At 60.8% G+C, this 57,671-nt stretch carries 44 protein-coding genes (1 of these 44 cut by a window edge); 27 read left to right on the top strand and 17 right to left on the bottom strand.

What is annotated here, in order from left to right:
* The 3 genes from QMB98_RS04700 to dapC form a co-directional block, all read left to right on the top strand.
* On the top strand, positions 1–739 hold a 739-nt coding region (locus QMB98_RS04700), incomplete at its 5' end, for a VanW family protein (RefSeq protein WP_371684519.1).
* A 52-nt stretch (positions 740–791) separates the two neighbouring features.
* Complete coding sequence (gene fdxA, locus QMB98_RS04705; RefSeq protein ID WP_371684520.1) at positions 792–1,115, top strand: ferredoxin; 324 nt, start codon at positions 792–794, stop codon at positions 1,113–1,115.
* A complete protein-coding gene (gene dapC / locus QMB98_RS04710) occupies positions 1,115–2,242 on the top strand; it encodes a succinyldiaminopimelate transaminase (protein ID WP_371684521.1) in 1,128 nt (375 codons plus the stop codon). Before fdxA ends, dapC begins: the two co-directional genes overlap by 1 nt.
* Positions 2,243–2,492: 250 nt before the next feature.
* On the opposite strand, the gene QMB98_RS04715 is transcribed toward dapC, so the two are convergent.
* Genes QMB98_RS04715 through QMB98_RS04725 form a run of 3 tightly spaced genes read right to left on the bottom strand, consistent with a single transcriptional unit; the run spans position 2,493 to position 5,431 of the window.
* The gene (locus QMB98_RS04715; RefSeq protein WP_371684522.1) at positions 2,493–3,320 is read right to left on the bottom strand and encodes an NUDIX domain-containing protein; all 828 of its coding nucleotides are present in this window, start codon (positions 3,318–3,320) and stop codon (positions 2,493–2,495) included.
* Positions 3,310–3,906: a nucleoside triphosphate pyrophosphatase gene (locus QMB98_RS04720; protein ID WP_371684523.1), complete on the bottom strand. Its 597-nt coding sequence runs from the start codon at positions 3,904–3,906 to the stop codon at positions 3,310–3,312. Before QMB98_RS04720 ends, QMB98_RS04715 begins: the two co-directional genes overlap by 11 nt.
* Positions 3,887–5,431, bottom strand: coding sequence for a DUF885 domain-containing protein (locus tag QMB98_RS04725; RefSeq protein WP_371684524.1), 1,545 nt, complete (start codon positions 5,429–5,431; stop codon positions 3,887–3,889). Before QMB98_RS04725 ends, QMB98_RS04720 begins: the two co-directional genes overlap by 20 nt.
* Positions 5,432–5,503: 72 nt before the next feature.
* Between QMB98_RS04725 and QMB98_RS04730 the strand changes: the two genes are divergently transcribed.
* The 3 genes from QMB98_RS04730 to QMB98_RS04740 all read left to right on the top strand — a co-directional run bounded on the left by QMB98_RS04730 (position 5,504) and on the right by QMB98_RS04740 (position 8,653).
* Complete coding sequence (locus tag QMB98_RS04730) at positions 5,504–6,532, top strand: adenylate/guanylate cyclase domain-containing protein (RefSeq protein ID WP_371684525.1); 1,029 nt, start codon at positions 5,504–5,506, stop codon at positions 6,530–6,532.
* Between the two features lie 120 nt (positions 6,533–6,652).
* On the top strand, positions 6,653–7,330 hold the full coding sequence (locus QMB98_RS04735; RefSeq protein ID WP_371684526.1) for a response regulator transcription factor: 678 nt from the start codon (positions 6,653–6,655) through the stop codon (positions 7,328–7,330).
* 3 nt (positions 7,331–7,333) lie between these two features.
* Positions 7,334–8,653: an ATP-binding protein gene (locus QMB98_RS04740; RefSeq protein ID WP_371684527.1), complete on the top strand. Its 1,320-nt coding sequence runs from the start codon at positions 7,334–7,336 to the stop codon at positions 8,651–8,653.
* Here QMB98_RS04740 and QMB98_RS04745 read toward each other — a convergent pair.
* Complete coding sequence (locus QMB98_RS04745) at positions 8,603–9,115, bottom strand: GtrA family protein (RefSeq protein WP_371684528.1); 513 nt, start codon at positions 9,113–9,115, stop codon at positions 8,603–8,605. The two genes, QMB98_RS04740 and QMB98_RS04745, sit on opposite strands and share 51 nt — an antisense overlap.
* An 18-nt stretch (positions 9,116–9,133) precedes the next feature.
* Between QMB98_RS04745 and QMB98_RS04750 the strand changes: the two genes are divergently transcribed.
* Positions 9,134–10,261 carry a 5-(carboxyamino)imidazole ribonucleotide synthase gene (locus QMB98_RS04750; RefSeq protein WP_371684529.1) on the top strand — a complete coding sequence of 376 codons (1,128 nt, stop codon included), beginning with the start codon at positions 9,134–9,136 and terminating at the stop codon, positions 10,259–10,261.
* Position 10,262: 1 nt separating this feature from the next.
* Complete coding sequence (purE, locus tag QMB98_RS04755; RefSeq protein WP_371684530.1) at positions 10,263–10,751, top strand: 5-(carboxyamino)imidazole ribonucleotide mutase; 489 nt, start codon at positions 10,263–10,265, stop codon at positions 10,749–10,751.
* Here purE and QMB98_RS04760 read toward each other — a convergent pair.
* Together QMB98_RS04760 and QMB98_RS04765 are read right to left on the bottom strand one after the other, a co-directional pair.
* Positions 10,717–11,994 (bottom strand): LCP family protein, encoded by a 1,278-nt coding sequence (locus QMB98_RS04760; protein WP_371684531.1) that lies wholly within the window; start codon positions 11,992–11,994, stop codon positions 10,717–10,719. The two genes, purE and QMB98_RS04760, sit on opposite strands and share 35 nt — an antisense overlap.
* The gene (locus QMB98_RS04765) at positions 11,991–13,199 is read right to left on the bottom strand and encodes an LCP family protein (RefSeq protein WP_371684532.1); all 1,209 of its coding nucleotides are present in this window, start codon (positions 13,197–13,199) and stop codon (positions 11,991–11,993) included. The genes QMB98_RS04760 and QMB98_RS04765 overlap by 4 nt, the downstream gene beginning before the upstream one ends.
* A 73-nt stretch (positions 13,200–13,272) precedes the next feature.
* Between QMB98_RS04765 and QMB98_RS04770 the strand changes: the two genes are divergently transcribed.
* Positions 13,273–14,112, top strand: a complete 840-nt coding sequence (locus QMB98_RS04770) for a glycosyltransferase family 2 protein (RefSeq protein WP_371684533.1) — start codon at positions 13,273–13,275, stop codon at positions 14,110–14,112.
* A gap of 274 nt (positions 14,113–14,386) precedes the next feature.
* Here the strand turns inward: QMB98_RS04770 and rfbB are convergent, their stop codons facing one another.
* A complete protein-coding gene (gene rfbB / locus QMB98_RS04775) occupies positions 14,387–15,376 on the bottom strand; it encodes a dTDP-glucose 4,6-dehydratase (protein WP_371684534.1) in 990 nt (329 codons plus the stop codon).
* A 10-nt stretch (positions 15,377–15,386) separates the two neighbouring features.
* A complete protein-coding gene (locus tag QMB98_RS04780) occupies positions 15,387–16,694 on the bottom strand; it encodes a UDP-glucose/GDP-mannose dehydrogenase family protein (RefSeq protein ID WP_371684535.1) in 1,308 nt (435 codons plus the stop codon).
* 362 nt (positions 16,695–17,056) lie between these two features.
* Between QMB98_RS04780 and QMB98_RS04785 the strand changes: the two genes are divergently transcribed.
* The 3 genes from QMB98_RS04785 to QMB98_RS04795 all read left to right on the top strand — a co-directional run bounded on the left by QMB98_RS04785 (position 17,057) and on the right by QMB98_RS04795 (position 25,856).
* Positions 17,057–17,653, top strand: coding sequence for an acyltransferase (locus QMB98_RS04785; protein WP_371684536.1), 597 nt, complete (start codon positions 17,057–17,059; stop codon positions 17,651–17,653).
* 412 nt (positions 17,654–18,065) lie between these two features.
* A complete protein-coding gene (locus tag QMB98_RS04790) occupies positions 18,066–19,976 on the top strand; it encodes an N-acetylmuramoyl-L-alanine amidase (RefSeq protein ID WP_371684537.1) in 1,911 nt (636 codons plus the stop codon).
* Positions 19,977–20,288: 312 nt separating this feature from the next.
* Complete coding sequence (locus QMB98_RS04795) at positions 20,289–25,856, top strand: lamin tail domain-containing protein (protein ID WP_371684538.1); 5,568 nt, start codon at positions 20,289–20,291, stop codon at positions 25,854–25,856.
* Between the two features lie 206 nt (positions 25,857–26,062).
* On the opposite strand, the gene QMB98_RS04800 is transcribed toward QMB98_RS04795, so the two are convergent.
* On the bottom strand, positions 26,063–27,298 hold the full coding sequence (locus QMB98_RS04800) for a polysaccharide ABC transporter ATP-binding protein (protein ID WP_371684539.1): 1,236 nt from the start codon (positions 27,296–27,298) through the stop codon (positions 26,063–26,065).
* Positions 27,298–28,227, bottom strand: a complete 930-nt coding sequence (locus QMB98_RS04805; RefSeq protein ID WP_371684540.1) for an ABC transporter permease — start codon at positions 28,225–28,227, stop codon at positions 27,298–27,300. The genes QMB98_RS04800 and QMB98_RS04805 overlap by 1 nt, the downstream gene beginning before the upstream one ends.
* A 145-nt stretch (positions 28,228–28,372) precedes the next feature.
* On the opposite strand from QMB98_RS04805, the gene QMB98_RS04810 reads away from it, so the two are divergent.
* The 12 genes from QMB98_RS04810 to QMB98_RS04865 all read left to right on the top strand — a co-directional run bounded on the left by QMB98_RS04810 (position 28,373) and on the right by QMB98_RS04865 (position 46,374).
* The gene (locus QMB98_RS04810; protein ID WP_371684541.1) at positions 28,373–29,872 is read left to right on the top strand and encodes a hypothetical protein; all 1,500 of its coding nucleotides are present in this window, start codon (positions 28,373–28,375) and stop codon (positions 29,870–29,872) included.
* Positions 29,869–32,316 (top strand): glycosyltransferase, encoded by a 2,448-nt coding sequence (locus tag QMB98_RS04815; protein ID WP_371684542.1) that lies wholly within the window; start codon positions 29,869–29,871, stop codon positions 32,314–32,316. Before QMB98_RS04810 ends, QMB98_RS04815 begins: the two co-directional genes overlap by 4 nt.
* A gap of 221 nt (positions 32,317–32,537) precedes the next feature.
* Positions 32,538–34,511 carry an alpha/beta fold hydrolase gene (locus QMB98_RS04820; protein ID WP_371684543.1) on the top strand — a complete coding sequence of 658 codons (1,974 nt, stop codon included), beginning with the start codon at positions 32,538–32,540 and terminating at the stop codon, positions 34,509–34,511.
* A gap of 118 nt (positions 34,512–34,629) precedes the next feature.
* The gene (locus QMB98_RS04825; protein WP_371684544.1) at positions 34,630–36,858 is read left to right on the top strand and encodes a DUF2142 domain-containing protein; all 2,229 of its coding nucleotides are present in this window, start codon (positions 34,630–34,632) and stop codon (positions 36,856–36,858) included.
* A 149-nt stretch (positions 36,859–37,007) separates the two neighbouring features.
* The gene (locus tag QMB98_RS04830; RefSeq protein ID WP_371684545.1) at positions 37,008–38,021 is read left to right on the top strand and encodes a glycosyltransferase family 2 protein; all 1,014 of its coding nucleotides are present in this window, start codon (positions 37,008–37,010) and stop codon (positions 38,019–38,021) included.
* Entirely contained in the window at positions 38,018–39,187 is a 1,170-nt protein-coding gene (locus tag QMB98_RS04835; protein WP_371684546.1) for a glycosyltransferase family 4 protein, read from the top strand. Before QMB98_RS04830 ends, QMB98_RS04835 begins: the two co-directional genes overlap by 4 nt.
* Positions 39,184–40,026, top strand: a complete 843-nt coding sequence (locus QMB98_RS04840; protein WP_371684547.1) for an NAD-dependent epimerase/dehydratase family protein — start codon at positions 39,184–39,186, stop codon at positions 40,024–40,026. Before QMB98_RS04835 ends, QMB98_RS04840 begins: the two co-directional genes overlap by 4 nt.
* Complete coding sequence (locus tag QMB98_RS04845; RefSeq protein ID WP_371684548.1) at positions 40,023–41,105, top strand: glycosyltransferase; 1,083 nt, start codon at positions 40,023–40,025, stop codon at positions 41,103–41,105. Before QMB98_RS04840 ends, QMB98_RS04845 begins: the two co-directional genes overlap by 4 nt.
* A complete protein-coding gene (locus QMB98_RS04850; protein WP_371684549.1) occupies positions 41,102–42,031 on the top strand; it encodes a YbhN family protein in 930 nt (309 codons plus the stop codon). The genes QMB98_RS04845 and QMB98_RS04850 overlap by 4 nt, the downstream gene beginning before the upstream one ends.
* A complete protein-coding gene (locus tag QMB98_RS04855) occupies positions 42,028–43,701 on the top strand; it encodes a DUF2142 domain-containing protein (RefSeq protein WP_371684550.1) in 1,674 nt (557 codons plus the stop codon). The genes QMB98_RS04850 and QMB98_RS04855 overlap by 4 nt, the downstream gene beginning before the upstream one ends.
* 2 nt (positions 43,702–43,703) lie before the next feature.
* Positions 43,704–44,567, top strand: coding sequence for a glycosyltransferase family 2 protein (locus QMB98_RS04860; RefSeq protein ID WP_371684551.1), 864 nt, complete (start codon positions 43,704–43,706; stop codon positions 44,565–44,567).
* Between the two features lie 25 nt (positions 44,568–44,592).
* Positions 44,593–46,374 (top strand): DUF2142 domain-containing protein, encoded by a 1,782-nt coding sequence (locus QMB98_RS04865; RefSeq protein WP_371684552.1) that lies wholly within the window; start codon positions 44,593–44,595, stop codon positions 46,372–46,374.
* A 248-nt stretch (positions 46,375–46,622) separates the two neighbouring features.
* Here the strand turns inward: QMB98_RS04865 and QMB98_RS04870 are convergent, their stop codons facing one another.
* Positions 46,623–47,237 carry a dTDP-4-dehydrorhamnose 3,5-epimerase family protein gene (locus tag QMB98_RS04870; protein WP_371684553.1) on the bottom strand — a complete coding sequence of 205 codons (615 nt, stop codon included), beginning with the start codon at positions 47,235–47,237 and terminating at the stop codon, positions 46,623–46,625.
* A gap of 120 nt (positions 47,238–47,357) precedes the next feature.
* On the opposite strand from QMB98_RS04870, the gene rfbD reads away from it, so the two are divergent.
* Positions 47,358–48,200: a dTDP-4-dehydrorhamnose reductase gene (rfbD, locus tag QMB98_RS04875; protein WP_371684554.1), complete on the top strand. Its 843-nt coding sequence runs from the start codon at positions 47,358–47,360 to the stop codon at positions 48,198–48,200.
* A 103-nt stretch (positions 48,201–48,303) separates the two neighbouring features.
* Here the strand turns inward: rfbD and rfbA are convergent, their stop codons facing one another.
* The 6 genes from rfbA to QMB98_RS04905 form a co-directional block, all read right to left on the bottom strand.
* Positions 48,304–49,173 carry a glucose-1-phosphate thymidylyltransferase RfbA gene (gene rfbA, locus QMB98_RS04880; RefSeq protein WP_371684555.1) on the bottom strand — a complete coding sequence of 290 codons (870 nt, stop codon included), beginning with the start codon at positions 49,171–49,173 and terminating at the stop codon, positions 48,304–48,306.
* 324 nt (positions 49,174–49,497) lie between these two features.
* Entirely contained in the window at positions 49,498–50,178 is a 681-nt protein-coding gene (locus QMB98_RS04885) for an ABC transporter ATP-binding protein (RefSeq protein WP_371684556.1), read from the bottom strand.
* Entirely contained in the window at positions 50,175–51,053 is an 879-nt protein-coding gene (locus QMB98_RS04890) for a hypothetical protein (protein ID WP_371684557.1), read from the bottom strand. Before QMB98_RS04890 ends, QMB98_RS04885 begins: the two co-directional genes overlap by 4 nt.
* 259 nt (positions 51,054–51,312) lie before the next feature.
* Positions 51,313–52,083, bottom strand: a complete 771-nt coding sequence (locus tag QMB98_RS04895) for a hypothetical protein (RefSeq protein WP_371684558.1) — start codon at positions 52,081–52,083, stop codon at positions 51,313–51,315.
* Between the two features lie 1,316 nt (positions 52,084–53,399).
* Positions 53,400–54,032, bottom strand: coding sequence for a TIGR03089 family protein (locus tag QMB98_RS04900; RefSeq protein WP_371684559.1), 633 nt, complete (start codon positions 54,030–54,032; stop codon positions 53,400–53,402).
* Complete coding sequence (locus QMB98_RS04905; protein WP_371684560.1) at positions 54,029–54,865, bottom strand: inositol monophosphatase; 837 nt, start codon at positions 54,863–54,865, stop codon at positions 54,029–54,031. Before QMB98_RS04905 ends, QMB98_RS04900 begins: the two co-directional genes overlap by 4 nt.
* A gap of 287 nt (positions 54,866–55,152) precedes the next feature.
* On the opposite strand from QMB98_RS04905, the gene QMB98_RS04910 reads away from it, so the two are divergent.
* The gene (locus QMB98_RS04910; RefSeq protein ID WP_371684568.1) at positions 55,153–55,428 is read left to right on the top strand and encodes a WhiB family transcriptional regulator; all 276 of its coding nucleotides are present in this window, start codon (positions 55,153–55,155) and stop codon (positions 55,426–55,428) included.
* A gap of 6 nt (positions 55,429–55,434) precedes the next feature.
* Positions 55,435–57,671, top strand: the 5' portion of a protein-coding gene (locus tag QMB98_RS04915) for a glycosyltransferase family 2 protein (protein WP_371684561.1). It continues 673 nt past the right edge of the window; the window shows 2,237 of its 2,910 coding nt (coding positions 1–2,237); it begins with the start codon at positions 55,435–55,437; its stop codon lies off the right edge, out of view.

Consider the following 57,671-nt stretch of genomic DNA (forward strand, 5'->3'; position numbering starts at 1 on the left):
CACCGAGAACCGCACCGTCGAGGCAGTGGTCTCCGAGGAGGAACCCGAGTTCACGACCGCGGATGCTGAGGCACTCGGCATCAACGAAGTGGTTTCCGAGATCAGCACGCCCCTGACCAACGACGCTGTTCGTACTGAGAACCTCATTGTTGGTACCGCAAAGACGAACAACACCCTCATTCTTCCTGGGGAACAGTTCTCGCTCCTCAACACGCTCGGCCCCATTACGGAGGAGGCGGGCTTCGTGTCCTCCGGTGTGGTCATGGAAGGCTTTAACGCGACCGCCCTCGGTGGTGGCCTATCGCAGCTCGCAACCAACACCTTCAACATTGGGTACCGGGGCGGCATGGAGGACATCCAGCACCAGCCGCACTCGAAGTACTTCGACCGCTACCCGATGGGTGTCGAGTCGACCGTGTGGGAGCCGACTGTCGATGTTATTTGGCAGAACAACTCGCCTTACGGCGTGCTCGTTGAGACCTGGGTTGAGGACGGTGAGGTGAAGTCCCGCCTCTGGTCCACCAAGTACTACGACGTCGACATTCAGGTGTCGGATCCCTACAACTACGTTCAGTCCACAACGCGCGTCAACACCTCATCCGAGTGCGTTCCCTACGCCGCCGGTGGTCCCGGTTTCACAGTTGATGTGAGCCGCACCGTGACCGCGGAGGGCCAAACGGTCTACAACAACAGCTACTCCTGGACATATCAGCCAGTCGACGCAGCCGTCTGTGGTTAGTCACGAAAAACGTGGGATAATATCTAGACAGCTGATGAGAGGACTGTAAATCGTGACTTACGTCATTGCACTTCCCTGTGTCGATATTAAGGACAGGGCCTGCGTCGACGAGTGCCCCGTCGACTGCATTTACGAGGGTGAGCGCATGCTCTACATTCACCCCGACGAATGTGTTGATTGCGGCGCCTGCGAACCCGTGTGCCCCGTAGAGGCCATCTACTACGAAGATGACACTCCCGAGGAGTGGAGCGAGTACTACAAGGCCAACGTCGAGTTCTTCGACAAGGTTGGTTCGCCCGGTGGCGCCGCGAAGATGGGTGTCCTGCCGTTCGACCACCCGATCGTTGCAGCCCTCCCGCAGGGCATTAACGACTAATGCCTCTCTTTGGGCAGGGTCTGCCCGACTTCCCGTGGGACACTCTCGCTCCATACAAGGAGAAGGCGAACTCGTATTCCGGGCTGGTTGCCGACCTGTCGATTGGCACCCCTGTCGACCCCACCCCGCAGATCGCGATCGACGCGCTCAGGTCAGCTGAGCAGTCACCGGGCTACCCACCGGCTCTTGGTACCACAGAGCTCCGCACCGCCATGATCAACTGGTGGGCCCGCACCCGCGGGGCCACGATCCAGCCCGATGGGGTGCTCCCCACGATCGGGTCGAAGGAGATGGTGGCGCTGCTACCGTCCCTGCTTGGCGTCACAGGCAAGGTTCTCATCCCCGAGGTCGCATACCCCACGTACGACGTGGGCGCGAGACTGTCTGGAGCCACACCGGTTCCGATCGACACCGCTTCCGACCCGAACACGTGGCCGGAAGCCGACCTCGTGTGGTTGAACTCGCCCAGCAATCCCGATGGTCACGTGCTCGATCGCGAGCAGTTGAGGGCCATCGTCCAGTGGGCGCGCACGACCAACACCGTGGTTGCCTCGGACGAATGCTACGCGGCGCTCCCGTGGGAGGAGCCGTACGCGAGTGAAGGCGTTCCCTCCCTCGTCGCAGATGATGTTGCTGGGGAGGACAAGAGCGGGCTTCTCGCGCTCTACTCCGCCTCGAAGCAGTCCAACCTCGCCGGCTACCGCGCAGCTTTTATCGCGGGCGATCCCGAGATTCTCCGCCCCATTGTGGAGATGAGGAAGCACATGGGGTTCCTCATGCCGGGACCGGTCCAGAAGGCCATGACTGCCGTGTTGAACGACGATCGCCACGTAGCAGAGCAACGCGAGGTCTACCGTAGGCGGCGCGATTTGCTTATGGAGGCCACGAAGCGAGCAGGGCTAGTCTCCGATGCCGATACTGCCGCCGGCCTCTACCTGTGGCTGAGCGACGAACGCGGGCAGGCCGACGCCTGGGAGATCGTGGATGCTCTCGCAAGCCGCGGCATCCTGGTCGCCCCAGGCACCTTCTACGGTGAATCCAGCCGCATGTTCGTCCGGATGTCTCTCACGGGAACGGACGAGGCCATCGAGGCCGCAGCCGAACGCCTGCGCGAGCCGCTCTTCTAAGGCACAACCTCGCCCGACAAAACAGCTGCGTGGCAGTAACTGCGACGTCAATGTGGCGCCTACCCTTTGGCGCCACATCTTTTATCCCAGCGGGCGAGCAAGACCGTTCACTGGTCGCGCCCATACCAACCACCGGTTGCTCATTGGCGGCGCTCATGCCAACGATTGATAGCCTTTCAGTCGCGCGCAAGCTAATCGCTGGCCGCTTTTCGGGTGCACTTAAGCCAAACTCCAGTTGACGAACCGGTGACTATGCTTTGGCCAGCTCCCTGTTGAAGTGAGCTGGGTCGAGGGCCTTCCCTCCGGGTACGGTCGTGCCAACGGTCGTCACGACCTGGTAGTGACTGGTGTCGAGATCCTTCGCGGAGTGCACATGGTGGATCGTGGCTGGGACGGAACCGCGTGCCGAATGGGCCTTGAGCATGGGACCCTCACCGATGAGGACGATGTCGGGGAACCAGCTGACTGTCCTCTCGTAGTCCTCGTCCCTGGCCTGGGCCGCTCCGCGGCGAATGTTCTCCGCCGTTGATGGAGCCATGGTCTCGATGGGGAAGCCGAGGGTTGCTCTCCGGACGAGATGCTCTTCCCACCCCTCATCAAGAAACTCGCTGTTGAGGATGAGAAGGGTGCGACCGAGGAGCTTGTCGAGCAGGGGGAGTGTCTGCTCGAAGGCGGGCATGAGCTTACGTCCATGCAGATCCTGCCACCGTACCCACTCCATCGCATCTGACTCGTGGTCGGTGGCGATCGCCTTCTGACCGGGAGAAGTCTCGGCTATCGCGGTGGTGTAGGACCAGTCCGGGTGGTGCAGGGTGGTGGTCGCCCACACCCTGACAACGCCGAGACCCGCCTCCTCGCGGGCCTCCCTGAGGGCGCCCTGGATCGGCGTCTCGTCGTAGTCGATGGCTCCGCCGGGGACTCCCCAGGTGCCACCTGACATGGACCACTGGGCGCGCAGCTGGAGGATCACCTCGGGCCTACTGGCATCGCGCCACGCGAGCACGCCAGCGGCACCGGCATGGCCCCAGTGGCGCCTCTCGCACCTGCATTCGACAACACCGTCCGCGCTAGCGCCCATCCCACAACTCCGCAATGGAATAACCCGTCTCTCTCAAGAGGTGACGGAACACGGGTAGGGACAGTCCCGTGACCCCGTGCGGGTCACCCTCGATCCTGTCGATAAAGGGGCCTCCGTAGCCGTCAATGGTGAAGGAACCTGCCACATAGAGCGGCTCCTCCGTGGCCAGGTAGGCCTCAACTTCCTCATCGGTCATGTCAGCCACGTGCACGGTAGCCCGCGAGACCCCGCCAACGGATCCGCGGGGCGTGATGAGCCAGTGACCGGTGTAAAGGTCGCCCGCGTTGCCCCTCATGGCATGTAGGCGCGTACGAGCAACCTCCACCGTGTGGGGCTTGCCGACGATCTCACCCGCCATGTTGAACATCGAGTCGCCACCGAGAACAAGTTCGTGATCCGTCACCCGTGCGACGGCCTCGGCCTTCGCACGCGCGAGGGCGAGCACCCGATCCGCAACCGGAGCATCACCCATGTCCGCAAGGATCGCGTCCTCGTTCACCTCGGACACGACAACATCGGGGGTAATACCGGCGCCGGTCAGGACCTTGAGACGGCCCTCGGAAGCGCTAGCGAGACAGAGCCGCATGAAGGGTGTCCAATCCGAGGCCGCCCAGGGCGAGTGCCCGGGAATGGAACTCGCGCAGGGACTCACCGCGCGCAAGGGCGGTGTCGCGCTCCTGCTCCCAGAGCCTCTGACCGACCTTGTACGAGGGTGCCTGCCCCGGCCATCCCAAGTACCTGTCCAGCTCGAAGGCGAGGAATGAGTGGTCCATCGCCACGTTCTCCGTCAGGAAGCCCCAGGCCTGCTCCGCAGTCCAGCCCTTGACGTGAACGCCAATATCAACGCGAACGCGAGCTGCGCGCAGGCGCTGCGAGTCAAGCATGCCGAAGTACTCGCCCGGATCGTCCAGGTAGCCAAGATCGGCCATGAGCTTCTCAGCGTACAGAGCCCATCCCTCGCCGTGGCCGGACACCCAGCAGGCGTGCTTGCGCCAGCGGTTGAGGTTGGGGTCCGCGACGGTGGAACCGTTCTCCAGGTGGTGGCCGGGAACGCCCTCGTGGTAGACCGTGGTCTTCTCCTGCCACGTGTTGAACGTGTCAACGCCCTCGGGAACGGACCACCACATCTGACCGGGACGCGACAGGTCGTGCGTGGGCGGGGTGTAGTAGATGCCGCCGGTACCCGGGTAGAGGACGCGAGCATCGATGCGGCGCATCTTCTCCGGAATATCGAACTCGGAGGACAGGTTCCTGACCGCGTCGTTCGCGACCTGCTGCATCCACGCCTTCAGGTTGTCGCGGCCGTGAATGGTGTACTTCGGATCGTTGTTGAGGCGCTCGGTTGCCTCCTTGACGGACGTGCCCGCGCCATACATCTCACCCGCGATGCGTTCCTGCTCGGAGATGATCGTGTTGAGCTCATCCTCGGCCCACTCGTACGTCTCATCAATGTCGACATCCGCGCCCAGGAAGTAACGCAGGTGGGCGGGGTAGCGGTCGCGGCCCACACCATCAACCGTGGTCTGCGGCAGGGTCGTGAGGAATTCACCAATCTGCGAGAACGCAGCCCTCGCGGCCGTCGTATCCATCCGCTCGGACAGCTCCTCAAGGATTCCGGTGGTGGCGATCTGGTCGGCCTGCTCATTTAGTGCTCGGACCTGACGCTCCGGGAAGGGAAGCCCGTTGTCGACGCGCCACAGGAGGGCCTCCCGGTACTGCTCGAGAGCTGTGGGGATGGCATCGACGCGCTCGTGGATGGCATCCCAGTCTTCTTCTGTCTCACGGCTCATGAGATCGAAGGAGTCACGAATGTTCGGGATCGGGGAGGCGATGTTGTTGAGGACGCCAACCTCATCGTCGGCGATCGCGAGCCGAGAGCTCAGGCGCTCCTTCATCGCTTCCTTCGTGACCCACTCATCGTCGTTCGCCGGTTCTACCGCATCGAGCGCCTTCAACGTGCGGCGATCAAGGTCGTTGACCTGCTCGATTCCCGCGGGGGAGAAGTCGTCCAGCTTGCCTGTCTTGGCAAACCCTGTTTCGGATGCAAAAAGGGGTGATAGCGTGGTCAGTTCGTCGACGTACTGTTCTGCAATATCATTGATGGTGGTCATGTTCTCAGACTACGCCAGGTCGGCCACCTCGGCGGCTTTGGTAATCCAGACTCGACTGATAAACTTATACATGTGACCCGTGACACAAAGTTTGAGAAATTCCGCGAGACCGTTGAGGCTCGCGCAAACTCACTATTGACGGGTCAGCCCCAGTTTACGCTCGCTGAGGCAGCAGAACGCCTCGGGACAGACAGGCGTACCGTTCGTCGCTTTTGGATATCGATGGGCTTCCCCGCAATCGACGACGAAGAGAACGACAAGATCTTCACCGGTTACGACCTGGAGATGATGCGCAGGCACTTCGACAAGTTGCAGGCCGGTCAGCTCGACTCCGACACCCTGAATTCGCTCGTGCGGGCCCAGTCGCACATGGCGGACAGGCTGGTGCTCTGGCAGTACGAGGCCCTCGTCGAGTTCGCGGAATCCACGTTCGAGCTTGACGACCTGGACGCTCGCTACTGGGTGATCGAGCACATTGATGAGTACCTGCCTCTGCTTGAGGATCAAATGAAGTACGTGTGGCGCCGCCACATGGCGGGCTTCCTGCGCAGAACGGATGTCGAGATCCGCAGGCGCTCCCCGGAGGTCGAGACTCCGGAGCTCATGCCCCTCGAGCGGGCGGTCGGCTTCATCGACCTCGTTGCCTTCACGACCAGATCCCGGGAGCTTGGCTCCGAGCAGCTCGTCAGCTTTATTCGCGACTTCGAGTTCACGTGCCGCGACATCATCACCACCCACGGCGCCCGCCTCGTCAAGACCGTGGGTGACGCCGTCATCTTCATCTCCGAGGACCTGTCGACCGGCGCCAAGGTGGCCACCGAGCTCGTTGCCGCACTCGGGAAGATCGAAGGCATGCTCCCTGTGCGCGCCTCGCTCACGTGGGGCAGGATCGTGTCCTCCTTCGGTGACATCTTCGGCCCCGTCGTCAACCTGGCAAGTCGGCTCGTTGACATCGCCCCAACGGGTTCCGTTCTCATCGACCGCCCCACGGCCACCGCGATCTCCGCAAACCTGTCGAACTACATGGTTTTGCCGTTTGGTGAGCAGGATCTGCGCGGCACCGGCAATGTCGAGATCTTCGAATTGAAAAGGCTACGTTAGAGTCAGGGAAGCGCAACTATCCCGGTGGTCTCACCGCGTGCTTGATAAAGTTCGTGTAAAGCTTTTGCGTATTTCGTGTAAAGTTAGCCACGTTTTCCGTTCGCCATCTATACTCAGAGTGTGATGAAGGTATTACTCGTTGAAGATGATCTCGCTATCTCCGACCCCTTGGTACGAGCACTCGGCAGGGAGGGTTACGAGGTGCGCCCACACGGCACCGGTCGTAGCGCTCTCGAGGAACTCCAAAACGGCGCCGATCTCATCATCCTTGACCTGGGATTGCCGGACATGGATGGTTTGGACGTAGCCCGCACCATTCGCGCTCAAGGATCGAGCGTTCCCATTCTCATTCTCACGGCACGCGCCGACGAGGTCGACATGGTTGTCGGCCTGGATGCTGGTGCTGATGACTACGTGACGAAGCCGTTCCGTCTTGCCGAGCTCATGGCGCGCGTGCGCGCGCTCCTGCGCCGCGGCACAGGCGAAGAGGGCGAGTCCGACATCCTTGTTGCTCAGGACGTCAAGGTCGACGTATCGGCACACCGTGCCTGGGTGCGGGACAAGGAACTGCACCTGACGGGGAAGGAGTTTGATCTCCTGACGGTTCTCATGAGGGACGTTGGCTCAGTCGTGTCTCGCGAGGACCTCATGGATCAGGTCTGGGGCTCTGAATCGGCCTCCTCGACGAAGAAGCTGGACATGCACGTGTCGTGGCTTCGCCGCAAGCTTGGCGACGATGCTAACGAACCGACCTACATCTCGACGGTCCGCGGCATGGGATTCAGATTCGAGAACTAGGCCATGCGTCGCCGCGCACTCAGGATGACGCTGCTGGCAGTCCTGGTTGCTGTCGTGCTCCTCGGTCTCCCCATGACAATCTTCGGCTCCTCCATGCTGTGGAACCAGGAAATTGCGAACATGAGGGACAAGGCCAACTCTCTCGTCTCCATCATCGACCGACGGATTGACCGCGGCGCGGAAATCACGCCGGAGCTCATTGAGGGCTGGGGTGGCGAAGCGGCCCCAACCATCCACGTGACCGTGTTCCTCCCCGGTGGTGGGGAAGTGTCCGGTGGCGCCGATTTACCCGGCAATCCACTGACTGTGGTGGAGCGGGGCACCTCCGGTGTTGTCGTTCAGGTGCAGACGGACCGCGGGCACATCTACCGGTCCATTGCCTGGTTCGTCATTCTCGTGTCCGTGGCCTCGATCGTGGCTCTGCTCGCCGGTGTCCTGCTTGCTGCACGCCAGTCTCGCAAGCTTTCCGCGCCCCTGATCTACCTGGCCGCCTCGGCCGAGCAGATCGGTTCCGGCACGGTTCGTCCCCACCTGAAAAAGTCAGGGATCGAAGAAATCGACCTCGTGTCTGAGGAGCTCGTGCGCACGGCTGACAGGATGGCGGGGCGGTTGTCCGCGGAACGCCAGTTCGCGGCCGATGCCTCCCACCAGCTTCGCACCCCGCTGACGGCGCTCTCGATGCGCCTTGACGAGATCGAGATGCTGACGGAGGACGAGGAGGTCCTGACCGAGGTGCACGCGTGCCAGGATCAGGTAGAGCGCCTCACGGGTGTTGTGACGGAGTTGCTCAAGGCGTCACGGTCGGACGGTGGCGGCACGACGGAGGCCGTGTCACTCACGAAGATCTTTGATCAGCAACGCGACGAGTGGACGAAGGTCTTCAGCAGGGCCAAGCGCCGCCTCGTGTTTGAAGAGGACGAGGGAGTGACGGTGCTCGCGACTCCCGGTTCGATTTCTCAGATCATCGCGACACTCATTGAGAACGCCGTCAAGTACGGCGAGGGAGAAACGAAGGTCTCTGCCCGCCCCACCGCGAATAACAAGGGCGTCGTCATCACCGTGACCGACGAGGGCGAGGGTGTGCCCGACGAGATCGGCGACGATGTGTTCAAGCAGGGCGTGTCCACCGGTGGTTCCACGGGACTGGGCCTACCCCTCGCGCTCAACCTTGCTCGCGCCGACGGTGGGAAGCTGGAGCTGTCTCAGAACAGCCCGCCGATCTTCTCTCTCACACTGAACGCGGTTCCGAACCAGTTGGATCCGAACAAGGTGCTACCGCAGGGTGCTCTCATCTCGATGGGTTCGCGCAGGCGTCGACGCTAGTTCCGACGGAGCAAACACGACGTACCTGTAGCAGAGATACCGGAAGGCAGTGCCAAGCACGAGGCCCACACCATTCGCCGCGACGTTGTCCGCGAACTGCGAGTCGTACCCGAGCACAAATCGTGACACGGCGAGACAGCCGAGTGCGATTGCCATGCCGCCCAAGTTGACTAGCACGAACATCGTGAACTCGCGTCGCGTGTTGTTCTGCTTCTTGTCCCGGAACGTCCACAGCCTGTTCCCGATCCATGCAAAGACAATGGAGACGGTGACAGAGATGGTCTTGGCGGCCATGGACTGGTCGAAGGGGAGGGCAATTGGCCAGTGGTATGCCAAGAGATTAAACAGGCCAATATCGACGATGTAAGCTCCGAGACCAACAGTGCAGAATTGGAGAAACTCGATCAGCCATTCCTTGAGGGACTGCCCACGGAGCAGACGCCTAACGAATCGCGATAACACTCGATTAGCATATAGGACATGGCACAAAAAGTAGTGGGGACGGGGGCCCGGTCGGGCGCACCGGTCGTTTGCGTAATCGGAGGTGGCCAGCTGGCCAGGATGATGCAGGAGGCGGCAATCCCACTGGGAATTGAGCTGAGGGCTCTTGTGGAGGCCGAGGACGGCTCCGCGGGGCAGGCCATTCCCTACTCCACCGTTGGCGCCGCAGATGATCGAGATCTCATTACCGGCTGGGTGGGCGGCAACGTCGTCACCGTCGAACACGAGCACATTCCCGACCCGATCCTGCGCGAGATAGATTCCCGGCCCTCCGCGGACGCTCTGCGATTCGCTCAGGACAAGCTCGTCATGAGGAGCGAACTGGAAGCCCCGCACCCGCGCTGGTACGAGGCTACCTCCCGGGCGGAGATCGATTCCTCGATCGCTGCTCTCGGTGGCGTCGCCATCGCCAAGACCCCGACCGACGGATACGACGGCAAGGGCGTTGCGGTTGTTCGCTCCGCAGTGGATGTTCCCTGGGAGTATGCAGATGGGGAGCGGATTCTCCTCGAGGAGAAGGTCGAGTTCGACATGGAGGTGGCGTTGCTCATTGCGCGCCGCCTCTCGGGCGAGATGAAGGCGTGGCCGCTCGTCCAATCCACCCAGCGTGACGGGATCTGCTACGAGGTCATCGCACCCGCTCCCGTGGATCAGGCTCTGCTCGATCGGGCCACGGAGATCGCCACGACCATTGCCGAGCAGACCGGGGTCGTGGGTGTGCTTGCTGTCGAGATGTTCGTCGTGGGGGACAGGCTGCTCGTCAACGAGCTGGCGATGCGCCCCCACAACACCGGCCACTGGACCATCGACGGCGCCGTGACAAGCCAGTTCGAGCAGCACCTGCGTGCCGTCCTCGACCTACCCTTGGGAGACACCTCGCCAAAGGCCGCGTGGTCAGTCATGGTCAATCTTCTCGGCTCTGACCTTGAGGATCCCAGGCAGGCTCTCGGTGCCGTCTGGGAGGCGGATCCCGGGGTCAAGATCCACATGTACGGTAAGGAAGTGCGGCCGCTTCGCAAGATCGGGCACGTCACTGTCAGCGGTGATGATCTGGAGTCCGTGAAGGCACGTGCCCACGAGGCTATTCGAATCCTGGAAGGAAAATAGTATGCGCGTTGGTGTTGTCATGGGGTCGGATTCGGATTGGCCGACCATGCAGGCCGCGACCGAGGCCCTCGACGAGTTCGGCATCGAGTGGGAGGCTGACGTTGTCTCCGCCCACCGCATGCCGCAGGAGATGATCGACTACGGCGCAACCGCCCAGGAACGCGGGCTCAGCATCATCATTGCCGGAGCCGGGGGCGCAGCCCACCTGCCCGGCATGCTCGCCTCCGTCACGACCCTGCCGGTCATCGGTGTTCCGGTGCCTCTCAAGCACCTGGACGGCATGGATTCGCTTCTGTCGATTGTGCAGATGCCGGCGGGTGTGCCCGTTGCGACCGTGTCGATCGGTGGGGCGCGGAACGCCGGCCTGCTTGCCGCCCGCATCCTCTCCATCACCAACGATGACCTGAGGGTGAAGATGAGCGAGTTCCAGCAGGACCTTACTGCCTCAGCTCACGCTAAGGGAGAGTCACTGCGACGTCGTCTTGAGTGATTGACCCGTCGCGCACCTTCGCAAAGAACTCATCCACCGTGTTGGGGTCCAGGAGTACCGTGGAACCCACGCCACCCGGCTGGTAGTTCATGTCAATGATCGGCGGGGTGCCAATGATTCCGTCCGGTCCCATGATTGACCGCATCGGCATCGCAATGCGCGCCAGATCAAACAAACTGGTGTCCTGATCGACCGTGAGAACGGTTGCGGTCGAACCGACAATGTCGCGCTGCTTGAACGGGTTGACCAGCACGGACGGGGTCAGGACCTCGTTCATGACCTGGGCGATCACCTGACGCTGGCGGGCAGTACGACCAATGTCGCCCTGAGGGTCCGCGTAGCGCATGCGGCTGAAGGCAAGTGCTGTGGTGCCGTCCGACTCGTGGCATCCGGCCTCCCATTCCAACCCCGAGTACGCATCACTCACGTCGTAGTCGAGGCACAATTCGATGCCACCTACGGCGTCCACGAGATTAGCGATTCCATCCATGCCCACCTCGACGTAGTTGTCGACCGTGAGCCCCGTCAGGTTCTCCACCGTCAGGACAAGCAGCTCTGGGCCACCACGGGAGTACGCGGAGTTGAGCTTGCCAGGACCGTATCCCGGGATCTCGACGTACGTGTCGCGGGGAAGTGAGATGAGGGAGGCGTTGCCGGACTCGGGAATATGAACGAGCATGATCGAGTCGGATCTCTGCCCCTCCACGCCGTCGTTAATGCCATCCTCTGAGCGCTTGTCCGTCCCAGCAAACAGCACGGTGCGTCCTGGGATATCGGGGGCACCCGAGAGGGCATCGATGTGGGTGAGCTTGGAGTTGCCGTACCACATGAGGTACGCCGGCCACGCGATGATGGCGACGAGCAGAACCACAAGGAGCGGGATGATGATCCTGCGCTTGCGGAACTTCTTCCGGGGTCTGGGCGGGGCCGCCTGAGTAACTGGAGCCGCAGCAGCCTGCGGCCGCCTGCGCTGCGGTGGTGCGGAACGGCTCTGTTCTGGAGAGTCGTCTAGGGGGAGGCCCAGGGGTTCCTTCTTGGGGGTCTGCTGGGCTGGTCTCTGGGAACGGGCCGGAGCGTAGGTGGGTGGTGGAGTATCCGCCGGTTCCGTCTGCTGACGCTGGTCGGGGGAGCGGCGCGGTGCCGGCTTCGACATGCGTTCGGTGCGCCCGGGAATGACCGTGGCGCCGTCGGCGTTCGGTCTCCTCCTCGGGTTCTTCGGAGGGAAGGAGGGGGCTCCACTCACGGTTGTCCTCCGTTCACCGTGTCCGTTTCTGGGGTCGTACTTCCGCCGGCCGGAGCCTCGGTACCATTCTCACCCGAGGGGGTTTCCTCGCCAGAGGGGGGCTCGCTGACAACGAGTTCACCCTCCGGAGTGATGACGCTTTCGAGCGGCACATCGTCGCGCAGAGCTTCCCACACGACTTCCGCGTTATCGGCTGGCAGTACGCGGGCACCTGCGGGCTCCCAGGGCATCGTCATGAGGAACATGTCCTCGGTTCCGATGTTACGGATCGAGTTGGCGAGGGACGCGAGCACATCCATGTTGCCCAGATCCCCATCGGTCACGATCGACTGGGACACAGCATCCACGAGCCGATAGAGGGAGGGAATGTTCGTCATGAGGTTGCGGTTGACCGCCTCCTCGACGATGGCGAGGACGAGGTCCTGCTGCCTTGTCATACGACCGATGTCGGAACCGTCGCCGATGCCCTTGCGGGCGCGTGCGAAGGCAAGGGCCGTTTCGCCGTCGAGGGTCTGGCACCCCTGCTCGAGGTTCAGTGCGGTTACGGCGTCGCTCAGGTCCTCGTCGAAGCACATTTCGACGCCGCCGAGAGCATCAACGAACTGGCGGAACGAAGCAAAATCGACCACGACAAAGCCGTCAATGTACAGCCCGGTTAGCTGTTCGACCGTTCTGATCGTGCAGGCCGCAGCCGCGCCGATGTCGTCAGTTTGGCCACCGATGGAGAAGGCGGAGTTGAACATGGCGGAGGATTGGGACTGGGTCCATGTTCCGTCCGGCAGGCGGCAGGAGGGAATGTCGACGAGCGTGTCACGTGGGATCGAGACAATCTCTGCTCGCGAGCGGTCGGCGGAGATGTGGGCAAGCATCGTCGTGTCAGAGCGCATGCCAACGACTTCGTTGTTGGCGCCCGCACCGTCAATGTCCGAGTCGCCCGCACGGGAATCGGAACCCATGATGAGAATGTTGATGTCTTCGCCCGGACGGAAGGGTTCGATCTCGTCGTCTTTTTCGCGATCCAGGTAGATATCGATGTCCTGGTATTGAATGTTCCCATCGAGCCTCGTGTACGCGAAGTAGACGGCAGAGGCGAGGAAGAGGATGATGGCGAGCAGTCCGCACAGGAGTGGCACGACCCAGGGGTATTCTCTACCGGTTGGCTCGTGCCGTGGCGCATTGGATGTGCGGGACGATGACTCACTCACCATCCCAATACTAGTGCCACGCGCCAGGGATCAGCGACTGGTACCCTAAGTGGGTCAACATGGAGGAGGATACGTGTCAGGTACTGGCATTCACGTGGTTACTGTGGCATACAACCCCGGTGTTGAACTCGACACGATGTTGGCTTCGCTGCCGGCTGCGGCCCCCGGTTTCCAGCTCCACACCGACATTGTCGACAACGGATCCGAGACAGATATGGTCGACGCCGCCGCGTCTACCCACGGCGCCAGCATCATCCGACCGGGACAGAACCTGGGCTACGGCCCCGCAGCCAATCTCGCGTTCGCAGATTCAGATGCTGACTGGTTCCTCCTCGTGAACCCGGATACGGTCTTTGCTCCCAATGCCATTAGCGCACTCGTGGGGGCAGCTGGTCGCCACCCAGAGGCCGGAGTGTTCGGTCCTCAGTTACGTAACACGGATGGCTCCGTCTATCCGTCGGCACGTCAGCTTCCCTCGATCTCCAACGGGGTGGGGCACGCTGTGCTCGGACCCGTGTGGAAGAACAACCCGTGGACCCGCGCCTATCACGGCAACACGGATGAGGAGCACGCCTGCGGGTGGCTCTCGGGTGCCTGCCTGCTGATCAGACCCGAAGCATTCCGTGAGGTTGGCGGCTTCGATCCGGAGTACTTCATGTTCTTTGAGGACGTTGACCTGGGGAGAAAGATGACGGAGGAGGGATGGCAGTCCGTGTACGTGCCCTCCGCGGTCGTCACCCACGAACAGGGTGTGTCCTGGAAGAAGAAGCCCGCACGGATGATTCAGGCCCACCACGAGTCGGCCGCCAAATACATCGCATCCGCATACCCGGGCAAGACAAACATACTCGTACGCGGCGCCATCACGTCTGGTCTCAAGCTGCGCGCCAAGTGGATGACGCGGGACTCGTAGTCACGAAATAGCGTCGACACCCCACGAGCCTCGTCGCAATCACGGGGCAGCGAATCGAGAAGATCAATTACTGGGCAGTGGGTCGCAGTGGGTCGAGAGGCTCAATCGCTGATGGCCGAATCGGGCCCATAGACCCCGAATCGAAAATTCTAAGGAAATTAAAAAGACAAAAGGATGACCCGCCCAATCTGTATGAGAGAGGGCGGGTCAATCGCGTCGATAGGAATGAGGCTCAGTTATGAGCTACTCCTTCGAAATCATTCTTCGGGTTCTCTTACTGGCCCGTCTTGGCGTACTTGGCTTCGACGGCATCCTTCTGTGGACGCCACCAGTCCTCGTTCTCGCGGTACCAGGTGACCGTGTCGTGCAGGCCGGCAGTGAAGTCCTCGAACTGGGGTTCCCAACCAAGCTCGAGCAGGCTCGAGTTGTCGATTGCGTAGCGCAGGTCGTGACCGGGACGATCATTGACGTGCACGAAATCGTTCTTGTCGTAGCCAAACTCCTCGAGGATCATCTGAACGACCTGGAGGTTGTTGAGCTCGCCGTCAGCGCCGATGAGGTAGGTCTTGCCGATCTCACCCTTGTTGACGATCGCCCACACAGCCGTGTTGTGGTCGCGGACGTGGATCCAGTCGCGCACGTTGAGGCCAGCGCCGTAGAGGCGGGGCTTCACGCCATCAATCAGGTTGGTGACGGTGCGCGGAATGAACTTCTCGATGTGCTGGAACGGACCGTAGTTGTTGGAGCAGTTCGAGATCGTTGCGGCGATGCCGAAGGAGCGGACCCAGGCGCGAACCAGGTGGTCGGAACCAGCCTTCGAAGCAGAGTACGGTGAGGACGGGTTGTAGGGCGTCGTCGGCGTGAACTTGTTCGGATCGTCCAGCTCCAGATCGCCGTACACCTCATCGGTGGAGATGTGGTGGTAGCGGACCCCGTACTTGCGCACGGCCTCAAGCAACACGAACGTGCCGACAAGGTTGGTCGTGATAAACGGGGAGGGGTCGTTCAGCGAGTTGTCGTTGTGGGACTCTGCAGCGAAGTGCACAACCAGGTCCGCGTCCTTGACGAGGGGATCGACCGTGTCGGGGTCGGCAATGTCGCCCTCGATGAGGGTGACGCGGTCAAGTCCCGCCAGGGAGGCGGGGTTGCCGGCGTAGGTGAGCTTGTCGAGAACGACCACCTCAGCGTCGGGCATCTCCTCCACCGTGGTGTGAACAAAGTTAGCGCCAATAAATCCGGCTCCGCCGGTCACAAGAATCTTCATTCCTTATTCCTTAGTTACGACCCATGCCGTAATACGTCCATCCGGCATTCTTCCAGGTGTCGGGATCGAGGGAGTTGCGGCCGTCGATGACGATCTTCCCGGCAGGCTCGAGGGTGGTGGGATCCAGGTTCTTGAACTCGTCCCACTCGGTCAGAAGTAGGGTCGCCTCCGCGCCCTTGATGGCCTCGTGAGCGGTATCGGCAACCGGAACATCGGGGCGGCGCACCTTGAGGACGGGGCCGGCGGCCGGGTCAGTGATGACGATGTCAGCCCCAGCGTCCCGCAGCATCTTGGCAATGTCGATAGAGGGTGAGTTGCGCATGTCGTCGGTGTTGGGCTTGAAGGCCGCACCGAGAAGAGCGATGCGCTTGCCCGTGACGTCGCCACCGAGTGCCTCAATGGCGAGGTCGGCTGCGTGCTTACGACGGCGGTCGTTGATGGCGTTGATGTCCGACATAAAGTCGAGGGAGTTGAGGCCCAGCTGCTCCGTGCGTGCCTGGAAGGCTCGGGTGTCCTTCGGAAGGCAACCGCCACCGTAACCAATACCTGCGCGCAGGAACTTCTTGCCAATGCGATCGTCGAGACCAATGGCCTCGGCAAGCATCGTGACGTCCGCACCCGTGGCGTCACAGATCTCCGCCATCGCGTTGATGTAGGAGATCTTCATGGCGAGGAAGGAGTTGGCCGAAACCTTGACCAGCTCTGCCGTGGGGAAGTCCATGATGAGGCGGGGAGTGTCGAGCTCGAGAATGGTCGCGTAGACCTCGTCGAGAATGCGCTGCGAGACCTCCGCGCGCTCCGCGTCCTTCGACACGCCATAGACGAGGCGGTCGGGGCGCAGGGTGTCCTGCACTGCGAAAGACTCGCGGAGGAACTCGGGGTTCCAAATGAGGATCGCGCCAGCGTCGACAACGCGCTGCTCAATGGAGTCTGCGGTGCCGACCGGGACGGTGGACTTGCCAACAACGATCGAGGGTCCGTCTGCCTGACCCATGTGGGGGAGCAGGGAGTCGAGTGCTGCGTTGACGTAGGTCATGTCGGCGCTACCATCGGGACCCTGAGGGGTACCCACGCCAATGAAGTGGACCTGAGCGTCTGACACCTGAGAGAAGTCCGTGGTGAACGTGAGGCGGCCCGCCTCCACGTTGCGCGCCAGCATCTCATCAAACTCGGGCTCAACAAAAGGAGCCTTGCCAGCGGCGAGAAGAGCAATCTTCTCTTCGTCCACGTCAACACCAACAACTGTATGGCCGATCTCGGCCATACTTGCCGCGTGGACAGCGCCAAGGTAACCACAGCCAATCACTGAAATCTTCATATGGACACGTTATCGGAAAAGTGCTGTTTTCGTGTTGGCTCCGCTCACAGCGTGGTGCTTGTATTAGGCAGGCCACAGCTTTGAGGACGCTAGCTGCAGCGAGACCGTAAACCGGCTCAGTATTGACCCTTGCGTAAGTATTATGTCGAACAGAACGCACAGCGTTCATATAGAAATGAACAAGGCAGTGCGATGCCTCAAGGAGGCGGGTTTTTGCCCATGTTCCTGGGGTTTTAAGCGTGGTAGCCTGACGTCAATGAGCCGCATTGGTTCTTCTCGGTTCCCCTTGATGTCAGGTGACTCGCCCGAGTTCTGGTGCGTCAAAGTGCGACGGCCATTTGTGGCGTTAGTGAGGTTTGCTCATGGCAACCAAAATCGCTCAATCAGCAGACGTGGACCCGGCGGCCACCATCGGGGACGGAACCACAATCTGGCACCTTGCCCAAGTCCGTGAAGATGCGGTTGTTGGCGAGAACTGCATCATTGGCCGCGGAGCATACGTTGGGGAGGGCGTAGAGATGGGGGACAACTGCAAACTGCAGAACTACTCCCTCGTGTACGAGCCAGCCAAGCTCGCAGATGGCGTGTTCATTGGTCCAGCGGTTGTCCTGACCAACGATCTTCGCCCCAGAGCCATCAACCCCGACGGTTCGCTGAAGTCAGGCACGGACTGGGATCACGTGGGCGTGACCATCCACGAGGGAGCCGCAGTCGGAGCCCGCGCGGTCTGTGTCGCTCCCGTGACCATTGGCGCCTGGGCAATGGTGGCGGCCGGTGCGGTCGTCACCAAGGACGTTCCCGCCTACGGGCTGGTCGCGGGTGTTCCCGCCCGTCAGATCGGGTGGGTCGGCGAAGCCGGAGCGAAGCTGGAGCAGAACGATTCCGGCACGTGGCGCTGCCCAGTGACGGGAACCGAATACGAAGAAGTCGATCACGCGCTGCGCAGAGCGAGTAACTGACGATTGGGCACCTGACGGGTTTACCTGAACAGCCTCTCTGCCATTTTTTCCGCATGCCAGCGACCTTGCGCGCGCCCGTGGTCGTGCCCCAGTTTGATCAGCAGGAGAGCCTCAAGAGGGGGAGAGGTGATTACGAGCTGGCACAATATGCCATCTACCTGCGGAAAGATCGCCATGAAATAGGTCTCGCTCGGAACCAATTTTATCCAATTTAGGAACGTTTCATAAAATTTAATGCCGCCTCATGAGAAATGAACATTTCATTAACTCCTTGCTCATGTGTCTCAATAGGCTAGGTTTATAACGAACATGTCACTTGAACTTGGAGACCGGTATGAAGTTCCGCTCAGCGGCCCTTGCCACCATACTTCTCGCAGTGCCGACGACGGCGATTGCAGATACCCCGAATGGAATGACAGTCATTGACTTGAACTCCGCACCACAACTCGACCAGGCAGACAATGGAGCATCCTCACCAAGTGGGGATGCTCAAGCTTCATCCGGCACAGAAAGCGCGAACTCTGCGGAATCGGATGTCGCGCAGAACGACGCAAGCTCCGAGTACGAGATCCTCACGGCGCCGATGGCGTCCGATGAGTTCTATGTTGCCGGCGTGACCTGGGAGGGGACAGCACCCGAGGGCGTTGATATTCGCGTTCTTGAAAGCGGCACCTGGTCCGACTGGTACGCCCTCGAGATCGAGGTCGGGGTGGGCGGTAATGATGGCACCGAGCCATTCATTACCGGAGGAGCTGACGGCGTGCAGGTCCGCATCTCCGGATCCGAACCTCCCGCCGACCTCAACCTTGTGCTGACGAGCGGTGAGGGCGATGGTGAGGCAGTGGAGGAGACCCCGTCCGTTGCAACTGTTGCCCCAGCGGCTGGAACCGACACGATCGAAGCAATCAACGCTGAGGACGTCGCGCCCGAGACACTCATGGACATGGGAACCTCCGCGCCGTCCGCCGAGGCGCTCGCGGAGCCGCAAACTCTGACCACTCAGGCCACGGCCACAGTTCCGCAACCGTCGATCGTGACTCGCGCGGGATGGGGCGAGACTCGTGTGCCCCCGCTCTGGACTCCCTCGTACGTCAAGCTCGGTGGCGCAGTCATCCACCACACGGCGGGCACCAACAACTACACGCAGGCGCAGGCCCCCGGCGTTGTCCGAAGCGTGCACGACTACCACACGTATTCCTCCGGCCGCGGCTGGGACGACATCGGCTACAACTTCCTTGTCGACAAATACGGCACCATCTACGAGGGCCGCTATGGCACTCTACTGTCGTCCGATACTCAGATGGTGGTGGGTGGTCACGCGGCACCTGCCAATACCGGCTCCATGGGCATCTCCGTCATGGGAACCTACACGGGTACCGTTCAGCCTACCCAGGCCTCCATCACCTCGATGGAGAACATCATTGCCTGGAAGTTCTCAGCCGCGGGTGTGAATCCGAAGGGAACGTGGACCTTCTACAACGGCAACACGGGCAGGAACCAGACCGTCAACGCGATCCTCGGCCACCGCGACGTGTCCGCCACCGTGTGCCCCGGCAACATCTACCCGCTGCTGGGAAGTATGCGTAACAACGTCCAGACCAAGATCGATAGCGCCGGCAAGCCCGTGCGCGGCGACAACGACCTCGTGGTCTTCAAGACGGATGACTTCTCACCCGTCTCCACCAACGTCCAGTACTTCGGCAAGTCCGGAGACGAGTTCTACGTCGGCAACGTTCTTAGCAACGGCGACCTCCCCTTTACCCGCCGCGGCAACGTCTTCACGTTCGCCACGTCCTCCACGTCGCCCACCACGACCAACACCTACACGATTGGTCGAGCAGGCCAGCAGGTCTTCACCGGTGACATCGACGGTGACGGCAAGGAATCCCTGATCCTGCGCTCCGGCAACCGCTTCGACATCTACGACAATCCCGCAGTCAACACGCCCACGCGCTCGATCAACTTTGGTAAGGCGAGCGACGAGGTCTTCGTGTTCGACTGGGACGGCGATGGCATGGACGAGATCGCGGTGCGCCGCGGCAACCAGTTCTACCTCAAGTGGATGGTCACCTCCGGCAACGCGGACCGCGTCATTAACTATGGACGCAAGGGCGACGAGGTCTACGTCGGTAACTGGAACGGGGGTAGCGTCGACACCATTACCGTGCGCCGCGGCAACACCTACTACATGAGCTACTCCAACAGGTCTGGCGATGCGGATCGCAAGTTCGGCTACGGTCGAGCAACAGACACCGTTGTTGTTGGCGACTGGAACAGGGACGGCAAGGACGGCATCGGCGTTGTCCGCGACCTGACCAAGTAGCAAGAATGCAATGACGGTCCTCAGATCTTCAGGCATTGGGTACAACCGATCTGCACGGAGAAATTGAGGACCATCAACTGAGGGCGAGACTTTCGAGTCTCGCCCTCCCGTGCACACTGGGCGACAATACTCACAGAGCCGCGTGAAAGATGATTGTTTACCTCTCAACTGTGACCGACCTACGGAAAGTCGTGGTCAGGGAGGTGGCTCGCCCCAAGTGTTCACGTAAGAGGACACGGTAGTTCACTTTATCTTTACCGTTTCTCATTATATTTACGGGTGCCTTTCCATATATTCCGAGATAGGACATCCATGAAGAGCCACAGGCAACACTTTGCCTCGGCGCTTGCCGCAGGATTGGCGAGCATCGTCGCATTTGGGGTGGCGGGGCCGGTCAGCGCCCAGCCGGCAACCCCACCATCAGTCATTCAATCCCAGCCGGCGGCCGTGCCGCCGCTTGTCATCACTGAACTCGCACCGGACCATGTCGGTGTCGATCACTTCGAGTTCATCGAGGTCCACAACACGACAACCGAGGCAATCGACTTGGGTGAGCAGGGGTACTCGCTCGCCTACACGTCGACCAACGACGGCACGCCGGGCACGGCCCGCCTCCGCTTCGTCAACGACGATCAGTCAGAGCGGAACGATGTCGTCATCGAGGCGGGCGAGACGGTTGTTCTCTGGCTCTCTCACAGCGGTGGCAACGTCCGTTCCTTCGACTACACGGAGGCCGACTTCCGCGCACAGTGGGGCATGGCAGAAGATGACCCCAGGAGGATCATCCGAGTCACGGGCCAGGACGGCATGTCGAACTCCGGTGACCGCGGCGTTCAGATCCTCCACAACGGTGAGGTCATCACCTGGTCGTACTACCTCTCCTCCCTGATCAGCACGACGCAGACCGCCGAGTTCGCTCTCCCCGGGGCGGACGCAACCGATCCCCGCACCCTCGTTCAGATCGAGACCGCACCCGGTGGCACCCCGGGCCGCGTCAGCGACGATCAGCTGAACATTCCGGAGGAACCCGAGGAGCCGCCAGAGACACCGATCCTCGACCTCATCATCACGGAGATCGCTCCGGACAACACGAGCCACGATCGCTACGAGTACTTCGAGCTTCACAACCGCAGCGATCACGCCATCACCCTGGGTGAGGACGGCTACTCCTTCAACTACACCTACACCGATGGTGAAACGGGTTCCAACGACGTCCCGCTTCAGCTCGTTGGCGGGCAGGACCTCACCATCGCATCCGGCGAGACCGTGGTCATGTGGCTCTCGTACTCGACCGCCAACTTCGACTCCTTCGCACAGACCGAGGCTGACTTCCGTGCCGAGTTCGGTATGGATGAGGAGACCCGGATTGTGCGAATTGAGGGTCAGGCCGGCATGGCCAACGGCGGTAACCGCGGCATACGCATCCTCAAGGACGGCGTGACCGATTCGTGGGCCTTCTACCCGGGCGGTTCCGTTGGTCAGAACCTTGTGGCGGAGTTCGGTATGCCAGCATCCGATGCTGCGAATCCCCGCGCCATGCGACTCCACACTTCCCTCGCCACGCCGACACCCGGTGTCGTGAGCCAGGAGCAGCTGACTGCTCCGACGGACACCGAGGAACCGGAACCGATTCCCTCGCCTTCGACCTCCGCACCCCTGGTCGTGACCGAGGCCGTCGTTGACTCCACCAACGTGGGTGCTTCCGATGGTTACGAGTTCATCGAGATTGCGAACGCAACCGATGCGCCCATCGACTTCTCCGACTACGTCATCAACTACCTGTACCCGGTTGACGAGAACAGCAACTCGAACGCCGTTCTCTGGCCCGCCGTTCCCGCCAACTCCGTCATCGGCTCTGGCGAGACCCTCGTGTTCTGGATCAAGAGCGGACCGAACGACGACATGACCGTGGACGACTTCAACGCCTTCTACGGCACCGACCTTGAGCTCGGAACTGACCTTGTCGAGATCAGCTCGGGCGGCATGGCCAACGGCTCTCCCCGTGGCATCCAGATTCAGACCAACTCCGGCCACATGGTCAACCGCGCCTACTACAACATGGGCAGCGCTTCCGACGTGGCGACCAACATGGGTCTGCAGTGGATGAGCAACGAGGACGATCTGCTCAAGCAGGATCTCCTCGGTAACGAGCAGCCGACCCCGGGTTCGGTCTCGAGCCACCAGCTACCCCAGTCCCTCGTCACTCTCACCGAGGACAGCGAGGCACCGGCAATCGCCGACCAAACCGCCGGCGAGATTCCCGCGGGTGCTCCCTTCCCGTTTACCTTCACGGTCACGGACAACGAGCAGGTCAAGACCGTCACCCTCAACCTGTTCTCGTCCGTAACCGATGAGGAGCCGCGCAGGGTTAACCTCGTGGCCGATGGCGATAGATTCTCCTACCAACTTCCCGCCGCCGACCTTGTTGGCAAGCGCTGGTACGAGTACACCCTGACCGTTTCCGACGGCACGAACCACGTGACCACGAACCCGGTTCGGCTCAACGTCGAGGGTGCCAACACCGACCCGGTGCGCCTCAACGTGACCGACGGTCAGTGGGTGTCCGGTGTCGTTGACATCATCGCCGCAACCGACGATCTCGACCACCAGCCCACCCTCACCATCGGTGGGGAGCAGGTTGACACCGTGGCGTCACTCGAAACCGACCCGGTGTTTGCTATGGAGGTGACGGCAACCGACACGTACTTCCGTAACGGCATTCTGGCAGGCGGAGATGTCCTCAAGATCTTCGAGGAGGGCACCTACGATCGCGTCGAGTCGATCTCCACCCCTGTACCGCAGGGCTACATGGAGGACGGCAAGCTCGTTGTCAGCGTCTACGCGGGCACCAAGGCTGCTCCCGAGATTGATCTCAACGAGAACAACGATGACTTCCAGATCAAGGGCCTGCGCCTCATTCTTCCCGACGGTCGCTCGCTGACCCCGGTTGGCTACACCAACCCGGAGGAATGGCTCCGCATGGGTGACTCGACGGGCAAGCTCGACTACTACGATGCTGTCTTCGAGATCCCAGAGGATGCCTTCACCGGCCAGCGGCACTCCTGGGACACCACCACCGTCGCCAACGGCGAGTACGAGGTGTCGGCAACCGAGTCCGAGGATTCGGCCACGGCTACCCTCAACGTCGACAACACCGGTCCCGCCATTACTGTCACGGGCGTGACCAGCGATCAGTCCCTCCAGGGCGAGTTCACCATCGACGCTGAGATCACGGATGCTGGTGTCGGCATTGAGACGACCTCGGTTCAATTGGATGGCGAGAAGATTTCCCTGCCGTACAGCTCCTCGAGCGTTGACATGGTGGCGGGCGAGCACATGCTTCTCATCACCGCGACCGACAAGCTTGGCAACGCGTCGACCTCAAATACGTCCTTCGTTGTTCCGGACGAGGAACCGGGCTCAAGCGAGTTCGCTCCCGCCGACGGCGAGACTGTTCCCGCAGGGGATATCATCCTGTCGGCAACGATCACGGACCCGACGAACGACCGGGTCGACGTCACCTTCCTCGAGGGCTACGCCCCCGAGCTCGATTCTGAGGACATCCGCACCTCGACCGGCACGGTTGTTGATGCTGGTACCACCGACCGCGAGCAGGCAGTTGCCTTGACCGCGGACGAGGTTGAGCAGTTCGGTGCAACCGACGGCCTTGGCAACGAGATCAAGTCCGATGCTCAGTTCCCGTACCAGGTGTTCGAGATCGACGTTCCCGAGAACATGATTGACGGCTCCCGCCTCCGCATCAACTGGGAGGGTTCGGCCGACAGCGACGCTCAGGTCATCCTCTACGCACAGAAGGCTGACGGAAGCGGCTGGGATGAGGTCGATCGCCACATCACCGCCGCGGGCGATGCGTCCTCGACGGAGTCCTTCTCCCTGTCGGGACTGGTGGATGCTGAGGAGTACAGCCAGGACGGCACCGCCACGTTCCTTGTGCAGCACTCCGAAGGTTTTGCTGGTCAGGACCACACGACCCGTGACTCCGAGATCACGAAGAACAACTCCGATGATCTCGATCGTTCCGAGTACGACTTCACTCTCGCTTGGGAATCCGACACGCAGTACTACAACGAGCAGTACACCCAGCACCAGGAGGCTATTCACGACTTCGTGCTTGCTCAGCGCGAGAACATGAACATCCAGTACCTGTTCCACACCGGTGACATCATCGATGACTACGACCAGATGTACCAGTGGGAGAACGCTGTCCCGCAGTACAAGAGGCTCGACGATGCTGGGATGCCGTACGGCGTTCTTGCCGGCAACCACGACGTTGGTCACCTCGAGATCGACTACACCAACTACGGCACGTACTTCGGTGAGGGCCGCTACAACGGTAATCCTTGGTATGGCGGGTCGTACGAGAACAACCGTGGCCACTACGACCTGTTCTCCGCGGGCGGCATCGACTTCATTGTCGTGTCCATGGGCTGGGGACCTGACGATCAGGCCATCGAGTGGATGAACTCCGTGCTTGCACAGTACCCGGATCGCGTCGCGATTCTCAACCTGCACGAGTTCATGCTGACCACGGGCGGACTTGGCCCGGTTCCGCAGCGCATCCTCGACGAGGTTGCGGCCACGAACCCGAACGTCAAGATCATCATGTCCGGTCACTACCACGACGCCCACACCCGCACAGACCAGTTCGATGACGATGGTGACGGTGTCAAGGACCGCACCGTGACATCGATGCTGTTCGACTACCAGGGCCTGCCCGAGGGCGGTCAGGGCTACCTGCGCCTCCTCCACTTCGACAACGAGGGGGAGGAGATGAGGGTGAGGACCTACTCGCCGTCATACGATCGCTACAACTCTGACGACCCGAACCTCATGGCCGAAGGTGATGACCCGTACGGTGATCAGGACTTCACGATCAGCTACGACCAGCTCGGAATCACCCCCTCCGCCAAGGTCCTCTCCACCGACTCGGTCAACATCGAGGTTCTCTCGAACCACGAGATCGGATCAGTCAACGGCCTCGAGACCCCCGGAACAGCTTCGGTGACGTGGGCCGATCGCGAAGAAGGACAGCACCAGTGGTACGTCCGCGTCATCGACGAGCACGGAGCAGAGAACCTGTCACCCGTGCAGTCGATCTTCGTTGACACCGAGATCACCGACCCCACGGACCCGACAGATCCGACGGATCCGGTTGATGTGAATTCTCTGCGTGGAAATGTCTTCCTGCTCGCGAACGACTGGACCTCGGCTTCGGCTGATACTGGGGTTACCTTCGGACGTCGCGGGGATGAGGTTCTCGTGGGTGACTGGGATGGCTATGGGGTCGACACCCTGGGTGTGCGACGTAGCTACACGTTCTACCTGAGCAACTCTGTCTCCTCCGGACCCGCAGGCATCTTCTTCATGTACGGACGAGCAAGCGACCAGGTCGTTGTTGGTGACTGGAATGGTGACGGCAAGGATACCGTCGGTGTTCGCCGCGGCAATCAGCTTCTGCTGACTAACTCCCTCACCGGCGGCAATGCCACCATCTCCTTCGCCTACGGCAAGGCTTCCGATCAGGTTCTTGCTGGTGACTGGGATGGCGACGGAACCGACACAGTTGCTCTGCGCCGAGGAAACACGTTCATTGCCACCAATCAGCACGCCGGCGGTAAGAACGGCATCTCCTTCAACTACGGCCGAGCAACTGATCAGGCGCTCGCGGGCGACTTCGATGGCGACGGAGCGGACACACTCACCGTGCGTCGCGGCAACGTCTTCTTCATCAAGAACACTCTTGGTGGCGGGGCAGCCGACAGCTCCATCGGATTCGGCAAGTCCACCGACACCCCGATCGTGGGTGACTGGGACGGCGACGGAATCGACACCCCCGGAGTGAACCGATACCGCAACTAGTGCTCACATAGCTCCTCAGCAATGAGGGCTTGAGTACTTGAGTCAAGAAACAAATAAAGGAATCCCGGTCGGGACTGGTGTTAGCCAGTTACCGACCGGGAATTTCTTATTGAGATTCGAGCTGGGATTCGAGCCGGGGCTCTAGCTGGGATTCGAATTTGGATCCCAGATTTGAGTGGTTGTCAGTCGGAAGCGCTTGGGGCTCGTCACTCGGGCTGGGCGGGTGCCTCACCGGGTGGGAGGGCGGGAGTACCATCGACCTGGACGGCTGGGTGGCTCTTAACGAAGCCCGTGGTCATGCCGTCCGAACGGACAACGATGACTCCGGTGTTGGACTTGGTGGCAAGCGGGACTCCGAACTCGGTCACAACCTTGACGTTGAAGACGTAGGTGTCCTCGCCGAGGTACAGGTGGGGGAGCGTGATTCGGACGGTTCCGGACTTCTCAATCTCCGGCATCTGCAGCTGCAGTTTTCTCGTATCCATGCCGAACACGTTCGTGCCGGCCAGGTTCTCAATCTCGAGTTCAATGCCGAACTTCTTCAGCGGCTTGTCGCTCGAGAGCTCGATGTCGAGGTCGAGATCATCGCCGGAGATGAAGACGTCTTGACCGTTGGGGAGGCGCACGAGCCCGGCGGGGGTCACCTCACCGATCGTGGCCGAGGTGGGCGTGGACTCCTCGATGATCGCGGCGTCCTTCAGTCGCTCCTGCTGGTAGGCGCGGTGGAGCACGCTCATGGAATCTCGCACGGGACCCAGGGTGACAAGCTCGCCCTTCTGGAGGATCGCGGCGCGATCACACACGTCGATGATCTGATCCGCGGAGTGGGAGACGAGGATGATGGAACGCCCCTCCTCTTGGAACTCGTGAATCTTGTTCATGCACTTGCGCTGGAAGGGCTCATCGCCCACGGCAAGCACCTCGTCAACAAGGAGGATGTCGGGGTCGGAATGGACGGCGACAGCGAATGCGAGCCTGACGTACATGCCGGAGGAGTAGAACTTCACCTGGGTGCCGATGAAGTCGGAGATTCCGGAGAAGGCAATGATGGAGTCGAGCTGGTTCTCAATCTCGTCCTCGGTGAGGCCGAGGATGGAGGCGTTGAGGTAGATGTTCTCGATGCCGGTGAGGTCGGGATGGAAACCAGCACCGAGCTCCAGCAGGGCAGCGAGCCTGCCGCGGACCCGGACCTCACCCGAGTCCGGTGCGAGGATGCCGCCGATGAGCTTGAGCAGGGTGGACTTCCCGGAGCCGTTGGGTCCAGCCAGTCCCAGTGACTCGCCCGCCTTCACCTCAAGGGAGATGTTGTTGAGGGCCGTGTACTTCTCACGGTGCTTGCGGGAACGTGCCGCATTAACAATGCGTTCCTTGAGCGACTTGTCCTGGTTGATGACGAAGTGCTTCGAAACGCTGTCGACCTCGATGACATTAACGTCGCTCACTAAAGCTCCTGTGCGAAGTTGCGCTGAGACTTTGCGAAGTAGCGCTGGGACAGAACGATGAGAACCAGGCCGATGGCAATGAAGATCAGCATGCTGGTCAGCAGGTTATCGGGCAGGGGAGCCGCCGATGATGTGCTGGGTGCCCACACGCCCGCCTGGAATCCGAGAACGGCGTTCGCCATGGGGTTCATGAGGTACAGTTCGGCAAGCCACGCGGGAGCAGCATCGACCACCATCGAATACGAGTAGACGATGGGGCAGAGCCACATACCGATGAGGAGGGACACCTCGACCAGGTACTGCACGTCGCGCAGGTAGACGTTGATGGCGGAGAGGAACAGGCCGGCCGCGATACCCCACACGAGAATGACGATGATGGAGAGGGGCACGTACGTGAGGAGGGATGGGATGTGGATCCCGGAGATGATGATCGCTCCCGCGAGCAACACCACCATCTGCGCGCAGAAGTTGATAAACGCAGCACCGGCTGCAGCTAGTGGGAAGATCTCCCGGGGGAGATACACCTTCTTGATGATGCCGGAGTTGCCCACGATCGAGCCCGTGGAGGACGCGATGATCTCGTTGAACAGGCCCCACGCCGTGAGGCCAGCAAACACGTACACACCGAAGTTCTCGATCGCACGGGAGGCTCCGAGGATCTGACCGATCGCGAAATAGTAGATGAGGAGCTGAACGAGGGGACGGATCAGGGTCCACAAGAATCCGAGGGTGGAGTCCTTGTAGCGGGCCTTCAGTTCCCTCTTGACCAGCAGCCACCAGAGTTCGCGATGGTCCCAAATGTCTTTCCAGGACGCGACCGCACCACGGAAGAAGTGACTGGACGGGACGACCACACGGAGGTCCTCACCCGCCAACCTGTCGATCCTGTCCAGGGCGGCCTGTGACCGCTCGGGGCCCTGCTCGCTCACATCTATCTCCGTTCCCTTCGCGAAATGCTCAGAATACATCCGCAAACTACACACATCGTAGTCGCAAGTTCAGCCCACACCCCATTCGGCGACACGGAAAGGGGATAGTATGGCTTGGCGTACGAACTCACGGTAAGGACACGATATGCATGTCATCGTCGATCGGGATGTTGAGCTACCCGACGAGTGGGTAACAGCCCTCGGGGACTCAACCATTCGCCGCGCTGGCCATCCCGCGCCCCTTGACCTCGACCCCAAGCCGGGAGGTCCCGTCATTGTCGTTGCCGACGTGGGTGCAGTGGACCCGGCACGGGTCCGTGAACTCCTCCATCAGGCAGAGTCGGCCGTGGCTGGCGGCAACTCGGCGGTCTTTGTTGAGGGTGTTGAAACGACCGAGGTCCTTGCCTCCCTCGGCGCCGTGTACGCGTTCGACTCGATGCAGACCCACTACGCGGGCGGTTTCGATCCCACCTACTCGGCGAAGGGCATGGGACTGGACATGCAGTTCCGTCTGACCGGCCGCGCCATCCGCTCCGTCCGCATCGGCTCCCCGGCCGTGCGCAGGGCCGTTGAACCGGAGATCGGCATCTACCTCGACGTCATGACGAAGAACCTGAGCCCGAGATCGCTGGCGGCACGCTTCGCTCCTCTCTTCACCGGAATTGTTGCTCACGGGCTGAGGGACGCAAACACGAAGATCCTTGACCTGCAGCGTTCCCCTGGTGGTGACGACGTGTTGACCATGAGTGTGGACCCGAACGAGCTGTCGGGTGCTCGCACCGTCCGCGACTGGTCTCTCCGCTTGGAAGCATCCAAGGATGCTCACTACATCAACCGTGTCGCGCGAAGGATTCCATCAGGAGCGCTCCCGTACCTTGATGACTTTGTCGACGAGGTGTGGGCGTCAACGAACATTCCTGCTGAGCAGAGGCAGATCCTCGAGGAGAGCTTTGCCGACCTCTCTCCCGCCCGTCACGCCGCAGTGCTCGTGGCGGACGAGGCGGACGAGGCAGCGACTGCTCGCGCCACTACCATCGCCCAGGTAGCACCGAACACGGTGCTGTGGGCTCCCGACACGAGGACCGTGTCGGAGTGGAACGGGGGATGGAAGAAGACCGATCTCACGATTGATGACCTCGAGTACGACCCGGTTGTCATTCTCATTGCCACCAGCATCAGAACCGTCCCGTGGGCGCAGGTGAGCGGCGCCGTTGTGGTCTCCGACCTGACAACGACGGACCTGACCTCCCGGCTCGTGTCCGACTGGGTTGGGAGCACGGACGACTTCCGTGGCCACTCCGCCCAGGTCTTTGGCGAGACCTTCCTGCGTGCCGACCGGATCATCACGGCCGATTCCGAGGGGCGCGACTTCGTTCTCGGGTTCATCTCCGGGCTCAAGCGGCTCAACGCGTACGCATACGACGCCGATACCTCCTATTCGACGATCGTTGCCGTGGAAAACGGAGCGGACGAGGCCGCTGGAGTCATCTTGAGGCCCGTTCGCGCCCTCGATCTCGTGGAAACCACGGTCGAATACGAGTCCACCCCGCACGCTGTCTTTGCCAAGGAGAAATCAGGTTTCGTGGACACGCTCAAGAACTCGGGACGCAAGGTCGCCGAGACCGTGAAGGGAATCAAGAAATGACCACAGTATCTGTCATTCTCGTCAACTTCCGTGGTGCGGACGACACCATCGCGGCAGTCGAATACCTTCGCAAGTCCAACTGGCCCCAGGAGGACCTCGAGATCGTCATCGTCGAAAACGATTCCGGTGACGACAGCCTCGAGCGCCTCCAGACGGCATTGCCGAATGAGAAGGTCATCGACTCGGGAGCGAACCTTGGCTTCGCCGGCGGATGTAACTTCGGTGTCACGCACTCGACCGGCGACATCGTCGCCTTCCTCAACAACGATGCCCGCCCGGACGAGAACTGGATCCGGGCAGCAGTCGAGGCCATGGAAGCAGACTCCACGATCGGTTGCGTCGCGTCCAAGGTGCTGGACTGGGAGGGCGAGACCATCGACTACGTTGATGGCGCACTCACGTGGTTCGGCATGGGCTACAAGAGGGAAGCCACCCAGGTCGACGACGGTCAGTACGACACCCCAAAGAACGTCCTGTTCCCCACCGGGGCGGCGACCTTCGTGCACAGGTGGCTGTACGAGGAACTCGGTGGCTTCGACGAACGCTACTTCATGTTCTACGAGGACGTGGACCTGGGGTGGCGAATCAACCTCGCCGGATACAACGTCCGCTACGTCCCCACCTCCCTCGCCTTCCACCGTCACCACGTGACGATGAACAAGTTCGGCAACTACCGCGAAACGTATCTGCTGGAACGTAACGCCCTCGCCTGCATGTACAAGAACTTCGGTCCCGACATGCTCCGCTCCGTGTTCGCTCCCGCACTGGCCCTTGCCGTGGAACGCTCCGCCTCAAGGGCCGAAGCAGAGGGAGTCGATGCCCTTAAGGCGTACGACGGAGGTGAAATCCGCAAGATCGCGGCAACCGCACCCCACGCCATCTCGTGGTTCGCCGATCTTCTCCCGTCCTTCGCGGAGTCGCGGAAGGAGATCCAGGCATCCCGCAAGCGCGGCGATGATGAGATCCTCCCCCTTATGCGGAACGCTCTCGAGCCCGCATACCCGCTCCCGCAGTACCTGGAGACCCACGACGAACTGGTGGAGCACTTCCATCTGAAGGATGTCTTCAGCCTCCAATCGAAGATCCTCATCGTGACTGGCGAACCGATCGCGGCCAAGATGGCGGGCCCCGCCATCCGCGCCTGGGAGATGGCGAAAAGGCTGTCTGTCTCGCACGCCGTGCGCCTGTGCTCGACGGCAGGAGTCGGCCAGGTCGGCCCCCAGCCCTTCGAACTGTTTAACGGGGATGAAAATACCCTCAAGGCAGTGACCGATTGGGCGGATGTCATCATTTTCCAGGGGTTCCTCCTCGAGGCCGCCCCCTGGTTGCGCGACTCGAAGAAGATCATCGTGGCCGACATCTACGACCCCATGCACCTCGAGCAGCTCGAGCAGGCACGCGACCAGGGTCCGAAGGGCAGAACCGAGTCCATCGAGGGAGTCACGGACGTCCTCAACCGTCAGATCGCACGCGCCGACAAGTTCCTGTGCGCCTCGGAGAAGCAACGGTCCTTCTGGATCGGCCAGCTCGCTTCCATGGGCCGCATCAACACAAACGTACTCGGCCTGGATCGCACCCCCGAGGACCTCATCGACACCGTGCCCTTCGGTCTTGGTGAGGAAAGTCCCGTGCAGGACCGCCACGCCATCCGGGGCACCGTCCCGGGTATCGGCATGGACGACAAGGTCATCCTGTGGGGCGGCGGCATCTACAACTGGTTCGACCCCATCACCCTCGTGAGGGCAGTGGATAAGCTCAAGAACACTCATCCGGATGTTCGGCTCTACTTCCTCGGCGTCAAGCACCCGAACCCGGGCGTGCCGAAGATGAGGGTGGCGCAGGAAACCATGGACCTGTCGAAGAAGCTCGGGCTCACCGATAAGCACATCTTCTTCAACCACGACTGGGTCGAATACGACGACCGCCACAACTACCTGCTCGACGCGAACGTTGGTGTGTCCACCCACTTCGAGCACATCGAAACCCAGTACTCGTTCCGCACAAGAATCCTCGACTACCTGTGGGCGGGCCTCCTGATCGTTGCCACGACCGGTGACTCGTTCGGTAGCGTGCTCGATGAGGAGGGCATCGGCATCGGCGTTCCTCCCGAGGACGTGGATGCGCTCGCGGATGCTCTTGAGAAGGCCCTCTACGACGACGAGTTCGCTCACGTGTGCCGCACGAACATTGCCGAATATTCGAAGAAGTTCGAGTGGTCCAATGCTCTCGCCCCGCTTCTCGAGTTTGCGAAGCACCCGACCCGCGCGGGTGACCTCAAGTACCTGGAGGAAGGGGCATTGCCGGAAGGCATGCTGGGATTCATCAAGCCCGGGTTCGACATGAAGAGGGACGCCAAGCTGGTTGTCGATTACCTGAGAACCGGCGGACCCAAGGTACTCGCTACCAAGGTGGCGTCCCGCCTGCGCAAGTACCTGCCGTCCTGATGATCAACCCGCCCAGATTGCAACGCGAACCTGAGTTCCGTAGCTACCTGGGCGAGTTGAGTTATGTGGGTGTTGGGCTCTGGGGGCTCGCGGACAGGAGCGACTCGAGCAAGGTACATGACTCGAGTGACGTCGCGAATGCCCCAGAGATTTGGCGAACTTCATCAACCGACGAAGCGAACGAATACAAGCGACAAGTGAAGAGATAGAGACAAGAGCAGATGGAAGAACGAAACATTTTTGAATCACTTGAGGACTTCATTGCGATCCCGCGCGTGACCGGGCTGGAGTCCCGCCACGGCCGCACCGTCGCATCCGTTGCCTCCCTGGCCAAGAAGAAGGACACGTACGTGACCCGCCTGGTCGAGCTGGGGGAGGAACCGAAGCCGCTCACCCGGGCCAAGAAGGGCGACAGCCTTGAAGCGATTGGCGAGAGGGGAGAGCTGTACTTCTCCTCGAAGCGCGATGACGACTCGAGCGAAGAAGAGGTCAACGACGCGCTGTGGATGCTGCCCCCGGGAGGAGAGGCGCGCGTCGTGCTGCGCAGGCCGGGTGGCGTGAACTCGGTCGTGACCGCGGGCGGCAAGCTCATCATCACCGCCGACAGCTTCGCAGGCTTCGACGAGGAGAAGAACCTCGAGCTCACGAAAGACCGGAAGGAACGCGGAGTGACCGCGATCCTGCACGAGTCCTTCCCGGTCCGGTACTGGGACCACGACCTGGGCCCCACGTACCCGGCGCTGTACGAGGCCGATCTTCCGAGCCTGGATGGCGACGATGAGATCGCGCTTCGCCGCATTGATATTCCCGAGGGCAGGCTTCAGGGAGTCGAGGTGTCGGATGATGGTGCGATTATTCTTGTCTCGATCGAGACCCTCCTGAACGGAACCACCCAGATCAGCACGGTCTACTCGATTGTCGATGGCGAGACCACGGTTGTCGCTCAGGACCCCGCGGCCACGGGCAACGCAGGCGAAACGTTCGTCGAGTACTCTGCCGGCCCCATCTCTCCCTCTGGCAAGTACGCCATCATCGGAGCCTCAAGCGGCAACCGTGACGGACACCCACTGCGGGACTGGAACGAGATCTACGACTTTGAGGCCGGCACACTCAGGCCGCTGACCGACTCGTTCGATGACTGGACGAATGATGGCCTGTGGCTCGATGACAACACGCTTATTGTCACGGCTGACCGCTTGGGTCGTGGATCCATCTATCGCGTGGATGTGGCAACGGGTGAGTTCACGTTGCTGACCGACGACGATTACCACTACTCAAGCGTTGGTGAGGTGAATGGTCAGATCGTGTGCCTGCGCGACTCGATCATCGATCCGGCAACCCTGGTCCGCGTCGATCCCAGCACGGGCGCCGTCACCGAATTGTCTCGACTCACGCCTCCGATCACGTCGATGGGGAAGCTCACCGAGGTGGCGACCACCGCCGAGGACGGCACGGACCTGCGCGCTTGGCTCGTGCTTCCCGAGGGTGGCAAGCCCGCTCCGCTGGCTGTGTTCGTGCATGGCGGCCCCTGGGGCTCGTGGAACGGCTGGACATGGCGGTGGAACCCGGGTCCGTTCGTGGCCAAGGGCTACGCGGTGCTCCTCCCGGACCCCGCGATCTCCACCGGTTATGGCCAGCACATGATCGACCGCGGCAATGACCAGCTTGGTGGCACCCCGTACACGGACCTCCTTGCCCTCATCGACGCGACCGAGGCGCGCGACGACATCACGGGAGAGAACACGGCCCTGCTCGGTGGATCGTATGGCGGGTACATGGCGAACTGGATGGCTGGACACACGGGTAACCGCTTCTCCTGCATCGTCTCCCACGCCTCCCTGTGGAACATCGACTTCATGGGTCGCACCACCGACAACGGTGAGTGGCACGAGTGGATGGCACCGACCCAGGCCGGCACCTACTCGCCGCACCTGTCGGCAAGCGACATCGAGGTCCCGATGCTCGTCATCCACGGCGATCGCGACTACCGCGTTCCCGTGTCTCAGTCCCAGTCCCTGTGGCACGCGCTCTTGAGAGACTCGAAGGTCGATGGGCACAAGTTCCTCTACTACCCGGATGAGAACCACTGGATCCTTAAGCCCTCGAACTCGCTCGTCTGGTACGAGACGGTCATGGCGTTCCTCGCGGAAAATGTGCTGGGCCAGGACTGGAAGCGCCCCGAACTGCTCGGCTAGTCCCGTGCACGGTAGTGCGCGAGCCACTCGATTCGAGGCAAGAAAGCGGTAGGAAGCGGCGAGTAATCGCCGCTTCCTGCTACTGTGACGATGAACCTTGCGAGAAGGGAGCCGGGGTATGAAGGTCGTCTTGACCAGGAAACGGTTTATCGGTGCCACGGCGGTCCTGACTGCCGCGTACCTGATTCTGCTCATCACGTGGGCGTACGTTACCCCAGCATTCCGGTCACCGGACGCTCCCATGCATTACAACTCGATCATGCGCCTCGTCAACGGTGGCGGATGGCCGGACCCGGGTACTGCCCGGATCGACGAAGGCGTGCTGACAGTTGGTAAGGAAGGCGGCCTCGTCAGTGCCGAAGCCACGGGCTTCAACCAGCGCTACTTCAGCACCGTTCCCGACGGCCTGATCCAAGGAACCGGCGACCAGTTCCCGTGGATCCATCCGCTGCCGGAGGACGATCGAGCAGTTCCCGAGTTTGGTGATGGCTACACGAGTGGCATCGACCAAATGACCCAGCATCCTCCCGTTTACTACGGGATTGCTGCCGGTTACCTCAAGGTCTTGGGCGCCGACCACTGGCAGTGGGATGGGCAGCTGCTCGCCCTTCGTGTTCTTTCCGCTCTGATGGTCATGTGGGTGGTGCCGGCGACTGTCTACACAGCGCGCAAGACGGGCCTTGGCAGGCGACTCTCGCTCTTCGCTGGACTTGGAATCTTCGCCATTCCCCAGCTCGCACACGTTGGTTCCTCGATCACCAACGACTCCCTCTACATCCTTGTTGGTGCCCTCGTGCTGGCGCAGTCAGCGCGCGTTCTCTTCGGCAATCCGACCAAACGAGACGTTGTCATCTCGGGCCTGCTTCTTGGCCTTGGACTGTGGACGAAGGCAACGTTCCTCGTGTTCGGCTTGGTTGTGGGACTCTCGTTTGTTCTCGCGAGGGCCGCGATCCCCGCGGGACGCAAGTGGCTCTACGGCGTTTCCGCCGGCATGCTCGGCGTTGTCGTTGGCGGGCTCTGGTGGGTCCGGAACCTCATCGTGTACGGCTCACTGCAGCCTTCGGGCATGAAGATCGCGCAGGCGGACTGGGGAACAGAGAGCCCAGATCTACGAGACTTCCTTCCCATCGCATGGACCGACTTCGTCGAGTCCTTCTGGGGCAAGTACGGGTGGCTGGAAATCCCGCTCCCCAGCTGGATGATCCCAACCCTGACGCTCTGTGCGGTTGCCATGGCCATCCTCGGCTTCATTGCCGCGAAGGGCCGGCGCACAGCACTCAGCGCTCTCCTGCCGTTCCCCGTGCTCGTGTTCGCCATCATCCTTGGCCAGTCGTGGCTGAACTACGTGTACACGGGCCAGGTGGCCGGTATGCAGGGGCGCTACATCTTCCCCGCAATCTCCGCTCTGGCGGTCCTGGTCGCGTGGTGCTTTGTTTCCCTTCGGAGACAGCTGGAACCGAGGTTCGCTCAGATCGCGGAATGCGTGTACGTCATCTCCGTTCCCCTCATCGCCTCCTACGGTGTGTGGTGGATGCTCCAGACCGTCTACCGCGACAACGACGAGCTCCTCAAGTTCTCGTGGACCACGTGGGATCGTTGGTCGATCGCGACCGGAGCAACTCTCAAGCTCTGGGTGGGCGCGACCCTGGGCATTTTCGCCATCATCATGATCGTTGGTTGCTACCTGGCACGTGCTTGCAAGCACGGGGATACGCCTCCCGCGCACGTGTACCCGACCCATCGCGACATCGAGTCACTCGAGCGCACCGGCAATCAGCCCGGACACGTCGAACGGGATGCTGAATCTGATGAGTTCCTCAAGCAACACGCTCCGGTGCCCGTTGGTGCTGGCGCGGTGTCTTTGGGCAGTGAATCCCACGCCGAGGGCGATGCTCACGCTGGGGGAATCGAATCGGACCCCAGCATCGCGCACGGCTCGCACGAGGAGTCCGACGTATCCGACGCCGCCGAGCAGGTGGAGCAGGGCGACCAGGTTGAACAAGACGATCAAGCCGAAGAGGGTGATCAGGTGGAGCACGCCGAGGAGTCCTCACTTGATGATGTTCGCACCGTCGATCAGCTGCGTGGCGTCGCCCCGGTGAGGCCTACTGATGATCAGCCAGGAACTGCCAACGATGATCAGCCGGTTGTCGCTCACGATGACCGGACGCGTGGTGCTCATGAGCCCGAGTTCGAGAACTCGGGGATTGAGTCCGCGGGGGAGGTCCCGGTGGAGCAAATCGAGAGAGCTGAGCCTCAGGTCGGACAAGATTCGACTGACCCAGCCTCCGACGAACCGGATGCCTCCTTTGATGGCGCAAGCGATGCTCAGGACAAGCCGGAATAGCACTATCACTATCCAGATCGCTACTTGTCAGTAGACTTCCAAGCAGTGAGGGTAGGCGTGTCGACTCGCTTACACCTGAGGGAAGTTATCGCAGAATACGGGCCTAGTTTCTATAATCTCTAGAGGTTAGGGAGATTGAAGGAAGAGCAATGAAAGTTTTTGTGCAGGTTCCATGCCTGAATGAGGAAGAGACTCTGCCGCTCGTGTTGCAGTCGATTCCGAGAGAGATTCCGGGTGTTGACTCGGTTGAGATCCTCATTATTGATGATGGCTCGACGGACCGCACGATCGAGGTTGCGAAGGAACACGGAGTGAAGCACTTCGTGCGTCACGCACGCAACATGGGTCTTGCTCGGTCCTTCCGTGATGGTGTGGACTACGCGCTGTCCCACGGTGCCGATATTGTCGTCAACACCGACGGTGACAACCAGTACCCTCAGGAGCGCATCCCGGACCTGGTGGCACCGATTGTTGCGGGCCGCGCAGACATCGTCATTGCCGACCGTCAAACCTCGAAGATCGCTCACTTCTCCGCTTTCAAGAAGCTCATGCAGAACGTCGGTTCGAAGGTCGTGAACCGCGCTGCCGGCACGAAGCTTCCCGATGCGGCATCGGGCTTCCGCGCCTACTCGAAGTTCTCCCTGTACCGCCTCAACGTGGTCACCCAGTTCTCGTACTGCATGGAGACGATCATTCAGGCAGGTAACAAGCGCCTGCGTATTGAATCCGTCCCGGTCACGACCAACCCGAAGACCCGCGAGTCCCGCCTTTTCAAGAACATCTGGCAGCACATGTTCAAGTCCGGACTCGCCATCGTCCGTTCGTTCCTCATGTTCAAGCCCTACGTCATCCTCGGCTGGCTGGGTGCCATCATGTTCTTCGCGGGACTCATCCCGTTCATCCGTTTCTTTGTCTTCTGGGTGCAGGGAGAGGGCGCCGGCCACATTCAGTCCCTCATTCTTGGTTCCGCCATGCTCGTCGGTGGTCTCCTCAGCCTGGCTCTGCTCGTGATCGCGGACCTCTTGCGTACCAATAGGGTTCTCTTGGAGGACCAGCTGGAGCGCATCAAGGAGATTCAGTACGACACGAGGCTCCTGCCCCCGGAGTCCGTTGACGAAACACCCAACAGCATGCCGAAGCGGGAAACGGCCGAAAACCAATGAGGAAGCGCCGGCCACGGGTTCTAATTCTTGCATCCACGTTCCCAGCGCACCCGGGGGACGGAACCCCCGAGTTCGTTGGTGATCTCGCCGTCGAACTGGCGAAAACCATGGATGTCAGGGTGCTCGTGCCGGCTGTTCCCGGTGCGGACCTTGTCAGCTCCTACAAGGGCGTCGAGGTGCACCGCTTCCGGTTCTTCCCGCGCCGCTGGGAGGATTTGGCCGACGGGGCAATCCTTGAGAATATCCGCGGAAACTGGACTCGGGCGCTCCAGATCGTTCCGTTTCTGGTCTCCGAACTCATTCACGTCGGTGCGCACCTGCGCTCCTTTAAACCGGATGTCCTCCATGTTTTCTGGATCATCCCGCAAGGTTTTACCGCCTACCTGGTGACCCGCAAGGTCCCCGTCCTGCTCACCACCCTCGGCGGCGACCTCTACGCTCTCGTTGACACCCCGATCAAGCCGATCCTCAAGAGGGTGCTCAAGCACGCGAAGCACACGACGGTCATGAACGCGGAAATGAAGCGGCAGGTGGAGGGACTGGGGATCACTCCGGATCGGGTATCTGTGGAGCCCATGGGAGCCGACCTCTCCGAGATCGTGCCCCACACGGTGCGAGAAACCGATCGTGTCGACATCCTGTTCGTGGGCCGGCTAGTCGAAAAGAAGGGCCTCACCCACCTCCTGGACGCGCTCAAGGACTCGACCATCGACTACTCTCTGACCGTTGTCGGTGACGGTCCGCTCGGTGAAGAGCTGAAGGCTCAGGCGGCGGGCATGCCAGTCGAATTCGTCGGTGCTCTCTCCAAGGAGAAGCTGCGTCAGCAGTATTCAAAGGCCGACATGATTGTCCTGCCATCCGTGCGCGCCGTTTCAGGCGACCAGGATGGCTTGCCCGTTGTGCTTCTCGAGGCACTCGGCTCCGGCCTGCCCGCGATCGCCTCCAACCTCTCCGGCATCGACTCCGTCGTAACCGACAACGAGAGCGGCCTCCTTGTTCAACCAGGGAACGACGATGAGCTACGCAACGCCATTGAGCGGCTGGCTGGTGACACCGAGCTGCGACGCAGGTTGTCCGCCGAGGGCAAGCGCCGCGTCGAGGAACGTTCCGTTCCCGCGGTTGGCAGGCGCTACGCCAGTCTCCTGAAGAGGGTGGCGGAACAATGAAGGTCGGAATAGTTGGCGGTCACGGATTCATCGGTTCCGCACTCAGCAGTGAGCTCGCTGGACACGAGGTAGTCCCCTTCACACGCGACTACCCGCTGACCTCACCCGAGGCGGCCGATGTCGTGGCAGACCTTGACGCTCTTGTCTGGGCCGCATCCTCAAGTACTCCCGCGACCCTCGCCAAGCACCCCGAGTACGCGGATGTCGAGCTAGCCGAGTTCACGGAGACACTGGGTGTGCTGGCGGACCTGCCTGAGAAGCGACTCATTGTCCTCTCGTCCGGCGGTACCGTGTACGGAAACAGCCCCTCACCGCACGACGAGTCGGCGCCGCTCGCGCCGGTCAGCGTGTACGGCGAGCTCAAGGTCAGGATCGAGGAGAGGCTGAAGGAACTTCAGCCACATGCCACGATCCTTCGCCTATCCAACGTGTACGGGCCCGGTCAGTTGGGTGTCGGCGGGCAGGGTGTGCTTGCACACTGGATGAACGCCATTGCCGAGGGCGGCAGCCCCGTGATCTACGGGGATCCAGAGGTCGCCCGAGACTACATCTACATCGGGGATGCTGTGCGAGGCATTCGCCTGGCACTGGAGACCGATGTGCGCGGCCAGATCATCAACCTGGGTTCCGGTTACCCAACGACCCTGCGGGAACTTTACGCCGAGGTTGCGGCAGTGACCGGCATCGATAATCGGCCCGACATTCAACCGGGCCGGCCCTACGATAATCAGTCAACCTGGTTGCAGATATCCAGGGCCCGTGAACTCTTGGATTGGGAACCAACAGTCACGTTGGGCGATGGAATACGAAACATGTGGGAATGGAAGGAGCGCAAATGAAGATTCTCGGATTTGGAACATACAACGCCTCCGTCCACCCGCGTATTGGCATCCTTCTTGAGGGCCTGCGGGACGCGGGGCACAACGTCAACGAACTCAATGCGAAGCTCAAGGTCAGCACGGAGTCCCGCGTCGCGGCACTGTCCTCGCCATCGGCGGCGTTCGCCTTCTTCAAGAACCTCGTCAAGAACTGGAGCACACTCGTTGCTGGCAGCTCCAAGTACCGGGGAACCAACAAGCCCGACGCAATCGTTGTCGGCTACCTTGGGCACTTCGACGTGCTCCTTGCGCGGCTCCTGTTCCCGAGGACCCCGATCATCCTCGATCACCTGATCTACGCGGCCAATACCGCTGAGGATCGCGGCGCGAGCGGCAGGGGACTGCACGTCGTCCTGTCGGCGCTCGACAGGCTTGCCCTGACGACCGCAAACATCGTCGTGTACGACACCCCCGCCCACGCGAAGCTTGCTCCCGCGTCACTTCAACACAAGGGCGTTGTTGTGCCCGTTGGGGCACCCGACCAGTGGTTCGAGGCGAGGCGGAAGGCCCCCGAGCACGGCGTCGTCTTTTACGGCCTCTACACCCCGCTCCAGGGCACCCCGGTCATCGCGAAGGCGCTCCGGATCCTTGCGGACTCGGGCGACCTTCCCCGCGTGACGATGATCGGCACCGGGCAGGACTACGACGAGGTCCGGAAGATCGTTGGCGATGCTGACGTGACGTGGCTGGACTGGGTGGACTCCACCGACCTGCCCGAGCTCGTCGCCAATCACACCATTGGCCTTGGCATCTTCGGCACCACGACGAAGGCGCAGCGGGTTGTTCCCAACAAGGTGTATCAGTCGATGGCGGCGGGCCTCGCCACCATCACCTCCGACACTGAACCTCAGAAGGCAATGCTGGGGGATGCCGCAACCTACGTTCCCGTTGGGGACGCGGAGGCACTCGCGGCAGCAATCCGTGAGCTCACTTCTGACGAGGCGAAGCGGGAAAAGATGAGGGAGCGCGCGGGAGCCCTCGCCGACCGCGAGTTCACCCACAAGTCCGTGACCCGCCCACTTTCGAATCGACTTTCATGAAATCAGTACTCTCAGCATTACGTTCCCCCGCATTCCGGGCATTCTTCATGGTGGCGGCGCTCGCGGCCGCCGTTTGGGCTGTTGTCTCGAACTGGGACGAGGTATCGGCTGCGCTTGCGCGACTGGACTGGTGGATTGTCGTTCTCGCTCTTGTCGTGTCCATCATCTTCGTGACTCTCACGATGCTGGCGTGGCGGACCTTGCTGAACGATGCTGGCGCACCTGTGGGAAAGGCTCCCGCACGCCGCATCTTCTACGTTTCCCAGGTTGCCAAGTACCTGCCCGGTGGCGTGTGGAACTTCGTGGCAGCCGCGGAGATGGGAGCGGACTACGACATCTCCCGCCGCCGTTCCGTCACCGTTCTCCTCATGTCCATGCTGGTGTCCGTTGTCACCGGCCTTGCGCTCGCCACGGTCGCCATCGTGTTCGGACCATCCGGTGTTGCTGGAGACTACTGGTGGGTGCTGATCGTTCTCCCGATCTTCGCCATCATTCTTTACCCGCCGATTCTCAACAAGCTGGTCAACAAGGGCCTTCAGCTCTTGAAGCGCGACCAGCTTGAGCGCCCCTTCACGGGCAAGGCCATTGCGATCGCCGCGGGCTTCTCCACCCTCAGCTGGGTCGTCTCGGGCCTGCAGGTGTGGATGATTCTCACGGGACTCGGCAACCCTGCCCGACTCGACACCTACTTCCTCACCTTGGGCGGTTACGCCCTCGCCTGGGTGGTTGGTTTCCTTGTGTTCTTCATTCCCGCCGGTGTTGGCGTGCGCGAGGTCGTCCTTGGCGCCACCCTGACCGGGCTGGTATCCGGCGGCGATATCGTTGTCGTTGTTCTTTTGAGCCGCATTCTCTTTACTGTCGCCGATGTGGTTCTCGGCCTTGGTGCCTCGGTCATGATGCGCCGCGATGCAAGGAGTGAATCGTGACCCGAAAAAGCTTTGTCAGAGCCAGTGTCCTGCTGACCTTCCTCGTCGTTATTCTCCAGTCGGTGTGGGCGCTGTCGATGCCGGCTTTCAGGGGACCGGACGAGCCGCATCACGTCAACTCGATCATGAGGGTCGCGAGCGGCAATGGCTGGCCGGAACCCGGCGACGCCATCGTGGATACCAAGATGATCGTGGCCGGACGCGAGGCAGGCATCATCACCCCGGGCGCTAACGACTTCACGACGCGCAACCGCACGCGCCTCCTGCACGGCTCACCCATCAACCAGTACTTCGCCGATACCCCAGTCGTTCCTCACGATAGGCGAGCCTCGATCTACCCGGTCGAGGTGGCGGCAGAGGGCGCTCTCGAGGTTGATCAGATGACCCAGCACCCGCCGCTCTACTACGCGGGCGGCGCAGTGGTCGTTAAGATATTCGACTTGGAGGAGGCTCCCTGGGATCGCCTCCTGCAGGTTCTCCGCCTCTACGGAATTGTTCTCACCATCCCGGTTGTTCCCTCGTTCATCTACACCGCACGCAGGCTGGGTGCGAGCAGGCGATGGGCGTTGCTGGCAGGCTTCATCCCCCTCTCCATCCCCCAGCTCTTCGGCACCTCCGGTGTCGTCACGAACGACACTCTCGCGATCGGCGCGGGCGCGATCGTCATGGCCGCGATAGCAAAGGCCGGCACGGAGCGGATCAGCGCCAAGACCGTCGCCCTCGTCGGTGTATCCCTCGGCTTCGCACTGTGGAGCAAGGGCCTCCTCCTGGCTCTTGGCCTCCCGCTCATTCTCGTGTTCATGCTTGCCAAGAACGAGCCGTGGAAGAAACGGATCCTCGCGACACTGGTTGCGGGCGTCAGCGCACTCGCAATCGGCTGGTGGTGGATCCTCAATATCATCAGGTACGGGGTTATTCAGCCAGCCGGTTACCACCGCGATCCTCCCGCGGACTGGGATCCCGCGTTCGCTGACTTCTCACACTTCTTCACGATCGCGTTCCGTACGTTCACGAACTCGTTCTTCTCGTCCTTCGGTTGGTTGGAAGGCAACTTCCCCGAAATCATCACTCTCGTCCTCCTTGTCGTCATGATCCTCGCGGTGCTGTGGAGCATCATCAAGGCGGGACGCGGCCGCAAGACCTACCTGATCCTGCTTTCGCCGTTCGTTGGCCTCGTCGCCCTGCTGTACTTGCAGGGGTGGTCGAACTACCTGTCCACCTCGGTCGTGGCCGGTGTGCAGGGCCGGTACCTGTACCCCTCCATCGTCGCCTTTGCGGGTATTGTTCTCGGCCTCCGCTACTTCGGCAGGTGGGGATACCGCCTGAGCGTCCTGTACGCCGTTGGCGTGGGAGCATTCGGTTACCTGTGGATGATCCGCAGCTCCTACCCGGGTGCCGTCTGGGTAGACATGGACCGCATGGCATTTGTCGTCGGTGTGTCCGTTCCCGTTCTCACCATTGCGCTCACGATTTACGTGATCACCAACATTGCTATCGTTCTCGTTGGGCTGGGCTGGGCTCAGAAGGCCAATCAGCCCGATGCTGCCGACCAGATCGAGTATGAGCCCGTGGCGGTGGTTTCCGCTCCCGAGTCCCATGAGGATCCCAGTGCCACCGAGGTGTACGGGAGCGATGCGGTCGACCAGGGCGACCAGTCCTGGCAGAGGTAGCCGTGAACATCCAGGCCGTCGTTGTCACCCACAATCCGGGTCCCATCGGCTCCCTTCTCGCAGCCCTTGCCGACCAGTGCGACCACGTCATCGTCGTTGACAACACCCCGGGTGGGGACCCCGTGCTCTCGCAGAGCCTTCCCGTGGGGTCAACTCTTCTGACCGTTGGTGAGAACATCGGTATAGCTGCCGCGCAGAACATCGGCATTGAGCACGCGCTTGCTCATGGTGCGGACGCCGTCCTGCTTTCCGATCAGGATTCAATCATTCCTGCGGGAATGATCGACACCCTTGTCAGCCACCAGAGTCCTGGTGTCGGGGCGGTCGGCCCCGTTCCCGTCGAAGGGACCGACACCCTCGTCTACACCGATCACGAGTACGGGCCGAAACGGCCGGCAACCCTTCCCGATTTCGATGAGATCGAGGTGTCCTTCCTCCTTGCCTCGGGTTGCCTGATTCCCCGTTCGGTTCTGGAAGAGGTCGGGTCGATGAACAGCGCCCTGTTTATCGACCACGTGGATCTCGAGTGGGGGATGAGGGCGAGGAGGGCCGGCTATCGGCTACTCGCGATCCCCGCAACCGTCCTTGAGCACAGGCTCGGCGACAGCGTCGTGAAGATCCCGGGACGAGAGCAGGTCGTTCACGTGCACGGACCGGTCCGGAACTACTACCTGATCCGCAACACCATCGCCCTCATCAAGACCGATCTGCTCCCAAGCAAGTGGCGCGTCCGCTATGCGTATTGGATTGTTCGTTTCGCTGTGTTTAATTTACTAGTGAACCCCGATCGACTGTCTCGGTTCCACTACGTGGCACGAGGCTTTGGCGATGGCTGGAGGGGACGCCTTGGCAGATATGGCCGATAGTGGTGAACGGGAGGGGAAGCGCGATATGACAAAGCGGTTCTTTGTGGGAGCGACGGGTGCGCTCACGCTGATCGTTGTCCTCTTCCAAATGATCTGGGCTGTTTCTATGCCCGGTTTCCGCGGACCGGACGAACCGCACCACGTGAACTCGATCATGCGCGTGGCAAGCGGTGGCGGATGGCCGGCGCCGGGTGAGGCGAAGGTCGATTCCGCGATCATTGATGCTGGCAAGGAAGCCGGAATCATCACCTCTCGCGCCGTAGATTTCGTTGGGCTGTCCCGCACGAGACTCGCCAACGATCGGCTCCCCGAAGTCACTCAGGCTCCCTTCCCGACACGGTTCCGCAACGTGCAGGTCACCGCTCACGAGGACCGCTCCGTGATCGGGTCCGTTCAGCGCCTCGATCCGGACTCAACCGAGATCGACCAGATGAGTCAGCACCCCATCCCGTACTACGCGGGTGGCGCCTTCGTCGTTGACACGTTCAATCTTGATGAGCAACCCTGGGATCGCCTTCTTCTCGGGCTGCGGATCTACGGCATCCTGCTCACGATTCCCGTTGTTCCTAGCCTCGTCTACACCGCCCGCAAGCTCGGCTCAAGACGAACGTGGGCACTCGCCGCGGGATTCTTGCCCTTCGCGGTACCCCAGTACTTCGCGATCACGGGAGCGGTCACGAACGACACCCTCGCGATCGGCCTCGGTGCCTTGACTGTCGCGGCCCTGGTCAAGGCTGGGACAGAAAGGATCTCGTGGAAGACGATCCTGTTCGTGGGTGGCTCGATCGGTCTCGCGCTGTGGACCAAGGGGCTTCTCCTGACCCTTGGTCTCGCCCTTATCCTCGTCTTCGCACTGAAGAAGGATGAGAGCTGGAAGAAGCGGATCATCGCGATCGGTGTCTCGGGGGCCATGGCTCTGGCTGTTGGATGGTGGTGGATCCACAACATCATCCGGTACGGCGTCGTTCAACCATCAGGGTTCCAGCGAACCGTGCCGGAGGACTGGGACTCGTCTTCGGCCGACTTCTTCCACTTCCTCACCCAGGCAATCAAGTCCATCACGACATCTTTCTTCTCCAGCTTCGGCTGGTTGGAGGCGGACTTCTTTTGGCCCCTCACGCTCGTTCTCACCCTCACCTTCATCGGTGGAGTTATTTGGGCGATCAAGAGTGCAGGTGAGCACCGGCGCACCTTCCTGGCGCTCCTCGCCCCCGGCATCGGCCTCATCCTCCTGCTGTTCGCGGAGTCCTGGTCGACCTACACGACCTACGGCACGATCGCGGGCGTTCAGGGACGTTACCTGTTCCCGATGATGGCGGCATTGGCGGGAATCGTTCTCGGCCTCCAGAAGCTTCGAGGTAAGTCCCTCATGCTCCTCACGGGCGCGGCTATGGGCGTTGGCTCCTACGGATTCATCTTCTTGCTCAACAGTGCTTACCCGGGCTACCCCTGGATCGACTTTAGCCGATACACGCTCGTGGCGGGCTTCGGCGAAGTCACGATGACACTGTTCATGGAGCTGACCGTCGTGCTCATCCTCGCCGCCTTCGCGCTCGCCATCGTCATCGCCGTCGAGGAATCCAACCTCGAGCTTCCCGCGACAGCCACCATCGAAGAAGGCGCAACTAGCGAACCCGGGACGAAACGCCGCCTGCGCACGCGAGCCAAGGCCATCAGCAAAGCCAAGGCAGCAAGCAAGACGAGCAAAGAGTCGGGCCTCGTCTCCGATGAGACCCCGGCAGTGGAGCCGCATGACGGCGCGGAGGTGCCAGTGGAACCAGCGACGAACGTGAGCTCGAACCAGTAAGAGTCTGGGGACGGCGTATGACTGTCGGTCAGAAACAATCTGTCGCCGGGACCGAAGCGTTAGTTCTTCTCCAAAGGTTCGCTTTCATCCGATCTATGTGAGCTACATACACATCCGAATACGAGTGATCCCTCGGAAGAGATATCTTCCGAGGGATCACAATCTCTAAGTGTCTAAGTGTCTAAGTGTCTGAGACCAAGTCCGAGGCTGAGCCCGGGACTGGGGCTCAAGTTGAGTTGAGATTGGGACTACTTCTGTCCATTCACAAAGCCCTCGGCGAGGGCCAGCGTGGGCAGGAGACCAGCTTCGGCTGCCGCGTTGAGACCCGGGGCCTCACGGTCCTTGTCGGACAGGATCGGGCTGATGGGATTGCCGTGGCGATCCTCCGTCGGCCACTCAATGCCAATGGTCTTGCAAAGCGGGTTGATTCCGTGCTCCCGTGTGGGGGAGTAGGTGGTCGAGCAGAGGTAGGTGGCGACGGAGCCATCTTCGAGGGACATGAAGGCGTGACCGAGCCCCTCGGAAATGAAGATCGCGTTGCGATCCACATCGTCAAGGAGGACCGAATCCCACTGACCGAAGGTCGGGGAACCGGTACGGATGTCGATGACAATGTCGAGGATCGCGCCCTTCGGGCAGAACACGTACTTGGCCTGCGACGGGGGAACATCGGCGAAGTGGATACCGCGGATCGTGCCAGCGGAAGAGATCGAGGTGTTGACCTGAGCTACCTCGAGGGAACGACCCGTTGCTTCCTGGAACTTGGGCTGCTGGAAGGTCTCGAGAAAAGTTCCCCGATTGTCCGCAAACTGCTGGGGAACGATGCGCCATGCGCCGCTAATCTTCAAAGGCTGAATTTCCACACGAGTCTCCCAATGTCGGTTTCATTGTCTGATTCCACACTAGCACCTGGTGAGTTTTGATGGCTGAGCAAGCTAGGCTTGCACCATGTTCGTTTATCGAAAGGATCGCCGATGAGGTGGATGGTTGTCGGCGCTAAGGGCATGCTTGGTACCGATCTGGTTTCTCGACTTGTTGAAGAGGGCCACGAGGTCATGGCAGTGGATCGACTCGAAGTCGACATTACAAATGAAGCCTCTGTTGAGCACACGATTGAGAAGGTCGATGTTGTCGTCAACGTTGCTGCCTACACCGCAGTGGACAAGGCCGAGGAGAACGAAGCAGACGCATTCCTCGTGAACGCGGTTGGTCCGCAGTATCTTGCACGCAGGTGTAAGAAGATCGGTGCCCGCCTCGTCCACATCTCCACCGACTACGTGTTTGATGGTTCCAACTCCTCTCCTTACGGAGAAAACGGTCCAATGAACCCGGCTGGTGCCTACGGCAGGACCAAGGCGGCAGGTGAGTGGGCAGTCCGTGCCAACACGGATGACTACATCATCGTGCGTACCGCGTGGCTGTACGGAGCACACGGCGCCTGCTTCCCGAAGACCATGGCGGCGCTGTCAGACAAGCACGACACCCTGTCGGTTGTGACCGACGAGGTCGGTCAGCCCACGTGGACTGCTGACCTGGCTGACCTGATCCTCCGCCTCGTCCTCGCCGAGGTGCCGTCCGGGACTTACCATGGCACGTCCTCCGGTCGCACCAACTGGCACACCTTCACGAAGGCAATCATGGCCTCCCTGGGCAAGGACCCGGAGATCGTGAAGGAAACCACCGCCGCGGCATTCAAGCGCCCAGCGCCCCGCCCATCCTTTTCCGTTCTTGGCCACAACCAGCTTGTCGCCAACGGAGTGGAGCCCATCGGTAACTGGCTCGATCGCTGGAACGAAGCCTCCGCATCGGTTCTAGCTGAGTACTAAGCCGCACGTGAAGTACTAACGAGTACAAAGTCGTTCGTTAAGGTAAAGCCCCACCGCAGTTCACCTGCGGTGGGGCTTTACCTTTCAGATTCTGGTTGCTGGCTTACTTGCCGTGCTCGATGAGGGAGAGCAGGTACTCGCCGTACCCGGACTTCACGAGCGGCTGTGCGCGCTCTGCGAGTTCCTCATCGGAGAGGAAGCCCATGCGCCACGCAACCTCTTCGGGTGCGCCAACCTTGAGTCCCTGGCGGGCCTCAACGGTGCGGACGAAGCTTGTGGCATCAGCAAGGGAATCGAAGGTGCCGGTGTCGAGCCAGGCAGCGCCGCGGGGGAGCACCTCGACCGAGAGCTTTCCTTCGCGCAGGTAGTGTGCGTTGACGTCGGTGATCTCGTACTCGCCACGTGCGGACGGCTGGAGGTTCTTCGCGATCTCCACAACGTCGTTGTCGTAGAAGTAGAGGCCGGGGACAGCGTAGTTCGACTTGGGCTTGGCGGGCTTCTCCTCGATCGAGAGGGCCTTGAAGTTCTCATCGAACTCGACAACGCCGTAGCGTTCGGGATCGTGCACGTGGTACGCAAACACGGCACCACCGTCGGGATCGACGTGGCGGCGCAGCTTCGTGCCCATGCCGGGTCCGTAGAAGATGTTGTCGCCAAGGACGAGGGCGGCAGATTCCTGGCCGACAAAGTCCGCACCGAGAACGAAGGCCTGAGCCAGGCCGTTCGGGACCTCCTGAACGGTGTAGGAGAGGTTGACACCAAGCTGGGAACCATCCCCAAGGAGACGGTGGAACGACTCGGCATCGTGCGGGGTGGTGATGATGAGGATGTCCTGGATGCCGGCAAGCATGAGAGTCGACATCGGGTAGTAGATCATAGGCTTGTCATAGACCGGGACCAGCTGCTTCGAAACACCCATGGTGATGGGGTGTAGTCGGGTGCCGGAACCGCCGGCCAAGATAATGCCACGCATTGTGTACCTTCCGTGTGAGGACGTCTTCTGCCCATTATTGCTTGATTTCAAACCTGGTGCATGGCCGCCGTTCCGATCTTTGCAAGACAAAGGGGAGTATGAGGCTAAATGAGTGGGCCGGTTTACGGCCCATCCTCAGACGTGGCAGAAATTACGCGCGAGATTTAGCCGAAGTGCTCCCTCAAATTCTTGAACGGATTGAGCTCCTTGACGAGGACATGGCGACCGGCTGAGACACAAGCTGGTTCAACAGTGCCTCGTTACCAACAGCGGACAGATTGGTTCGGACTCCGTACTTTTGTCCTGGATTGTGGAAGGTCGCTGTTATGGTCCTTCGTTAAGGTGCGGTCCGTTGAACCGGTAGATGCGATCGCATGCCTTCATGACAAGCGGATCATGCGTAGCCACAATGACAGATGTTCCCGAGGTGGCGATCTCTTTGAAAGTTTCGATGATCCTTGCAGAATTTCCCTCATCAAGTGCCGACGTTGGTTCGTCAGTTACGAGAAGTCGAGGTTTGTTCACCAGTGCTCGGGCTATGGCGACGCGTTGACGCTCGCCAGAAGAGAGCTTGTTGATCTTTCTATCCACGTTGGCAGAGAAACTTGCGCGGTGAAGGGCATCCTTGACAAGAGACTCGCGCTTATCACGTCCCGGGCGTGGTTTCTCAAAAAGGAGAGGGAGAGCAACATTCGCACTGATTGAATCTGTAGGGATGAGGTCAAGCTCTTGGGTTACCCAGCCGATGTGCCGGCGCCTCAAATCCGATACTGTCCGGCTGTTCTCGTAGTTGAGCTCCTCTCCCGCGATTGTGATCGTCCCTTCATCGGGTTTGAGGAGCCCGCCAACGACCTTCAAGAGGGTGGACTTTCCGCTCCCGGACGCGCCTACGACCCCAATGATCTGCGAGGACTCGACGGACAGGTCGATCGTGGAGAGGACCTGGCGAGTTCCCTTCCCGTCGGGAAATGACTTCGAAATTTCCCTAGCTTCTAGAACGGTCATAGTTTTCCTCGCGAGTAGTTACACATGTGGTGGATGCGGATGGTGGACGGCAGGGTGGAGAGAACATGGGAGGCAAGAATGATGCCGATAACCGCCCGCGTAGTGGAGGGGGCGAAGGATGGTGGGAAGCCAGATGAACCGACCCCAAGATCGACGAGCAGATATCCGCTCAAAGCTGGGAGAGTGAAAGCGAGCAGGATGAGGGCATGGACCCGGGCGTGTAGCTGGATCTCGCGCGCTCCGCAGAGCCGGTCTGCCCTGTAGGCCGGGAGGTTTCGATCCCACAGATGCTCACCGATTGTCACGACAGCTCCCGTAAGAATGAAGAGTAGCGAGGCACCCAAGACCATAACCCACACGCCATCCGCGGTGGCAGATAGGGCGATTGGGCCGAGAGCCGTGGCATAGTCGGCAGCATAAAAGTACCTGCCGGTCCCCGCAATCATTTCCAGCTCGGTCATGCGATCGGTTAACTGGCCCAGCTCGGCGGTGCTGCACAAACATGTGAAGCCTTCGGAAAGGACTCCCGAAGGGAGTAACTGGGCATCGAGGACCTCATCGAACACGTCGGGAGTCATCGCGTAGATCGAGTTCCCACCCGTCGAACGGTTCAGCCCATACCCGGAAATGTACTCCAGAGCACGAGGGCCGTCGTGAACCTCAAGGCGAATACCGCCGATCATTGTTTGCCCGGTTGCCTGGGTGGAGACGGCGGGTGAGGGCCAGTAGTGAATGGCTGTGGGATCAAGGCCGGTGAGAAGATCCAGATCTGCGCCAACAAGGAGGTAGGCTTCCCAGTCGGCAAAAGCGGTAGCTCGCGAGGTTGCCAGGTCGGAGATACTAGTGACAATCGATAACCGGGGATCATCAACCATTTCCCAGAACAGGAGGCCGATCCCAGGTGAAGGAGTTCCGCTTGTGGAACCTGTTGCATCAAAAACTATCGACTCCAGTGGGTCAACCGCGCGGAGAAAAGAAATAGGTTCCGCGGGCGGCTTCCCATCAAGTTTCGTTGTTGACGTTCGTTCATTGGCAAAGATTGCGAGATAGGTGGCAAGAACTGAGATGACGAAGATGATGGTGCCAAAAGTGGCAAGGGTGCAAAACGCGCGACCAATATCGCTCGCCAGCCGTCTAAATAGGGAGTTCACGGCTTAGCCCCTTCACCAAACGGCGTGAGATGACCGAGGTAGACAGGAGACAAACGAGCCCGCCTCCGAGCCCCGCCCCAAGGCACAGCATGACCTGGGCAAGAAGGGGAGTCGATGACATGGCATCGAGATAGAGACTCAAGATCAATGACAAGACGAGGAAAGCCGCCAGTCCCGCCGCGATTGGACGCAGCAGGAGAAGAAATATTGATCGCATGAGTATCTGGCGATTTGCCCCGCAAATCGCCATTGCCACCAGTTGAGGCCGATGCTCTCGTGCCAGCGCGAACAATGCCAAGATAAGAGCGAAGAGTGCGGAAACAATCAGCACAAAGATGACCATTCCAAAGAGGCTTGTCGCGGCTGAGGACAGTGCCTCGATGAACGAGAATTCCCCAGGCCAACTGGTCATGTGGACGACCTCTAAGCCGAAGAATGGGAGAAGCCCCATGAATTCATCAATATTGCCGGCAGTGGAGAAATAGTCGCCAACAAAGATGTAGTGCCCCTCCGTGAGTGGCTGTATATCGGGGGAAAGAATCACGTCAACAGGAGAGTTCAGCAGGTTCAAGTCTCCGGTTACACTCAACACTTGTACCGCAGAATCGCCCAGCAGAGCACGTGCTACCACCTGAGGGTCTTTGGACACGGACTCGCTCACGCCAATCCAAGACGCATCTCCACCTGATACTCCGTGGGACTCAAGAATGTCCGTCACAAGAGAAAAGTGGCCGCCAGGGTCAACGATGGTCACAATATGGGAATAGTTAGACCTCTGATATGCGAGCGATAGCTGGTTCTCAGCCAAGAGATTCGACACTGCTGATGTCGGAATCGGTGACTCCGCTAATGCTATGACTTCGATCGCCGGAGCAGGATTCCCCAATCGGTTAATCCCACCCCGGTCGACCGAAGAGTACAACTGCAGAATAAGTGCTAAAAGTATGAATCCAATGCATCCCGTACAAGTAGCGACGATAAGGGAGCGAAGTCTTATCACCAGAGGTCCATCCTCGATAGAAGTGTTTCATGCATTGAATTGCAGATTTTGATCACTGATTAGCAGAGAGTTGATGGTACGAGGCCAAAACGATAGTTGAACTTTGTTGTATTGCTAGCACCAGGAAGAAGCGAGTCGAAGACGTCGTATTTAACTAATGGTCCTGGAGTCCACTGGCAGTTGGATCCAACCCGAGCGTGAGATTCTTTCCAACCAGAATCGAATCCAGAATCTCTGGAATACTTGAAACCGGCAGAAACTACCCTCTGCCCCTGGTAAATATTCCCTGCGGCATATGCTCGCCCGAAGTAACGTAGGTGATCATCGTGCGGGTGTGTTGTCGAGACGTAACTTGAGCCTCTGTAGTGAGCCGTGGTGCTCAATGGCTGAATCCCCAATCGGTCACCGCCGATTTCGAGGATAACTTCTCCTCCCTCATAGACGAGGTAGTCGCCATATTTGCTATCACTTGGTGGTTCGGGAGTTGTTTGGAAGTCATCGCTGACTGGGGCAGGAGCCTCGTCTGCCATCGCATTTGGCGAAATGGCACTGAAAGACAAAGCTAAAACAATGAAGACGAGCGCTACGGTAATTGTTCTTGAAATCCCATGACTGCTATTCACTAAAGGGGGTAAATTCATAATTTCTAGCCTTTAACTTACGAAGGATGATTTGCGCATGACATATCTAAATAGGAAACGTGATGAAGGCTCCATTGCGTTTCCTTACAAGATTAGATCATCAGCGACCCATGTCAATGCTCAAATGCTTCAAATGGTTCGATAAAGAAAGCTCCGAGTAACGTCAAGCTTCGCATGGGATTCGCACGAACAATTACATAGCCCTCGTGCGTGGCCTGCCTAAGACGTACCGCGATTCAGTCCACCATGAATTGGCTCAAACGAGAGAAATGTTCCACTCAAGTCGTGTCGAGAGCCGTGGAGCGAACACCATTAACTCTCGCCCAGTTCTTTGATGCAGGGAATCGGCAAGGCTCTTGAAGAGCATTGATGCGGACCGGTTGAGTCCCGTTCTGCTACGAAGAGCGGGGGCGGGACAAGACGTAGCTGTTAGTTGATGCGTGTGGAACCCTCTGTTGCAGCGGCCTGGGCCTCTGTTGAGTTATCGGCTACGACGAGGGTTTGGCCGGACTGCATTGCGCTCATGAATGTGCGGAGTAGCGTGTCGGGATCTGGGTTGACGAGAAGAATGCGAGGGTCCTGCACGTCGATGCTGGTCGTGAATGCGTCCGCGTTGGATTCTGCGTGATTGTACTCATCGAGGAGGATGTCCGCTTGGGAAAGAACCTCGGCATTGCCGTCCGTTACTCTCGCTGGAAGCTCGCCTCGCCATGACAGATCGAGCGCCCCGAGGGAGACGGCAATGATCTCGTCACCGGTAGCTTCTTCAGGGGTGGCAGTAATGGTGGTGTCGCCTTCTTCGAAACTCACGTGAGCTCCTGCAAGGAACCCGCCCAAGCCCCAGGTCAGCAAACGCCAGTGGACGGGCAGATCAAGTCGCAGAAGCGAGCCCTGGTCGATCATAAGGTCATCGGCAAGATAGTTCGCGGCCTTTGCGGCATGGTTGGCGACGACCTTGCCGGACAGTTCGAGCCGTGGCGCGCCCGCGGGACTCCCGTACAGCGTGAGGGCGGGCATTGGGCCGCGGGAAGTGAGTGACTTGTAGACTCCGAGAGCGGTCACAGGGCCAGAGCCTTTCGTCCAACCTCCATGCACTTTTCGGACGGACCTGCGACGTACACGGGACCGTCCCAGGCGGGAGTAACCTCCGTGCCATCCCGATAGCCTTCGTAGAAGCCCCCTGCCTGACGGATGATGTGGATGCCCGCGGCAACGTCCCAGGCGTTAACGCCATGGGAAAACGATGCAACAGCCCGACCGTCGGCCACATAGCAGAGGTCGAGGGCCGTGGAGCCGCTGCGCCTCATGGAGCGGAAATGCTTGCTTGCCTCCTGCCAGCGATTGAGATCGCCAGGTCGGCCCTCCTTGTGAACGCTCGGGAACTCCGTTGCACACAGACCATCGGCGGGAACCGCGTCGTTGCCGAGCTTGAGGACTCTCGTGTCCTGTTCCGGTTCGTCGAGAAATGCGCCATTCTCGTCTGCGGACCACACCCTGCCGGTGAGCGGCTGACAGATCGCGGAGGCAACGTGCTCGGCGCCCCGGGTCGCGGAGATGGAGATGCACCAGTGGTCCCATCCGGAAGCAAAGTTTGAGGTGCCGTCGATCGGATCAACGATCCACACGAGGTCGGTGGGGGACGGCTCCGTCACCTCGCCGGAGGGGCTTGCCCAGCCGCCCTCCTCGCCAAGAAGCACGGACTCCGGATAGGCGGCGAAGATGGCGGTGCGGATCTTCTGCTCGGTTGCCTTGTCGTGTTCGGTTACGACATCATGGAAGCTGCTTTTCGTATCGATCGTGCCAACATCCCTGCTAGCGGCCCTAAGGTCGGGTGACAGGTCAGCGGTGAGATCGACGATGAACTGGCGAAGCGAAGTGGAAGTTGTGTCATTCACCCCTCCACTCTGACACGCCGGAGAGCAACACGCCAATGAGTAGTGTGAAGAGAATCCAACTGATACGGGACTTTTCCGGCGTGTCTTTCAAGCAAGGTTCAGATTTCTTGGGTTAACTTATCCTTTTCACCTTGACTAATGCGTCTTACACGGTTGTAATTTACTCAGTGACCGAATTAGTAAGGGGGATCGATCGGATGTGGAATCTGACCGGCAACCAGGCGCCTGAAGAGCGTCAAGAAACCAGAGGTGCGACAATATCGCACCTCCCGTCAGCTAGTAACTCTCTGTTCCATAGCCTCTGGGGCCTCGGATACGACGAGGGAGAGCTGGGCTGGCTGGATCGCGCACTGTGCGCCGAGACCGACCCCGATATTTTCTTCCCGGAGAAGGGCGGCTCAACCGCCCCCGCCACCAGCGTGTGCCAGAATTGTGAAGTCCGTGGGGAGTGCCTTGAGTACGCTCTCGCGAACGACATTCGACACGGTATTTGGGGAGGCATGTCCGATAATGACCGACGACGGGCGTCACGCCAGCGCAGGCGGGCCGCGGGAGAGCGGTAAGTATCCGTGACCACTAACCACGCGGCCGGCGGCATCCTCGCGATTGTCGTCGGCCGTTCAACGTCGGAATACTTGCCTGACACTCTGCAGGCAGTGGCGGACGGATCCGTCACTCCCGACCGACTCAATCTTGTTCTTCTCGATGATGGTGACGCGGACATGTCGGCCCTCGAGGGCCGTGGCATCGCCACCACCATCATTCGCTCCACCGCAGACGCGACGGGTGCCGCGTACGCACAAGGTCTCGGCGAGGCCCCGGAGAGCACGTGGGTGTGGTTGCTCCACGCCGACTCCGCTCCGGATGTCACCTGCCTTGCGGAACTGCACCGCACCGGCGAAGCCTCCCGCGTGGTTGCCGCACTCGGCCCTAAGCAGCTGGGCTGGGATGATCCCACAGAACTTCTCGAGGTGGGCATTAGGGCAACGCGTTCTGGTCGGCGCGTGCCCGAACTCGATCCCGGTGAAAAGGATCAGGGACAGTTCGATTCGCGAGACGATGTCTTGGCCGTGGGTACCGCCGGCATGCTCCTGCGCACCTCCGCGCTCGTCGAGGCCGGCGGGTTCGATCCGGTTCTGGGTCCCTTTGGCGATGGTCTGGAGCTGTCGCGCAGGCTCCGCGCCGCTGGACACAGGGTCGTGGTCGTCACGACCGCCGTCATTCGTCACGCGCGAGAGTCTTTTGCTGACACCCCCGTGTCGTTCGGTAAGCGACGCGGCGCTCAGATCTATACAGCTGTGCAGCGCGCCCCGATGCTGCTTGCTCCCTTCCTCTACCTCTGGTACCTCATCCTCGCTCCCGTTCGCGGTCTGGCAAGGCTGCTCGTTAAGGACACGATTCGGGCCCGCGGTGAACTGCGCGGAGGTGCACAGTTCCTGCGCCGTACAGGTGCTCTCTTTGAGGCACGCAAGCGGCTGAAAAAGGCGACAACCACCAAGTCCTACCGCGCCCTCGAGGCAACTCATCGCGACGTTGTTGACGGACGTAAGGACATTCGGAAGGCACAGCGCGAGGCGGAACGCCTGCGCGAGCTGCCGCCCGCCCACAAGCGGAAGGAAGCCGCCGACTACCGCATGAGGACGCGCTCAGCCGCGTTCCTCCTCATGCTCATCACAGCTGTCTTCGGTGTTGTTGCGTTCCTCCCGAACATGTCGGCCTTCGGGCTGACCGGCGGCGGGCTCGCCCCGGACGATTCGAGCGCACGCGACCTGCTCCGGCTCGCCACGGCGTCGTGGATGCCGGAGGGGGATGGTGCCCCCGGATACCTCGAGCCCATCTGGGTCCTCGCGATCCCGTTCGTGTACGTGGCCGGCTGGTTCGGTGGAGCCCTGACCGAGGTCGTGTTCCTCTTCTTCCTTCTCGCCCCGCTCCTGGCCGGCGTGGCGGCCTTCCGTGCAAGCGGCATGGTCGTGACCTCACCGACGGTCCGCCTCGTCCTTGGCCTCATGTGGGCGGCCTCCCCGCCGCTCCTGTCCTCTCTTTCTGCGGGCCAGGCCGGCGCCGTTCTCTTCCACATCGCGCTCCCGCTCGCCGTGGCCGCGATTGTTCGCTACGCCCGTGAACCCCGCTCCTCCCATCTCGGCTCCGCCGCGTGGTGGGTGCTGGTCCTTGGCGCCGCATACCCCGGCGTGCTTCTGGTCGTTGCGGTCCTGTCCGTGGTCCTCGCTGTCGTCCAGCGCAGGGCTCCGTGGCTGTGGGTGGCGGTTCCTGGAATCTCTCTTGCGGGTCCCGCACTCTGGTTCCTGTTTAAGGAACTTCCTGAGTCCCTTCTCTGGCTTCCCGGCGTCACCTACTCGTGGCAGGCGGGGGAGCGGGAGCTCCTCGTGGCCGGATGGCCAGAGGGCATTGGCGCACGCCTCATCGTCCTCATCGCCACCAGCATCGTCGTCTTCGCGGCGCTCGTCAGCCTGCTCCGTTCGCGCCGCTCCGGCACGGTGCGTACGGGCTGGGTTCTCGCGGGTCTTGGTGGCCTGCTCGTCGCGGTGTCGCTCACCCAGACCGTTGGAGTCGACCACAGGACCTTCGAAACGGCCCTTGCGTGGCCCGGTCCCGAGCTGACACTTCTGTGGCTGGGATTGGTCATCGCTGTGGCCGGCGGTGCCCAGGGCATCCGCACCGACCTCTCGCAGTCCTCCCTGTCGGTCAAGCACCTCGTCGTGGGCGTCAGTGCCCTCGGCGTGATCGGCATGCCGATCGTGGCGGGCGGTGCCTGGCTCACCGGAATCCACACAGGCTCGGACGAGCA

Source organism: Flaviflexus sp. (genome assembly GCF_041440645.1).
In the GTDB taxonomy this organism is placed as follows: domain Bacteria; phylum Actinomycetota; class Actinomycetes; order Actinomycetales; family Actinomycetaceae; genus Flaviflexus.

Coding starts and splice junctions, on each gene's coding strand:
- QMB98_RS04840 (WP_371684547.1), top strand. CDS start 39,184: ATGAAGGTCGGAATAGTTGGCGGTCACGGATTCATCGGTTCCGCACTC.
- QMB98_RS04725 (WP_371684524.1), bottom strand. CDS start 5,431: ATGACCACCATCAATGATATTGCAGAACAGTACGTCGACGAACTGACC.
- QMB98_RS04890 (WP_371684557.1), bottom strand. CDS start 51,053: ATGGTTGATGATCCCCGGTTATCGATTGTCACTAGTATCTCCGACCTG.
- QMB98_RS04850 (WP_371684549.1), top strand. CDS start 41,102: ATGAAATCAGTACTCTCAGCATTACGTTCCCCCGCATTCCGGGCATTC.
- purE (WP_371684530.1), top strand. CDS start 10,263: ATGCGCGTTGGTGTTGTCATGGGGTCGGATTCGGATTGGCCGACCATG.
- QMB98_RS04825 (WP_371684544.1), top strand. CDS start 34,630: ATGAAGGTCGTCTTGACCAGGAAACGGTTTATCGGTGCCACGGCGGTC.
- QMB98_RS04780 (WP_371684535.1), bottom strand. CDS start 16,694: ATGAAGATTTCAGTGATTGGCTGTGGTTACCTTGGCGCTGTCCACGCG.
- QMB98_RS04865 (WP_371684552.1), top strand. CDS start 44,593: ATGACAAAGCGGTTCTTTGTGGGAGCGACGGGTGCGCTCACGCTGATC.
- QMB98_RS04720 (WP_371684523.1), bottom strand. CDS start 3,906: ATGCGGCTCTGTCTCGCTAGCGCTTCCGAGGGCCGTCTCAAGGTCCTG.
- rfbD (WP_371684554.1), top strand. CDS start 47,358: ATGGTTGTCGGCGCTAAGGGCATGCTTGGTACCGATCTGGTTTCTCGA.
- QMB98_RS04750 (WP_371684529.1), top strand. CDS start 9,134: ATGGCACAAAAAGTAGTGGGGACGGGGGCCCGGTCGGGCGCACCGGTC.
- QMB98_RS04820 (WP_371684543.1), top strand. CDS start 32,538: ATGGAAGAACGAAACATTTTTGAATCACTTGAGGACTTCATTGCGATC.
- QMB98_RS04835 (WP_371684546.1), top strand. CDS start 38,018: ATGAGGAAGCGCCGGCCACGGGTTCTAATTCTTGCATCCACGTTCCCA.
- QMB98_RS04815 (WP_371684542.1), top strand. CDS start 29,869: ATGACCACAGTATCTGTCATTCTCGTCAACTTCCGTGGTGCGGACGAC.
- rfbB (WP_371684534.1), bottom strand. CDS start 15,376: ATGAAGATTCTTGTGACCGGCGGAGCCGGATTTATTGGCGCTAACTTT.
- dapC (WP_371684521.1), top strand. CDS start 1,115: ATGCCTCTCTTTGGGCAGGGTCTGCCCGACTTCCCGTGGGACACTCTC.
- QMB98_RS04785 (WP_371684536.1), top strand. CDS start 17,057: ATGGCAACCAAAATCGCTCAATCAGCAGACGTGGACCCGGCGGCCACC.
- QMB98_RS04810 (WP_371684541.1), top strand. CDS start 28,373: ATGCATGTCATCGTCGATCGGGATGTTGAGCTACCCGACGAGTGGGTA.
- QMB98_RS04885 (WP_371684556.1), bottom strand. CDS start 50,178: ATGACCGTTCTAGAAGCTAGGGAAATTTCGAAGTCATTTCCCGACGGG.
- QMB98_RS04795 (WP_371684538.1), top strand. CDS start 20,289: ATGAAGAGCCACAGGCAACACTTTGCCTCGGCGCTTGCCGCAGGATTG.
- rfbA (WP_371684555.1), bottom strand. CDS start 49,173: ATGCGTGGCATTATCTTGGCCGGCGGTTCCGGCACCCGACTACACCCC.
- QMB98_RS04830 (WP_371684545.1), top strand. CDS start 37,008: ATGAAAGTTTTTGTGCAGGTTCCATGCCTGAATGAGGAAGAGACTCTG.
- QMB98_RS04740 (WP_371684527.1), top strand. CDS start 7,334: ATGCGTCGCCGCGCACTCAGGATGACGCTGCTGGCAGTCCTGGTTGCT.
- QMB98_RS04715 (WP_371684522.1), bottom strand. CDS start 3,320: ATGGGCGCTAGCGCGGACGGTGTTGTCGAATGCAGGTGCGAGAGGCGC.
- QMB98_RS04790 (WP_371684537.1), top strand. CDS start 18,066: ATGACAGTCATTGACTTGAACTCCGCACCACAACTCGACCAGGCAGAC.
- QMB98_RS04845 (WP_371684548.1), top strand. CDS start 40,023: ATGAAGATTCTCGGATTTGGAACATACAACGCCTCCGTCCACCCGCGT.